The 57,671-nt window shown below is 67.2% G+C and carries 51 protein-coding genes and 1 tRNA gene; 17 read left to right on the top strand and 35 right to left on the bottom strand.

Features of this window, described 5'->3' with window-relative positions; genetic code table 11:
* Window positions 1-356: 356 nt before the first annotated feature.
* From DI041_RS15925 to DI041_RS15915, 3 genes are all read left to right on the top strand, one after another.
* A tRNA-Gln gene (locus DI041_RS15925) sits at window positions 357-427 on the top strand.
* Window positions 428-782: 355 nt separating this feature from the next.
* Window positions 783-1,907, top strand: coding sequence for a slipin family protein (locus DI041_RS15920; RefSeq protein WP_136639707.1), 1,125 nt, complete (start codon window positions 783-785; stop codon window positions 1,905-1,907).
* A 56-nt stretch (window positions 1,908-1,963) separates the two neighbouring features.
* Window positions 1,964-3,184 (top strand): RtcB family protein, encoded by a 1,221-nt coding sequence (locus DI041_RS15915; protein WP_136639706.1) that lies wholly within the window; start codon window positions 1,964-1,966, stop codon window positions 3,182-3,184.
* Window positions 3,185-3,343: 159 nt separating this feature from the next.
* Here the strand turns inward: DI041_RS15915 and DI041_RS15910 are convergent, their stop codons facing one another.
* Together DI041_RS15910 and DI041_RS15905 are read right to left on the bottom strand one after the other, a co-directional pair.
* Entirely contained in the window at window positions 3,344-4,249 is a 906-nt protein-coding gene (locus DI041_RS15910; protein ID WP_046983501.1) for an NAD(P)/FAD-dependent oxidoreductase, read from the bottom strand.
* Window positions 4,239-4,694: an Rrf2 family transcriptional regulator gene (locus tag DI041_RS15905; protein ID WP_136639705.1), complete on the bottom strand. Its 456-nt coding sequence runs from the start codon at window positions 4,692-4,694 to the stop codon at window positions 4,239-4,241. The genes DI041_RS15910 and DI041_RS15905 overlap by 11 nt, the downstream gene beginning before the upstream one ends.
* Window positions 4,695-4,877: 183 nt before the next feature.
* Between DI041_RS15905 and DI041_RS15900 the strand changes: the two genes are divergently transcribed.
* Window positions 4,878-6,998, top strand: a complete 2,121-nt coding sequence (locus DI041_RS15900; RefSeq protein WP_136639704.1) for a methyl-accepting chemotaxis protein — start codon at window positions 4,878-4,880, stop codon at window positions 6,996-6,998.
* An 84-nt stretch (window positions 6,999-7,082) separates the two neighbouring features.
* Here the strand turns inward: DI041_RS15900 and DI041_RS15895 are convergent, their stop codons facing one another.
* Complete coding sequence (locus DI041_RS15895) at window positions 7,083-7,985, bottom strand: LysR family transcriptional regulator (RefSeq protein ID WP_006401534.1); 903 nt, start codon at window positions 7,983-7,985, stop codon at window positions 7,083-7,085.
* A 107-nt stretch (window positions 7,986-8,092) separates the two neighbouring features.
* Here DI041_RS15895 and DI041_RS15890 point away from each other — a divergent pair, with 107 nt between their 5' ends.
* Together DI041_RS15890 and dkgB are read left to right on the top strand one after the other, a co-directional pair.
* A complete protein-coding gene (locus DI041_RS15890; protein ID WP_136639703.1) occupies window positions 8,093-9,307 on the top strand; it encodes an MFS transporter in 1,215 nt (404 codons plus the stop codon).
* 88 nt (window positions 9,308-9,395) lie between these two features.
* Entirely contained in the window at window positions 9,396-10,205 is an 810-nt protein-coding gene (dkgB, locus tag DI041_RS15885) for a 2,5-didehydrogluconate reductase DkgB (RefSeq protein WP_136639702.1), read from the top strand.
* A gap of 119 nt (window positions 10,206-10,324) precedes the next feature.
* On the opposite strand, the gene DI041_RS15880 is transcribed toward dkgB, so the two are convergent.
* Window positions 10,325-11,026 (bottom strand): alpha/beta fold hydrolase, encoded by a 702-nt coding sequence (locus DI041_RS15880; protein WP_136639701.1) that lies wholly within the window; start codon window positions 11,024-11,026, stop codon window positions 10,325-10,327.
* A 98-nt stretch (window positions 11,027-11,124) separates the two neighbouring features.
* Here DI041_RS15880 and DI041_RS15875 point away from each other — a divergent pair, with 98 nt between their 5' ends.
* Window positions 11,125-11,505, top strand: a complete 381-nt coding sequence (locus tag DI041_RS15875) for a YbjQ family protein (protein WP_136639700.1) — start codon at window positions 11,125-11,127, stop codon at window positions 11,503-11,505.
* Window positions 11,506-11,547: 42 nt separating this feature from the next.
* On the opposite strand, the gene DI041_RS15870 is transcribed toward DI041_RS15875, so the two are convergent.
* Both DI041_RS15870 and mgtE read right to left on the bottom strand, forming a co-directional pair.
* A complete protein-coding gene (locus tag DI041_RS15870) occupies window positions 11,548-14,274 on the bottom strand; it encodes a bifunctional acetate--CoA ligase family protein/GNAT family N-acetyltransferase (protein WP_136639699.1) in 2,727 nt (908 codons plus the stop codon).
* 148 nt (window positions 14,275-14,422) lie between these two features.
* Complete coding sequence (gene mgtE, locus DI041_RS15865) at window positions 14,423-15,793, bottom strand: magnesium transporter (protein ID WP_136639698.1); 1,371 nt, start codon at window positions 15,791-15,793, stop codon at window positions 14,423-14,425.
* Window positions 15,794-16,133: 340 nt separating this feature from the next.
* Here mgtE and DI041_RS15855 point away from each other — a divergent pair, with 340 nt between their 5' ends.
* Window positions 16,134-17,921, top strand: a complete 1,788-nt coding sequence (locus tag DI041_RS15855; protein WP_046983490.1) for a monovalent cation:proton antiporter-2 (CPA2) family protein — start codon at window positions 16,134-16,136, stop codon at window positions 17,919-17,921.
* A 205-nt stretch (window positions 17,922-18,126) separates the two neighbouring features.
* Here the strand turns inward: DI041_RS15855 and DI041_RS15850 are convergent, their stop codons facing one another.
* The 26 genes from DI041_RS15850 to DI041_RS15725 form a co-directional block, all read right to left on the bottom strand.
* Entirely contained in the window at window positions 18,127-21,465 is a 3,339-nt protein-coding gene (locus DI041_RS15850; protein ID WP_136639697.1) for an ankyrin repeat domain-containing protein, read from the bottom strand.
* Window positions 21,458-21,718 (bottom strand): YcgL domain-containing protein, encoded by a 261-nt coding sequence (locus tag DI041_RS15845; RefSeq protein ID WP_012512459.1) that lies wholly within the window; start codon window positions 21,716-21,718, stop codon window positions 21,458-21,460. The genes DI041_RS15850 and DI041_RS15845 overlap by 8 nt, the downstream gene beginning before the upstream one ends.
* A 163-nt stretch (window positions 21,719-21,881) precedes the next feature.
* On the bottom strand, window positions 21,882-23,120 hold the full coding sequence (locus DI041_RS15840; protein ID WP_046983488.1) for a beta-ketoacyl-ACP synthase: 1,239 nt from the start codon (window positions 23,118-23,120) through the stop codon (window positions 21,882-21,884).
* Window positions 23,120-23,851: a 3-ketoacyl-ACP reductase FabG2 gene (locus DI041_RS15835; protein WP_046983487.1), complete on the bottom strand. Its 732-nt coding sequence runs from the start codon at window positions 23,849-23,851 to the stop codon at window positions 23,120-23,122. The genes DI041_RS15840 and DI041_RS15835 overlap by 1 nt, the downstream gene beginning before the upstream one ends.
* Entirely contained in the window at window positions 23,848-24,303 is a 456-nt protein-coding gene (locus tag DI041_RS15830) for a hotdog family protein (RefSeq protein ID WP_136639696.1), read from the bottom strand. Before DI041_RS15830 ends, DI041_RS15835 begins: the two co-directional genes overlap by 4 nt.
* On the bottom strand, window positions 24,300-25,484 hold the full coding sequence (locus DI041_RS15825; protein WP_136639695.1) for a beta-ketoacyl-ACP synthase: 1,185 nt from the start codon (window positions 25,482-25,484) through the stop codon (window positions 24,300-24,302). The genes DI041_RS15830 and DI041_RS15825 overlap by 4 nt, the downstream gene beginning before the upstream one ends.
* On the bottom strand, window positions 25,484-25,969 hold the full coding sequence (locus DI041_RS15820; RefSeq protein WP_258011311.1) for a DUF3261 domain-containing protein: 486 nt from the start codon (window positions 25,967-25,969) through the stop codon (window positions 25,484-25,486). The genes DI041_RS15825 and DI041_RS15820 overlap by 1 nt, the downstream gene beginning before the upstream one ends.
* A 216-nt stretch (window positions 25,970-26,185) precedes the next feature.
* The gene (locus tag DI041_RS15815; protein WP_136640143.1) at window positions 26,186-28,540 is read right to left on the bottom strand and encodes an MMPL family transporter; all 2,355 of its coding nucleotides are present in this window, start codon (window positions 28,538-28,540) and stop codon (window positions 26,186-26,188) included.
* A complete protein-coding gene (locus tag DI041_RS15810) occupies window positions 28,533-29,162 on the bottom strand; it encodes an outer membrane lipoprotein carrier protein LolA (protein WP_136639766.1) in 630 nt (209 codons plus the stop codon). The genes DI041_RS15815 and DI041_RS15810 overlap by 8 nt, the downstream gene beginning before the upstream one ends.
* Entirely contained in the window at window positions 29,159-29,590 is a 432-nt protein-coding gene (locus tag DI041_RS15805; protein ID WP_136639767.1) for an acyl-CoA thioesterase, read from the bottom strand. Before DI041_RS15805 ends, DI041_RS15810 begins: the two co-directional genes overlap by 4 nt.
* Window positions 29,577-31,127 (bottom strand): HAL/PAL/TAL family ammonia-lyase, encoded by a 1,551-nt coding sequence (locus tag DI041_RS15800; protein ID WP_136639768.1) that lies wholly within the window; start codon window positions 31,125-31,127, stop codon window positions 29,577-29,579. The genes DI041_RS15805 and DI041_RS15800 overlap by 14 nt, the downstream gene beginning before the upstream one ends.
* Entirely contained in the window at window positions 31,117-32,058 is a 942-nt protein-coding gene (locus DI041_RS15795; protein WP_046983480.1) for a lysophospholipid acyltransferase family protein, read from the bottom strand. The genes DI041_RS15800 and DI041_RS15795 overlap by 11 nt, the downstream gene beginning before the upstream one ends.
* A gap of 1 nt (window position 32,059) precedes the next feature.
* Entirely contained in the window at window positions 32,060-32,830 is a 771-nt protein-coding gene (locus tag DI041_RS15790) for a glycosyltransferase family 2 protein (protein ID WP_136639769.1), read from the bottom strand.
* Complete coding sequence (locus tag DI041_RS15785; protein WP_046983478.1) at window positions 32,820-34,505, bottom strand: ApeI family dehydratase; 1,686 nt, start codon at window positions 34,503-34,505, stop codon at window positions 32,820-32,822. The genes DI041_RS15790 and DI041_RS15785 overlap by 11 nt, the downstream gene beginning before the upstream one ends.
* On the bottom strand, window positions 34,498-35,049 hold the full coding sequence (locus tag DI041_RS15780; protein WP_136639770.1) for a COG4648 family protein: 552 nt from the start codon (window positions 35,047-35,049) through the stop codon (window positions 34,498-34,500). Before DI041_RS15780 ends, DI041_RS15785 begins: the two co-directional genes overlap by 8 nt.
* A 22-nt stretch (window positions 35,050-35,071) precedes the next feature.
* Window positions 35,072-35,329, bottom strand: a complete 258-nt coding sequence (locus DI041_RS15775) for an acyl carrier protein (protein ID WP_046983476.1) — start codon at window positions 35,327-35,329, stop codon at window positions 35,072-35,074.
* Window positions 35,330-35,347: 18 nt separating this feature from the next.
* Entirely contained in the window at window positions 35,348-35,605 is a 258-nt protein-coding gene (locus DI041_RS15770; RefSeq protein WP_046983475.1) for a phosphopantetheine-binding protein, read from the bottom strand.
* Window positions 35,592-36,389: a lysophospholipid acyltransferase family protein gene (locus DI041_RS15765; protein ID WP_136639771.1), complete on the bottom strand. Its 798-nt coding sequence runs from the start codon at window positions 36,387-36,389 to the stop codon at window positions 35,592-35,594. Before DI041_RS15765 ends, DI041_RS15770 begins: the two co-directional genes overlap by 14 nt.
* Window positions 36,382-37,122 carry a beta-ketoacyl synthase chain length factor gene (locus DI041_RS15760; RefSeq protein WP_046983473.1) on the bottom strand — a complete coding sequence of 247 codons (741 nt, stop codon included), beginning with the start codon at window positions 37,120-37,122 and terminating at the stop codon, window positions 36,382-36,384. Before DI041_RS15760 ends, DI041_RS15765 begins: the two co-directional genes overlap by 8 nt.
* Before the next feature lie 214 nt (window positions 37,123-37,336).
* A complete protein-coding gene (gene cydB, locus DI041_RS15755; protein WP_046983472.1) occupies window positions 37,337-38,350 on the bottom strand; it encodes a cytochrome d ubiquinol oxidase subunit II in 1,014 nt (337 codons plus the stop codon).
* Window position 38,351: 1 nt separating this feature from the next.
* Window positions 38,352-39,749, bottom strand: coding sequence for a cytochrome ubiquinol oxidase subunit I (locus tag DI041_RS15750; RefSeq protein ID WP_136639772.1), 1,398 nt, complete (start codon window positions 39,747-39,749; stop codon window positions 38,352-38,354).
* Between the two features lie 128 nt (window positions 39,750-39,877).
* Entirely contained in the window at window positions 39,878-41,065 is a 1,188-nt protein-coding gene (locus DI041_RS15745) for an ABC transporter permease (RefSeq protein WP_248298513.1), read from the bottom strand.
* 13 nt (window positions 41,066-41,078) lie between these two features.
* A complete protein-coding gene (locus DI041_RS15740; RefSeq protein ID WP_248298514.1) occupies window positions 41,079-42,374 on the bottom strand; it encodes an ABC transporter permease in 1,296 nt (431 codons plus the stop codon).
* Between the two features lie 321 nt (window positions 42,375-42,695).
* Entirely contained in the window at window positions 42,696-42,911 is a 216-nt protein-coding gene (locus DI041_RS15735; RefSeq protein ID WP_046983468.1) for a hypothetical protein, read from the bottom strand.
* Window positions 42,908-43,561, bottom strand: a complete 654-nt coding sequence (locus tag DI041_RS15730) for an RNA polymerase sigma factor (protein WP_136639775.1) — start codon at window positions 43,559-43,561, stop codon at window positions 42,908-42,910. Before DI041_RS15730 ends, DI041_RS15735 begins: the two co-directional genes overlap by 4 nt.
* 36 nt (window positions 43,562-43,597) lie before the next feature.
* On the bottom strand, window positions 43,598-43,927 hold the full coding sequence (locus DI041_RS15725; protein WP_136639776.1) for a hypothetical protein: 330 nt from the start codon (window positions 43,925-43,927) through the stop codon (window positions 43,598-43,600).
* Between the two features lie 167 nt (window positions 43,928-44,094).
* Here DI041_RS15725 and DI041_RS15720 point away from each other — a divergent pair, with 167 nt between their 5' ends.
* The 7 genes from DI041_RS15720 (at window position 44,095) to DI041_RS15690 (ending at window position 52,487) form a co-directional block, all read left to right on the top strand.
* The gene (locus DI041_RS15720) at window positions 44,095-46,464 is read left to right on the top strand and encodes a S9 family peptidase (RefSeq protein WP_046983465.1); all 2,370 of its coding nucleotides are present in this window, start codon (window positions 44,095-44,097) and stop codon (window positions 46,462-46,464) included.
* Window positions 46,461-46,880: an NUDIX hydrolase gene (locus DI041_RS15715; RefSeq protein WP_136639777.1), complete on the top strand. Its 420-nt coding sequence runs from the start codon at window positions 46,461-46,463 to the stop codon at window positions 46,878-46,880. Before DI041_RS15720 ends, DI041_RS15715 begins: the two co-directional genes overlap by 4 nt.
* A 30-nt stretch (window positions 46,881-46,910) precedes the next feature.
* Entirely contained in the window at window positions 46,911-47,468 is a 558-nt protein-coding gene (locus DI041_RS15710; RefSeq protein ID WP_136639778.1) for a hypothetical protein, read from the top strand.
* A 35-nt stretch (window positions 47,469-47,503) separates the two neighbouring features.
* A complete protein-coding gene (locus DI041_RS15705; protein WP_136639779.1) occupies window positions 47,504-48,625 on the top strand; it encodes a hypothetical protein in 1,122 nt (373 codons plus the stop codon).
* Between the two features lie 37 nt (window positions 48,626-48,662).
* Window positions 48,663-50,279, top strand: a complete 1,617-nt coding sequence (locus tag DI041_RS15700) for a hypothetical protein (protein WP_136639780.1) — start codon at window positions 48,663-48,665, stop codon at window positions 50,277-50,279.
* A 54-nt stretch (window positions 50,280-50,333) separates the two neighbouring features.
* Window positions 50,334-51,230, top strand: a complete 897-nt coding sequence (hemF, locus tag DI041_RS15695) for an oxygen-dependent coproporphyrinogen oxidase (RefSeq protein WP_136639781.1) — start codon at window positions 50,334-50,336, stop codon at window positions 51,228-51,230.
* 93 nt (window positions 51,231-51,323) lie between these two features.
* Entirely contained in the window at window positions 51,324-52,487 is a 1,164-nt protein-coding gene (locus DI041_RS15690; RefSeq protein WP_136639782.1) for a hypothetical protein, read from the top strand.
* A 71-nt stretch (window positions 52,488-52,558) separates the two neighbouring features.
* Here DI041_RS15690 and DI041_RS15685 read toward each other — a convergent pair whose 3' ends face one another.
* Complete coding sequence (locus tag DI041_RS15685) at window positions 52,559-53,038, bottom strand: DUF421 domain-containing protein (protein WP_046983458.1); 480 nt, start codon at window positions 53,036-53,038, stop codon at window positions 52,559-52,561.
* A 328-nt stretch (window positions 53,039-53,366) separates the two neighbouring features.
* Window positions 53,367-56,141, bottom strand: a complete 2,775-nt coding sequence (polA, locus tag DI041_RS15680) for a DNA polymerase I (protein WP_136639783.1) — start codon at window positions 56,139-56,141, stop codon at window positions 53,367-53,369.
* 98 nt (window positions 56,142-56,239) lie between these two features.
* Here polA and DI041_RS15675 point away from each other — a divergent pair, with 98 nt between their 5' ends.
* Entirely contained in the window at window positions 56,240-56,524 is a 285-nt protein-coding gene (locus DI041_RS15675; RefSeq protein WP_046983456.1) for a DUF2782 domain-containing protein, read from the top strand.
* Window positions 56,525-56,661: 137 nt separating this feature from the next.
* On the opposite strand, the gene DI041_RS15670 is transcribed toward DI041_RS15675, so the two are convergent.
* Window positions 56,662-57,108, bottom strand: coding sequence for a universal stress protein (locus tag DI041_RS15670; RefSeq protein WP_005411629.1), 447 nt, complete (start codon window positions 57,106-57,108; stop codon window positions 56,662-56,664).
* A gap of 185 nt (window positions 57,109-57,293) precedes the next feature.
* Between DI041_RS15670 and DI041_RS21270 the strand changes: the two genes are divergently transcribed.
* Window positions 57,294-57,458, top strand: coding sequence for a hypothetical protein (locus DI041_RS21270; RefSeq protein WP_169050364.1), 165 nt, complete (start codon window positions 57,294-57,296; stop codon window positions 57,456-57,458).
* Window positions 57,459-57,671 lie beyond the last annotated feature (213 nt).

Below are 57,671 nucleotides of genomic sequence, written 5' to 3'. Positions count from 1 at the left end.
CAAGTCCCGGGGGCGTTTTCGTTTGCGTCGGCACAAGGACCCGCGATGCCAGAACTGCACCCCGCGCGGCAACCCGCCGCTCACTGACCCAGATTTTCCCGCCCCGCCGAAGTATTTACTTCGCGCGAGTGGCGACGCCTGGACATTATCTGCATCGCTCCCAAACATTATCGCTCGCGATAATGTCGGTGGTCTGCACCCTCGATTCTCCAACGGTCCCGTTTCCACCACGGGCTGGTGCGCGCGGCGTTGCCGTGGCGTATGCCGGAGGTCGCGGACATGCCATCGCCTGGATCGCCTGCTGGAGGCAGGCACCGGTTCGCCGGTACGTGGTTCGATTCCGCGCGGTCCCCAACTGGATAGCTCAGTAGGGTAGAGCAACGGATCCTGATTCCGTCTGTCGTGGGTTCGATTCCCACTCCAACCACATGACCTCTCGCGTCATGACTTGAAGCAACACCCGGGGCGCAAGCCCCAGCGGCCATCGTCGCCGTCCACGGACATCGCCTTCGGGCAGGAACGTGGAAGGCAACGGACCGCACGCCGGGCCCCGGCCCGCCGCCACTGCCAGCCACGTTCCGCACCGGTGCTGCCTGCCGGGAATGACGGTGGCAGCAGTGCCGGTGCACCGAAGGCTCCGCGTGCGGACCGTCCGCCGATGGCCGCCCTCTTCCGCCAGCTGCACAAGGTGTGCAGCCAGCCCTGCCACGACCTGATCGACCCGGGTCATGGCATTCATTCCATCGGGTCGAACCACCAGAGCCATACAAGGAGAGACTCCCATGTTCTGGACCATCAAGGTCGTGATCGGCGACGGCGAGCGCGGCCTGGTGTATCGCAACCGTCGTTTCCAGCAGATCCTGCTGCCGGGCGTGCACCGCCTGTCGCCGTTCGGCGGCCGCCCGCACGTGGACATCCTCACTGCATCGAAGGGCGCGGCCTACACCGGCAGCGACCAGGACAGCCTGATCGAGGCGCTGGGCGCACGGCTGGACACGCACTTCGTGCTGGCCAACGTCGGCGCCGACGAGGTCGGCCTGTTGCTGCGCAACGGCCGCATCGACGAGGTGCTGCCGCCGGGCAGCCGCCGTCTGTACTGGCGCGGTTCGGTCGACACCCGGGTGCGCGTGCTGGCGCTGGGTGACGAGCCGTACGTGCCGGTGGACGTGCAGCAGCGCCTGGGCCAGCTGGGCGTGCTGCCGCGTGTCGCGGTGATCAGCACGGTGCCGAGCGAGTCGGTCGGCCTGCTGTTCATCGATGGCACGCTGCGGCAGACGCTGGGCGCCGGCCTGCACGCGTTCTGGAACTTCAACGGCAACGTGTCGGTGGAGTGTGTGGAGCTGCGTGCGCGTTCGCTGGACGTGTCCGGCCAGGAACTGCTCAGCCGCGACAAGGTGACCCTACGGGTGAACCTGGCCGCGACCGTGCAGGTGGTCGACCCGGTGCGTGCACACCGCACGCTCAGCAATGCCGATGAGTTCATCTATCGGCAGCTGCAGTTCGGCCTGCGCCAGGCGATCGCCGCGCGCAGCCTGGACGAGCTGCTCGGTGACAAGGCGGCGCTGGACGGCGAGATCGCCGCGCATGTGCAGGCCGCGATCGAGGGCTACGGTGTACGCCTGCTCGGCGTCGGCATCAAGGACGTGATCCTGCCGGGCGAGATGAAGGAGATCCTCAACGGCGTGGTGCTGGCCGAGAAGCAGGCCCAGGCCAGCGTGATCCGTCGCCGCGAGGAGGCCAACGCCACGCGATCGCAGCTCAACACCGCAAAGCTGATCGAGGACAACCCGGTGCTGATGCGCTTGAAGGAGCTGGAGGCACTGGAGAAGGTCACCGAGAAGATCGACAAGCTCACCGTGTTCGGCGGCCTGGATGGCGTGCTGAAGCAACTGGTGACGATCAGGTAGGGGGTAGCGGCGGCGCAGGGACGCGCCGCCGGCCCATCAAGGACAAACACGAAGACATGGACACTCAACACAACTATCAATGGCTGCACGCCGAGGGCACCACGCCGATCAAGGGCTGGGTCAACGGTGTGCCGCTGGAAGCGCAGGCGCATGAGCAGCTGCGCAACATCGCCGCGATCCCGTTCGTCGGGCCGTGGGTGGCAGTGATGCCGGACGTGCACCTGGGCAAGGGCGCCACCGTGGGCTCGGTGATCCCGACCCAGGGCGCGATCATCCCGGCTGCGGTCGGCGTCGACATCGGCTGCGGCATGGCCGCGGTGCGCACTACGTTGCGCGCCAACGATCTGCCTGATGACCTGCGGCAGCTGCGCAACAGCATCGAGCGCAGCATTCCGGTCGGCAACGGCCGTGGCGGCGAGCACCACCGCATGCCCGACAGCATCCACACCCGGCTGGTGCAGTCCGGGCTGGCCGCCGGCCTGGAGAAGATCAAGGACAAGCACCGCAGGATCCGCACCGACAAGCTCGACCGCCAGCTGGGTACGCTGGGCGGTGGCAATCACTTCATCGAACTGTGCCTGGATGAAACAGACACAGTGTGGGTGATGCTGCACAGCGGTTCGCGCGGCACCGGCAACCTGATCGGCACCTACTTCATCGAGAAGGCGCGCGAAGAGCTTGCACGCCGTGTGCTCGGCTTCCACCTGCCGGACAAGGACCTGGCGTTCTTCATGGAGGGCGAGCCGCTGTTCGATGACTACGTCGAGGCGGTGTCGTGGGCGCAGGACTACGCCCGGCAGAACCGCGAGGCAATGATGTCGCGGGTGCTGGGCGAGATGCGCCACCGGCTGCCGAAGTTCCAGCTGGCGGCGATGGCGGTGAACTGCCACCACAACTACGTGCAGAAGGAGACGCACCACGGCCAGGAGCTGCTGGTGACGCGCAAGGGCGCGGTCAGTGCCCGCGAGGGCGAGTTGGGCATCATTCCCGGCAGCATGGGCACGCGCAGCTACATCGTGCGTGGCAAGGGCAACGCGGACAGCTTCCACAGCTGCAGCCACGGTGCCGGCCGGGTAATGAGCCGTGGCGCTGCGCGCCAGCAGATCACGCTGGCCCAGCACCGCGAGGCCACCGCGCATGTGGAATGCCGCAAGGACAGCGGCGTGCTGGATGAGTCGCCGGCCGCGTACAAGTCGATCGACGATGTAATGGCCGCACAGCTGGACCTGGTCGACGTGCTGCACACCCTGCGCCAGGTGCTGTGCGTGAAGGGATGATGGAACGGTGCCGGCCTCGGCCGGCACCTGCTCGACGGGCACGGGCGAATGGATGCCCGGGATCCGTAGCGTCGAGCTTGCTCGACTGCCTTGCAGTAGATCCACGCCATGCGTGGATGCAAAGGCGCCGACCAAGGTCGGCGGCTACCAGTGCTGCGGTCAGCGCGGCACGCTGTCCTCGGCCACCAGCGCATGATGCACGCCGATCCCCGCGCGCACGCCCTCGGCAGCGGCCAACGTGATGTTGCCAACGGTGGTTGCATCGCCTGCGGCATATACGTTCGGCACCGAGGTCTGCTTCATCATGTCGACCTCGATCAACACGCCCAGCGGGCTCTCGACCAATGTGCAGCCGAGCTGCTGCACCAGCGGCATGGCCATCGCCTGGGTAGCAGGCACGAACAACGCACGCTGTGCGATACGGCGGCCGTCAGCCAGCTCCACTTCCAGCCAGGTCGGTTGGTCGCCGTGTACGCCCAGCACCGGCGAGGTCTCGATCCGCACACCGCGCTGCTGCATGGCGGCGTGTTCCTCATCGCTGATCGGCAGGCCCTGGCTGAAGAAGGTGACATTGCCCCAGTCGGCAAACAGCGGCGCCTTGCTGGCCGACATCGGATGGCCGCCAAGGAGGCCGATGGCACCACCACCGACTTCGTAGCCGTGGCAGTACGGGCAGTGCAGCACGGTGCTGCCCCAGCGCTCGGCCAGGCCGGGCAGCTCCGGCAGCTGGTCGACGATGCCGCTGGCCAGCAGCAGCTTGCGCGCGGCCAACACCTGGCCATCGGCGGTACGCACTTCCACGCCTTCGGCGGTGGTGCGGGCGTGCTCCACTTCGGCATGCATCCAGCGCACCGTGGGGTAGTCGAGCAACTGCTGGCGCGCGGTCTTCAGCAGCTCTGCACCACTGATGCCATCCAGCCCCAACACGCCGTGCGAATGGCTGGCGGAGCGATTGCGCGGCAAACCGGCGTCGATGATCGTGACCGGGCGACGCGCGCGCGCCAGGATCAGGCCGGCGGCGATGCCTGCGTAGCTGCCGCCGACGATGAGCACGTCAGGATTCATGGTGAGCTTCCAGGGAGCGGTGATGGGCAAGATGACGGGCGAAGTCGGCGCCGAGCTGGTCCAGCGTGGTTGCCTGCAGCCGCGCTTCGAGCAGGCGCTGCGCCTCGCGTGCACCCTCGAGCAGGGCGCTGTTGACCAGCTGCTGGATCGGGCAGCCACCGCCGGAATCGCGGGCGCCGACCTGCACCAGCGGTGGTGCGCCCACGGCCAGATAGATGTCATGCAGGGTGATCGTTGCGGCATCGCGGGCCAGCTGGCTGCCGCCCCCATGACCGCGGGTGCTGCGCACCAGGCCGGCCTTGTGCAGCTGCGCCATCAGACGACGGATCACCACCGGGTGGGTCGGCAGGCACGACGCCAGCTGTTCGGACGTGCGCGGCGCGGTGTGGCCGACCAGATGCGCCATCACGTGCAGAGCGTCGGAAAGCGGGTTCGCGGATTTCATGTAACAACAATAGTTACATTTAATTCCCCTGTCGAGAGTCTGCTTTCGTTCCATCTGGACACATCTGTCCTATGAAATAGTTTCTTCACATCACTAAACGAAACGCGAATGTGATGAACATCCCACTTCAGGGCGTGCGCAGCGGGTCGATACCGCAGTGCCCCTTCCCGAGAGTGCTTCCCCATGAATGCGTCTGTCCGTGCTCCGCGCCTGCAGTCCAAGCTGCTCGGCGCGGTTTCCGTTGGTCTGGCCGTGGTCCTCCTGTGTGCTCTGGCCGGCCTCGCCTCCGCCTGGTTGAAACTGTCCACCGAGGTTCCGCCCGAAGTCGCCCACAGCCGCGACGCCGAGCGCCTGCAGCGCGAGTTCCGCGGGCAGGTGCAGGAATGGAAGAACGTACTGCTGCGCGGTCACGACGACGCACTGCGCCAGCGCCACCTGGAGGCGTTCGACAGCGAGGGCCGTCTGGTGGAGCAGCTGGCCAAGGGCCTGGTCAGCAGCCCGGATGCACGCACGCGCGAACTGGCTCAGGCGTTCATCGGCCTGCACGCGCGGCTGCAGCAGGACTATCACGCGGCGCTGCAGGCGTTCGCCGAGGCCAGCTACGATCCCGCCGCCGGCGACAACCTCGTGCGCGGCAAGGACCGCCCGGTGGCAACCGCGCTGGATGCGTTGAGTACGCACGCCACGCAGGTGGCCGAAGCGGCGGTAGCAGCCCGTTCGCAGCAAGCGCGGCAGACGCTGCTGCTGTGCGCGGCGCTGACCGTGCTGGCCGCCGTGCTTCTGCTGATCGGCCTGGGCTGGTGGCTGCGGCGTGCGGTGGTGCAGCCGGTACTGGCGGTGGAAGCCGCCGCGCGCGCAGTAGCTGCCGGTGATCTGCAGCATGTTGTGCAGGTGCGCAGCCGCGATGAGATCGGTCGGCTCGCGCAGGCCATGCAGGCCGTGCAGTCCACGCTGCGCGGTGTGCTCGATGCACAGGCCACGATGGCACAGGCGCATGAAGCCGGCACCATCAGCCACCGCATGGATGCCAGTGCCTTCCCCGGCGCATTCGGCACGATGGTGGCCGACAGCAACGCGCTGGTCGATGCGCACATCCAGGTAAAGCTGCGCGCGATTGCGATCATGGGCCGTTACGCGATCGGTGACCTCAGCCAGGACATGGAACGCCTGCCCGGCGAGAAGGCAGTGATCACCGACGCACTGGATACCGCCAAGGTCAATCTCGGCATGATCAATGGCGAGATCCGCCGCCTGGCCGAAGCCGCTGCCATGGGTGACTTCAGCCAGCGTGGCGACAGCGCGCGCTTCGAGCATGACTTCCGCGCGATGGTCGACGGCTTGAACCGATTGATGCAGGCGACCGAACTGAACCTCGGCGAGGTCTCCAGCATGCTGCGCGCGATTGCCGATGGTCGCCTCGGCGCGCGCATGCACGGCGATTTCCAGGGCGTGTTCGCGCGCATCGCCGGCGATGCCAACACCACTGCCGCGCAGCTGGCGACCATCGTCACCGACATCAAGCACGCCTCCGGCAACATCCACACCGCGGCGGCGGAGATCGCCGCCGGCAACAACGATCTGTCACGCCGCACCGAACAGCAGGCGGCCAATCTGGAAGAGACCGCCGCGTCGATGGAAGAACTGACCTCCACCGTGCGCCAGAACGCCGAACATGCGCGCCAGGCCAACCAGCTGGCGATCGGCGCGCATACGGTCGCCTCGCACGGCGGCAGCGTGGTCGGCCAGGTGGTGACGACGATGGGCGCGATCGAAACCTCGTCGCGGCAGATCGCCGAGATCATCAGCGTGATCGATGGCATCGCGTTCCAGACCAACATCCTGGCGTTGAACGCGGCAGTGGAAGCAGCGCGGGCCGGCGAGCAGGGCCGCGGCTTCGCGGTGGTTGCCAGTGAAGTGCGCACGCTGGCGCAGCGCTCGGCGGCGGCCGCGAAGGAGATCAAGGCGTTGATCGAAGCGTCGGTGGAACAGGTCGGGCACGGTGCACAGCGCGTGCGCGAGGCCGGTGACACCATGGCCGAGATCGTGGCGTCGGTGCAGCGTGTGACCGACATCATGGCCGAGATTTCCGCTGCCTCGCAGGAGCAGAGCGCGGGCATCGAACAGGTCAGCCAGACGGTGATCCAGATGGATGGCACCACCCAGCAGAACGCCGCGCTGGTGGAGGAAGCCAGCGCTGCGGCACGCAGCCTGGAACAACAGGCGAACCGGTTGATCGACGCGGTGGATGTGTTCGATCTGTCGACTACGGCGGCAGCGAAGGACGCGTTGGCGCGCGCGGCCTGAGGGATCCGGTTGCCGGCCAGCGGCCGGCACTACCCGTGCGATGAGCGGTAGTGCCGGCCGCTGGCCGGCAACCCCACCACGACTTCAGCGCACGTAATCGCTCTGCGCCATCGCGTCGGCCAGGTAATCCACGAACGAGCTGATCCGCGACGATACGGCGGTGTTGCGGTAGTACACCGCATGGATCGGCTGGTACACATCCAGCGTCTGCGCCGCCAGCACCTGCACCAGGGTGCCGGCGCTGCGGTCACGATCGGTGACGAAGTCGGACAGGCAGGTGATGCCCACACCTTCCACCGCCAGCCGGCGCAACGTCTCGCCGCTGGACACGGCGATATCCGGCCGCACCAGCAGCAGCCCATCCGATTCTCCGGGCAGCGGCCAACGGTTGAGTGATTCCGGCTCGTTGAAGCTGAGCAGCGTGTGCTGGCCCAGCGCGGCGACGCTGGCCGGTTCGCCGTGCCTGGCCAGGTAGGCCGGGCTGGCCACCAGCCGCAGCTGGCAGCGGCCCAGCAGCCGCGCATGCAGGGTGGAGTCGGCCAGCGGGCCGATCCGGATCGCCAGATCGGTGCGCCGTTCGAGCAGGTCGATGTAGCGGTCGGAACTGTTCAACTCCAGCTGCACTTCCGGGTAACGCGCGCGATAGCCGGCCACCAGCGGCGCGATCACGTGCAGCACGAACGGCATCGCCGCATCCACGCGCAGGCGCCCCGCCGGGCGCTCGCGGCGCGCCGCCATCTGTTCCTCGGCCGATTCCACCGCATCGATGATCGCGCGCGCATGGCGCAGGAACGCCTCGCCCTCGGCGGTCAGGTGCAGGCGGCGGGTGGTACGGGTCAGCAGGGTGATCCCCAACTTGTCCTCCAGCCGCCCCAGGGCGCGGCTCACGCCCGAGGGCGTCTGCCCCAGCTGCTCGGCGGCGGCACTGATCGAGCCGCTGTCGATCACCGAAAGGAACGCCTGCATTTCATCGAGAGTGGTCTTCATGTCCCTATTATTGACTGCACGGCAATAGTGATTGGCGTGAAGACCGGTTTTTCGGCAAAGGTCTGCGGCGCAGACTGCGCAGCCTCTTCCTCCTGCTGGACCCTGTCATGACCCGTGGCATTCCCCTCGCCCTGCTGGCGTTGACCCTCGGTGCCTTCGCCATCGGCACCACCGAATTCGTCATCGTCGGCCTGATCCCGACCATCGCCGGCGACCTGCAGGTCAGCCTGCCCTCGGCCGGCCTGCTGGTCTCGCTGTACGCGCTGGGTGTGGCCATCGGTGCGCCGGTGCTGACTGCGCTGACCGGACGCGTACCGCGCAAGCAACTGCTGGTGGCACTGATGGTGTTGTTCACGCTCGGCAATGTCGTCGCCTGGATGGCACCCGGCTATACCTCGCTGATCATCGCCCGCATCCTGACCGGCCTGGCGCACGGCGTGTTCTTCTCGATCGGCGCGATCATCGCCACCGCCGTGGTACCGAAGGAGAAGGCAGCCAGCGCGATCGCCATCATGTTCACCGGCCTGACCGTGGCACTGGTGACCGGCGTGCCGCTGGGCACCTTCATCGGCCAGCATCTGGGCTGGCGCGCGACCTTCCTGGCGGTGGCCGGCCTCGGCGTGGTCGCCCTTATCGGCGCGCTGTTGTTCGTTCCGCGCAACCTGCCGCAGAGTGCGCCGGCCAGCCTTCGCCAACAGCTGGCCGTGCTCGGCCAGCCGCGCCTGCTGCTGGTCTATGCGATGACCGCGCTGGGCTACGGTGGCACCTTCCTGGCCTTCACCTATCTGGCGCCGATCCTGCAGGACGTCACCGGCCTTCCGGCCAACGCCGTGAGCCTGGTGCTGCTGGTGTACGGCGTGTCGGTGGCGATCGGCAACCTGTGGGGCGGGCGCATGGCCGACCGCTTGGGTCCAGTGCCCGCGCTGAAGCGCATCTTCGGACTGCTGGCATTGGTGTTGTTCGTCCTCACGTTCACTGCCTACAACACCTGGTTGATGCTGCTGACGGTGCTGGCGCTGGGCGCGGTAGCGTTCGGCAACGTGCCCGGCCTGCAGGTCTACGTGGTCAAGCAGGCGCAGCGCTATGCGCCGCAGGCGGCCGACGTGGCCTCGGGCCTGAACATCGCCGCGTTCAACGTCGGCATCGCGATGGGCGCCTCGCTGGGCGGCCTGGTGGTGGAGCACATCGGCCTGATGCATACGCCCTGGCTGGGCGCGCTGGTGGTCGTACTGGCCTACGCGCTGACCGTGCTCAGTGGCCGCCTCGACCGCCGCGATGGCGTCGACCACCGCGCCGACGGTATTGCCGCCACCGCGCATTGATCCATGCAATGCACCGTTGCCGGCATGCATACGGTGCCTGTCCTACCCTCTTCCCTCTGCTACTCCCTTCCCCCCGTTGGAGCTTCCCATGACTGTCCCCGCTTTCGGTCTCGGCACCTTCCGCCTCAAAGACCAGACCGTGATCGACTCGGTGCGCAATGCGCTGGAGGTCGGTTACCGCGCCATTGATACCGCGCAGATCTACGGCAACGAAGCCGAAGTCGGCCAGGCCATCGCCGAGTCCGGCGTGCCGCGTGATGATCTGTACCTGACCACCAAGGTGTGGATCACCGAGTTCAAGCGCGATGCGCTGCTGGCCAGCCTGCGCATCAGCCTGGAGAAGCTGCGCACTGACCGCGTCGACCTGGCGCTGATCCACTGGCCGTCACCGAATGACAAGGTCGATGTGCCGATGGAGGAATACCTGCCAGCACTGGCCGAGGCCAAGGCGCAGGGGCTGACCAAGGCGATCGGCATCTCCAATTTCACCATCGCGCAGACCCGCAAGGCGATCGAGATCCTCGGTGCCGAAGCCATCGCCACCAACCAGATCGAGATCCACCCGTACCTGCAGAACCGCCTGCTGGTGAAGTTCCTGCAGGACAACGGCATCCACATCACCGCCTACATGAGCCTGGCTTATGGCGAAGTGCTGAAGGACCCGGTGATCCAGGCCATTGCCGGCCGTCACCAGGCCACCCCGGCGCAGGTTGCGCTGGCCTGGGCGCTGCAGCAGGGCTTCTCGGTGATCCCATCGTCGACCAAGCGCGAAAACCTGGCAGCCAACCTGGAAGCAGCGGCCGTGCGACTGACCGACGAAGACATGGCACAGATCGCCAAGCTGGATCGTGGCCATCGCCTGGCGAATCCGGAAGGGATTGCCCCGGCCTGGGATTGAGGCCAACCGCGGTTACGGATTGGAATCGGTAGGTGCCGACCTTGGTCGGCACTGACCTCTGATCGATCATTGAAACACCGTGCGGACCAAGGTCCGCACCCACCAGAAGCGGCTTTGGTCTACTCCTGTAGCAACCACTCGCGCATCGCTGCACTCACTTCATCTGGTTTCTCCATCGGTGCCAGGTGCCCGCAATCGGGCACCACCACCAGCTGCGAGTGCGGCACCATCGCATGCATCTCTTCGCTCACTACCAGCGGCGTGATGCGGTCATTCGCACCGCAGAGGATCAGCAGCGGATCGCGGTACCCGGCCAGCACATCGTGGCCATCACGGCGTTCCAGCGCACTCTGGCGCAGGAAGACTTCCGCGCCCATGCGGGCGGTCATATCACGCACACGCTGCACCAGCACGTAGTCGTCCAGCCGCGAGGCGTCGATGTAGCTGCGCATCAGCGCGTCACCGAAGCCGTGGAACTTCCCCGGCAGGCGCACGCTGGCACGTTGGCTGCGGCGCTGCTCGGCACGTTCCGGTGAATCGGCGTGGATCGAGGTGTCGATCAGCGCCAGCTGCAGCACACGTTCCGGAGCGATGCGCAGGACCTGCTGGGCGACGAAACCGCCCAGCGAGAAACCGGCCAGCGCAAAGCGCTCGGGCGCTTGCGCCAACACGTCCTCGGCCACTGCCTGCAGGGTTTCACCACGGGTCTGGTCGCCCACCGTGCATTCGGCGATGTCGGCCAAGTCGGCCAACTGCGCGCGCCACAGCTCGGCATCGTTGAGCAGGCCGGGTAGCAGCAACAGGGGGATACGGTCGGTCATGGGGGTATTGTCGCGCCATCACGGTGACGGAGCCATGCCGCAACGGATGATTGCGTTGTAGAGTCGGGCAAGCTCGATCCCACGATACGGACGCGACCATGGCAGACCCCTACAACAGCGGCACCCCCTCCCCGCCCGCGCTGCGCTTCGACGACTCGCTGGTCACCACCGCCTTCGAGCTGCCCGGCCATCGCGTCGTGCGCAATCTGGGCGTGGTGCGCGGCATCACCGTGCGCTCGCGTTCGATCGTCGGCAATTTCCTTGGTGGCATCCAGACGATCTTCGGCGGCAACATCACCATCTACACCGAACTGTGCGAACAGGCCCGCGAGGAAACCTACCGCGACATGGTCAAGCACGCGCGGCAGCTGGGCGCCAACGCGATCATCGGCATGCGCTACGACGCCACCGATGTGATGACCGGGCTGACCGAGGTGCTGTGCTATGGCACTGCGGTGGTGGTGGAACCGGTGCGTTGAATCCGATGTTCCGCCGGGCATGGCCCGGCGCTACCGTCACGGTCACGCCACCGGCGGGACGTCGGGGACTTCCACCTGCTGCACCGGCAGGGTCACCATCATCACCGTCGGGTCGTCCGGATCGAGTTTGGTCTTGAAGCCCAGGCTCTGGCACATCGCCAGCATGGTGCTGTTCTCGCGCAGCACCTGGCCTTCGACCACGTCCAGGCCCAGCCACTTGGCGTACTCGATCATGATCGCCATCAGGCGCCAGCCGATGCCGTGGCCTTTCAGGTCCGAGCGGACCAGGATGCCGTACTCGCCGCGGTGGTAGTCGGCGTCGGCATGCAGCCGCACCGCGCCCAGCATTTCGCCGCTGCGCGGTTCGATCGCCACCAGCGCGATCGAGCGTGCGTAGTCGAGCTGGGTCAGGCGCGCGATGAACTCGTGGCTGAAGTGCTTCACCGACTGGAAGAAACGCAGGCGCAGGTCCTCGTCGCTGACGCGGGCGAAGAACGCACGGAACAGCGCATCGTCTTCCGGCCGCACTGGGCGCACGAAGGCACGGCCACCGTCTGACAGCTCGATGGTGCGCTCCCACTCCTTCGGGTACGGGAACACCGAGAAGCGCGGATGGCCACGGCCCTTGTGCAGGATGCGCGACGGTGCCACCGCCACGCGGGCGTCGAGGGCGAGGATGCCCTTGCTGTCGACCAGCAGCGGGTTGATGTCCAGCGTACGCACTTCGGGGATGTCGGCGGCCAGCTGCGCCAGCTTCACCAGCGCCAGCGCCAGTGCGCGCTCATCGGCGGCGGGTACATCGCCATAGGCCTTGAGGATGCGCGAGGCGCGGGTCTGGCCGATCAGTTCATGGGCCAGGCGCAGGTCCAATGGCGGCAACGCCAGTGCCTTGTCGTTGATCACTTCGACCGCGGTACCACCACGACCGACCACGATTACCGGGCCGAACGTCGCGTCATCAGCGATACCGACGATGATCTCGCGCGCCTTCGGGCGAACGATGGTCGGCTGTACCAGCAGGCCATCGATGCGCGCATCCGGCCGCAGCTGGCGTGCGCGCGACAGGATCGTATGGGCCGCACTCTGCACCGCCGGCAGCGTCGCCAGGTTCAGGCGTACACCATCCACTTCGGACTTGTGCGGAATATCCGGCGACAGAATCTTCAGTGCGACCGTGGCACCGCGTTCCAGCAGCGGCTGTGCCAGGTCCATCGCCTCGTGCGCATCGCGTGCATGCATCACCGGCGCGGAAGGAATGCCGTAGGCCTTCAGCAGTTCATGCGTGGCCAGCGGGTCCAGCCACTGCTGGCCGTTGGCCAGCGCGGCATCAACCAGCGCGCGTGCGGCCGCCGCATCCACGCTGAAGTCCTGCGGCAGGCTGGGCGGTGTTTCCATCAGCGCGTTCTGCGCTTCGCGGTAACGCACCAGATGCTGGAAGCCACGTACTGCCTCCGCCTCGGTCGGATAGGTCGGCACCCGCGCCGCGTTGAGCGTGGCGGTTGCCTGGTCATCGTTGCCTAGCCACACAGCGAACACCGGCTTGTCGCGGTGTTGGCGCGGGCGCAGGCCCAGCGTGCGGGTCAGTGCTTGTGCGGCGTCGGCCGACGAGGTGAATGCGGTCGGCACATTGACCACCATCACCGCGTCGTTCTCGTTGTCGGCCAGCAGCGCTTCGATGGCCGCGGCATAGCGATCACCATCCGCGTCAACCACGATGTCGACCGGATTGCTGCGGGACCAGCCCTGCGGCAGCACCGCGTCGAGTTTCTTCACCGTGCTGTCAGACAGGTTGGCCAGCGTGCCACGCAATGCGATCAGCTGGTCCACGGCAAGGCGCCCAACGCCGCCACCGTTGCTGAGGATGGCCAAGCGGCGGCCCGGGAACGTCCCCAGCCGTCCCAGCGACTCGGCGGCGGTGAACAGCTCATCCAGCGCGCTCACGCGCAGCAGGCCGGCACGGTTGAACGCCGCTCCGTAGACATCGTCGGCACGGGCCAGCGCCTGCACATGGGTATCGCGGCTGCCCGGCTGCACACGCTCGGCGCGGCCGGACTTCACCACCACCACCGGCTTGGCACGAGCGGCGGCACGCGCAGCCGACATGAACTTGCGCGCGTCCTTGATCTGCTCCACGTAGAGCAGGATGGCGCGGGTACGGTAGTCGGTGGCGAAGTAATCGAGCAGGTCGCCGAAATCCACATCCAGTGTGTCGCCCAGCGAAACAACGGCGGAGAAGCCGACCGAACGCGCCACGCCCCATTCCACCAGCGCGGCGGCAATGGCCGAGGACTCGGAGATCAGGGCGAGGTCGCCGGCCTGCGGGAAATGCGCGGCGATGCTGGCATTGAGCCGTGCATGGGGAGCGATCACGCCCAGGCAGTGCGGGCCGAGGATGCGCAGGCCATGCTTGCGCGCGACCGCTTCAACCTGTGCCGACAACGAGCCCGGGCCTTCGCCGAGGTGCGCGGTCAGGATGATCGCCGACTGCACGCCGCGCTCGGCGGCGGTGCGTACCACCTGCGGCACGATCGCCGCCGGGGCGGTGATCACCACCAGCTCGGGCACCCAGTCCAGGTCCTTCAACCGCTTGACCGTGCGGATGCCATCGATCTCGGCGTGCCGCGGGTTGATCCACGCCACCTTGCCGGGGAAGCCGGTGCCGCGCAGGTTACGCATCACCGCGCGGCCGGCCGAGCGCTCACGTGGGCTGCCGCCGATCACCGCGACCGACTGCGGACGGAACACAGACTGCAGGTGGTAGGTACTCATGCGCCTACGGTACACGCACCGGCGCGCCAGGCGCATGATCCAGCGCAAGTCCGCCTGTCTCCGGGGTCGGATCCCTTCGCGCAGAGAAGGGCTCTGTCCCCTGCGTGCCCACCAAGGTCGGCACCTGCCAGAGCACGGTGGTTCCGGCCTACAGCAGCGTGCCGTGCAGGATCATCGCGGCGATGCTGAAATAGATCACCAGGCCGGTCACGTCCACCAGGGTGGCCACGAACGGGGCCGAGGCGCTTGCGGGATCGAAGCCCAGCCGCTTGAGGATGAAGGGCAGCATCGAGCCGGACAGCGAACCGAAGGTAACGATGCCGACCAGCGCGGCACCGATGGTGATCGCCAGCAGGATCCAGTGCTCGCCGTAGTCGTGCAGGCCACCCAGCTGCCAGATGACGATGCGTACGATGGCCAGGCAACCGAGGATGGCGCCGAGCACCATGCCGGTGGGCACTTCGCGCAGGGCCACCTTCCACCAGTCGCGCAGGCGCAGTTCGCGCAGCGCCAGGCTGCGGATCAGCAGCGAGGTGGCCTGCGAGCCGGAGTTGCCGCCCGAACTCATGATCAGCGGAATGAACAGGGTCAGCACCACCGCGCGCGCCAGTTCATCCTCGTAGTGCTGCATCGCGCTGGCGGTCAGCATCTCACCCAGGAACAGCACGCTCAGCCAGCCGGCGCGCTTGCGCAGCATCTCGAAGAAGCCGATCTGCATGTACGGCTTGTCCAGTGCTTCCATGCCGCCGAACTTGTGCGCGTCTTCGGTGGACTCTTCGATCAGCGCATCGAGCACGTCGTCTACGGTGACGATGCCAAGCATCTGCTGCTGCGCGTCGACCACCGGAATCGCCAGCAGATCGTGGCGGCGGATCAGCCGCGCCACTTCCTCCTGGTCCATCAGCGCATCCACCGTCACCGGCGGATTGACCTGGGCCACGTCCAGGATCGACTCCTCGGGCAGGCCGGTGATCAGCCGGCGCATGGTCACCACCTGCTGCAGTTGCTGGCTGGCCGGGTCCAGCACGTAGATCGCGTACACCGTCTCGCGAGTGCGCTCGACCTGGCGAATGTGCTGCAGAGTCTGCGCAACGGTCCAGCTGGCGGGTACCGCCACGTACTCGGTGGTCATCAGCGCGCCGGCGGTGTTCGGCGGGTAGCTGAGCAGCTTCTGGATGGCCTGGCGGGCATCGGTGCCGAGCAGCGGGATCAGCCGCGCGCGTTCTTCTTCGTCCAGCTCGTGGACGATGTCGGTGGCGCGGTCGTCGGCCATCAACCCCAGCAGCGCCGCGGCACGGGCCGGCGGCAGTGCCGCCACCAGCTCGCCACTGCGGTGCAGCTCCGGTGCTTCGAGCATCTTCACCGCACGCGGCAATGACAGCGCCGCCAGCGTTTCCGCGGCGCGGGTCAGTTCCAGCGTATTGAGGAATTCCACCGCGTCGGCGGTGTTGTAGTTCGCCAGGGGTGCGGCCAGTGCGGCGGCATCGGCCACCGGGCGCAGCAATTGCTTCTGGTTCATCGGATTGCCTTGTGGGGGTGCGACCTCGCGCAACGCCAACGCAGGCAAACCGTCCCGATGTCAGGCGGTGGCCATCACTGGCGTCGAACGAGGTCGACTTCTACTGTCGCTGGACATGGGTTGGGGACTCCGGGATGCGTGTGCTGGCAGACGCGCCGCCAGCGGCGGGCAGTCTGGACCCGGTGGCATTGCAGGTCAACCCGTGCCGCGCGGCGTGGCCCGGCTCCGCAGGTCGTTCTCGTGCCTGTACGGAGCGGCGCGCATAATGGAGGGGTGGCGCTCGCCACGCTTTTCCTACCCGAACGGACGCGCAGCGGCTTCCCGATGACCAGGTATTCCCATGCATAGCGGTGGTCTGGAACTGGCCCTGGTGCTGCTGCTGGCGGCGGTCATCGCCGTGCCGGTGTTCAAGAAATTCGGCTTCGGCGCGGTGCTGGGTTACCTGGCGGCCGGCGTGGTGCTGGGCCCGGACGGGTTGGGCTTCGTGCAGGACGCCGATCGCATTCTCGGCGCCGCCGAGATCGGCGTAGTGATGTTGCTGTTCGTCATCGGGCTGGAGCTATCGCCCGCACGCCTGAAGGTGATGCGGCGCTCGGTATTCGGTGCCGGTGCGGCGCAGGTGGCGCTGTCCGGGCTGGTGCTGGGCGGCCTGCTGCTGCTCGACCACTTCCAGTGGAAAAGCGCGCTGGTGGTGGGCGTGGCGCTGGCGCTGTCATCCACTGCGGTGGGCCTGCAGCTGCTGTCAGAGCACAAGGCGATCAACAGCGACCACGGCCGCCTGGGCTTTGCCATCCTGCTGTTCCAGGACCTGATCGCGATTCCGCTGCTGGCGGCCATCCCGCTGCTGGGCGGGGTGAAGAACGAGACGCTGCGCTGGGAAGATGCGGCCGTGGCGCTGGGTGCGCTGGCGGTGGTGATCCTGTGCGGGCGGCCGGTGCTGCGCAGGGTGTTCGGCATCATCGCGCGCACCCGCAGCCCGGAAGTATTCACTGCCACTGCCCTGCTGGTGGTGCTGGGCACCGCCTGGTTCATGCAGGAGGCCGGCCTCAGCCCCAGCCTGGGCGCGTTCCTGGCTGGCGTACTGCTGTCCGATTCGGAGTTCCGGCATGAGCTGGAAGCGCAGATCGAGCCGTTCAAGGGCCTGCTGCTGGGCCTGTTCTTCATTGCAGTTGGCATGGGCATCGACCTGGACCGCATCGTTGCCGAGCCGTGGCTGATCGCCGCCGGCGTGGCGATCCTGCTGGTGGTCAAGTTCAGCCTGCTGTACGTGATCGGGCGCATCGCAAAGCTCAGTTCACGGCACTCGCTGCTGCTGGGCAGCGTGCTGTGGCTGGGCGGCGAGTTCGCCTTCGTGGTGTTCAACGAAGCGCAGCGCGCGCACCTGCTGGGCAACGCCAACCATGACCGTCTGGTGGCGATCGTCGGCCTGTCGATGGCGATCACGCCACTGCTGATGATCGCGCTGCTCAAGCTGCTCGGCCAGGAGAAGGCGGCGCCGCGCGAGGCGGCCGAGGCCGACAAGGTGGCGCCGGACAACCGGCCGAAGGTGCTGATTGCCGGCATGGGCCGCTTCGGCCAGGTCATCGCGCGCCTGTTGACCGCGCAGAAGGTGCCGTTCGTGGCACTGGAAGCGAACCCGGATACCGTGGCCGACCTGCGCCGCTTCGGCAACCAGCTGTATTACGGCGACCCGACCCGGCCGGAGATGCTGCGCGCAGCCGGCGGCGAACACATCGATGTGTTCGTGATCACCGTGGATGACCCGGAGACCAACCTGCGTGCGGTGCGCATGGTGCGCCGGCTGTATCCGGACGCAAAGGTGCTGGCGCGCGCACGTAACCGCCAGCACGCGTGGCGCCTGATGGACATGTCGGCCGAGCCGTTCCGCGAAGTGTTCGGCACCAGCCTGGAAATGAGCGGCCGCGTGCTGACCGCGCTGGGCGTGGCGGCGGACGTGGCTGAACGCCACGTGCAGCGCTTCCGTGAGCACGACGAACAGCTGCTGCGCGACCAGTACCTGGTGTACGACGACGAGGCCGCGGTGATCCAGACCTCGCGCGATGCGCGCAACGACCTGATGCACCTGTTTGAAGCCGACGCGGAAAGCGACGGCGACAAGGAGCGGTGACAGCCAGCCGGTGTGCCGACCAACGGTCGGCACCCACCCGATGGACGCGGACCCGGTAGTGCCGGCCGCTGGCCGGCAGCCTCTGGATCCCGGGAGGTTTCATGGGGTTGCCGGCCAGCGGCCGGCACTACCCACTGCAGATTCCGGCAGCACGGTGTTGGGGTCAGAGCTCTTTCCGCTGGAAAGGGATCCGACCCCGGCCTGATCAGCCGTTGTCGCGCAGGAACCGCGCCATCGACGAGACGCCCGGCACGCGCGGTTCAAACTCACCGGCCACGTCGATGAAGCCACGCATCACCGCGATCTCGCGCGGGCTGCGGTTGAGGCTGTCGCGTACTTCCGGATCGGCACCGGCACGCAACAGGCGCTGCACCAGCAGCGGCAGTCCATGCAGAGCGGCCAGGTGCAGCGGGCCGAAGCCACGCGGATCACGCACCTCCAGGCTCACTTCCTCGTCCAGCAGGCGCTCCACCGCGGCCATCACGACCTGCTCGTCGCACGCGGTACCCGGTTCGGCGCGTGCGCCCAGCAGCAGCAGCAGCGGCGTGACCGAGCCCGCCGCAGCCTGGTCCGGTTCGGCACCGGCCAGCAGCAGGGTGTCGAGCAGGGCCAGCAGGCGCGAGCGGTCGCGGGCACTGAAGCCGTACAGCGCCGCGCAATGCAGCGGGCCCAGCTGCTGCGCGTCACCGGCATGCACGTCGGCACCAGCGGTGAGCAGGCGCGCGACGATGTCCGGCAGGCCCAGCGCCGAGGCCAGCATCAGCACGGTCACCCCGCCCGGCAGGCGGTGTTCCAGCTTGGCGCCGGCGTCGAGCAGGGCCGAAACGATGTCCACCTGGCGCATGCTGACCGCAGCCGACAGCGGCGTCGCGCCACTGGCAGCGGCGTGCTGCGGATCGGCACCACGTGCCAGCAGCAGGTCGGTCACCGCCAGATGGCCACCACCGGCCGCACGCAGCAGCGCGGTGCAGCCCTGTGCATCGACCGCGTCGACGGCGAACCCGAGATCGATCAGGCGGCGCACCGCATCGACGTCACCGGCCATCGCAGCGGCCGGAAGGTCGGCCTCGCGCAGGGTGCGGCGCGGCAACGGCCACACCCGCCAGTCCAGCCAGTCGGCCAGATCACGACGACCGATCGACAGCGCCACGCCCAGCGGCGTCTGCCCGTCGGCCGCCCGTGCTTCCGGCGAGGCACCGTGCTGCACCAGCAGCTTCAGTGCGCCTTCGCGGGCCAGTGCGGTGGCCAAGTGCAAAGCGGTCATGCCGTGGCTGTCGCGCGCTTCGCGGTCGACCCCGGCTTTGAGCAGGGCCTGCTGCAGGCGCAGCCAGCCCAGACGCACCGCCAGCGACAACGGCGGATCGCCCGCCGGCGAAGCCGCGAACGGATCGGCGCCACGTTCCAGCAGTTCCAGCGCCAGCTGTTCCAAGCCACGGGCGGCCTGGTCGTGCTGCGCGCAGGCGGCAAGGAAGCGCGCCAGGCCACCGCGGCCGGCCGGTGACAGGCCACGCTGCAGCATCACCTGCAGCGCAGGCACTGCATCGATGCCGCGCGACAGCAGCGCGAACATCGGCGTATCGGAGCAGGCGTCGCGCACATAGGGATCCGCACCGTGGGCCAGCAGCCAATCGACCGCGGCCGGCTCCAGCGCCAGTTCGGGGTCGAGCAGCAGCCCGCCCAGCTCTTCCGGCTGGCACAGCTTGGCCAGCGCGGCCATGCCGTCGGTGTTGCCGAAGCCCAGCGCCTCGCGCAGCAGGGTCAACGGCGGACGGTCCGGCAGCAGGCCGCTGGCCGTGGCCGCTTCGCCGCGCTCGGCCAGACCATCGCTGACCGCCGCCGGCAACGGATAGGACGGATCCAGCAGCGCCACGATCGCCCAGCGGCCGGCTTCGGCGGCGTAGTCCACCGCACGGCGGCCGACCGGATCGGTGGCATCGGCGGCAATGCCCAGATCGACCAGGCGCTTGATCAGCAGCGGCGAGACATCCTCGGCCATGACGGCCAGCTGCACCGCATTGCGGCCTTCGCCGTCCACCGCGACCAGGTCGGGCTTGTGCGGCAGCAGATGTTCCATCACACCGGCGCGGCCGGCGCGGGCCGCTTCCAGCCACGGCGTGCGACCGAGCGCGTCGCGCGCTTCCAGGTTGGCGCCAGCGCCCAGCAGCACGCCGATGATCTCGACGTGGCCGGCCAGTGCCGCCTCATGCAGCGCACTGCGGCGCTGGCGGTCACGGGCATCGGCCCGGGCCTTGTGCTTCAGCAGCAGCTGCACGCCGGCCGGATCATCGTCTTCGGTGGCGGCGGCGGCCAGCAGCACCGGCGTACCTTCGGCCGGTTCGCTGCGCGCACCGCGCTCCAGCAGGAAGCGGGCCAGGCGCCAGTTGCCGACCTGGCAGGCCACCGCAAGCGGCGACCATCCGTCACTGTTCAGCGCATCCACTTCGGCGGCGGCATCGCGCAGCAGCGCGGCCACGCCCGGGTCGGAACTGCGCGCGGCATGATGCAGCGGGGTGTTGCCATCGCTGTCGATGGCACGCGAGTCGGCGCCGTTGGCGAGCAGGGTCATCACCGCTTCCGGGCGGCCGTGCCAGCTGTCACGGGTGGCGGCCAGCAGCGGGGTCATGCCCCGGTGCGGCGCGTTCACGTCGACGCCTCGGGCGATCAATTCGCGCAGCAGGCGCAGGTCCGGCAGCACCGCGGCCAGCACCGCCAGGCTGCGCTGGTCGCGCCAGTTCGGGTCCGGCAGCGCATAGGGATCGGCGCCGGCCTGCAGCAGCTGCAGGCCACGGTCGATGCGGCCGTGGCGCGCGGCTTCATACAGCGCCGGAGTCAGCTCCTGCGGCGCCATCGCCTCAAGCGGCACGGTTTCGACCGCGGCGGAGAACATCGGTTCGTACTCGCTGCTGGTCGTGGCCAACGGGCTCGCACGCAGTGACACCAACGGCGCCGGCGCCACCCGTTGCAACAACAGGTGCAGCAGCGGCGACAGCACCAGCACTGCCAGTGCGGCGGGCCAACGCGCGCTTTCCGGCAGCAGGTCCGGCCAGGCCGGCAGTACCACCAGTGCCGCCAGGGCAATCACCAGCGCGGCCACACCGAGGCCGCGCCAGGCGGTCAGGTCGCGCCCGGCCAGTGCCTGCCAATGCTGGGCCAGGCTGCCATCAAGCCGTTCAACGTCGTTCCACAACGGCCAGGTACGCCAGGCCGCCAGCAGGCCTGCACTGACCAGCACGCTCAGGCCCAGCACTGCGGCCAGGCTGCCACTATCGCGCAGCGCCGCCAGCGGCCAGGCCAGCAGCAGCGCCAGCAGCAGCGGTGCGGCAGCCCACAGCGCCAACAGCGCGGGCAGGTCCTGCCGCGCGACCACCTTCAGTGGCAGCAGCGCGCGGCTGCGCCGCCACCAGGACACGCCCAGCGCGAACGCCGGTTGCGCCAGTGCGGCAAGGATGGCCCCCGGAATGCCGCCCACAGCGGCACCCAGCGCCAGCACGGCAGCCACGGCAAAGACGATCGACAGGACGCGTGGACGGGAGGCGTCAGTCATAGTGTCGCGGCATCAGGCTGGACACCGACGGCGGCACCTGCAGGTAGAAACCACGTTCGTTCATTTCGCTGCGGACCTTGTCCGGATCAGCCTGGGCCAGGCGGCGCCGGGCCTCCAGGGCCACGTCCAGGACGAAGGTGAGCGCCCCCAGCGAGGTGAGCAGCGGCGCGGGCAGCGCGCTGAAATCATCGCGTCGGGGGACGTAGACGTAGGTGTCTGGCTTGAGTTGGCTTTTATAGACGTAGGCGTGCATGTCCGCGGGACGATAACCCGGGAAGAGCCATGATTGTGTCGGAAAGCCGACACCGGGGAAAGCCGTCAGCCGACGATGGCGGCGTGATTGACGGCGTTTCCCCGACGGGATTCAGCAATGTGGCGGCGGCGTTCAGCCACACGCACCGTTGCCGACTGCAGGATCACTCGCTCCAGCGGCGGAACACCAGGGAGGTGTTGATGCCGCCGAAAGCGAAATTGTTGCTCATCACATACTCGGCCTGGAGTTCGCGGCCCTGACCGGTGATGAAGTCCAGCTGGCCGCAGCGCGGATCGACCTCCACCAGGTTCAGGGTCGGGGCAAACCAGCCGGCACGCATCATCTCGATGCTCACCCAGGCCTCGAATGCACCGCAGGCGCCCAGCATGTGGCCGACGTAGCTCTTCAGCGAACTGATCGGCATCCGTGGGCCGAACACCTGCGCGGTGGCCTGGGTTTCGGCGATGTCGCCGTGATCGGTCGCGGTGCCGTGGGCGTTGACGTAGTCGATCTGCGCCGCATCCAGTCCGGCATCCTCCAGCGCCAGTCGCATGGCCTGGGCCATGGTGTCGGCACTGGGCTGGGTGACGTGCTGGCCGTCGCTGTTGGTGCCGTAGCCCACCACTTCGGCGAGGATGGTCGCGCCGCGAGCCTGCGCGTGGCCCAGTTCCTCCAGGATCAGGGTGCAGGCGCCCTCGCCCAGCACCAGGCCGTCGCGGCCGGCATCGAAGGGACGTGGCGTCGACTGCGGGGCGTCGTTCTGCACGCTGGTCGCGAACAGGGTATCGAACACGGCAGCCGCGGCGGCGTCCAGCTGCTCGGCGCCGCCGGCCACCATCACCGTCTGCTTGCCGCTGCGGATCGCCTCATAGGCCGCGCCGACGCCCTGGCTGCCGGACGTACAGGCACTGGACGTGGTGTAGACGCGCCCGGACAGGCCGAAGAACACACCGATGTTGACCGGCGCGGTGTGGCTCATCATCTTCAGGTAGGTGGTGGCGCTGATGCCTTCGGTGGTGAACTCGTTGAGCATGCGGCCGAGTTCGCCGATGGCCTCATGACTGCCGGAGGAGGAGCCATAGGCCACCCCGGTGCGCCCGCTACGCAGCACCGGATGATCAATCAGTCCAGCTTCGCACAGCGCGATTTCGGTGGCACGCACCGACATGATCGCCACCTTGCCCATCGAACGGGTGCTTTTACGGTTGTAGGTCGGCGGCAACTCGAATGGCTGCGCCGGTGCGGCCAGTTTGGTGTTCAGCCCGGCATAGACATCCCACTCGGGCATTGCGCGCACAGCGTTGCGGCCGCTGCGCAGCTGCGCGTGGATGGTCGGCCAGTCGTGGCCAAGCGGACTGATGGCCGCGGCACCGGTCACCACCACGCGATGATCGGTGGCCATCAGAGCATGCCTCCGTTGACCGAAATCACCTGCCGGGTGATGTAGCCGGCAGGCTCGGACAGCAGGAAGGCCACCGTCGCCGCCACTTCATCGGGACGGCCGATGCGGCCGGCAGGAATCAGTTTCAGGGCATGCGCCACCACGTCCTCGCTGAGCATCTCCGTCTCGATCAGGCCCGGAGCCACGCAGTTGACCGTGATCTGGCGGCTGGCCAGCTCCAGTGCGAGGGCCTTGCTGGCGCCGATGATGCCGGCCTTGGCCGCACTGTAGTTGACCTGGCCACGGTTGCCGGCAATGCCGGACACCGACGACAGGGTGACGATGCGGCCTGGTTTGCGCCGCCGCACCATCGGCATGATCAACGGATGCAGCACGTTGTAGAAGCCATCCAGGTTGGTGTGGATGACCTGGTCCCAATCCTCCGACGACAACGCCGGGAAAGCGCCGTCACGGGCGATGCCCGCATTGCAGACCACGCCGTAATACGCGCCGTGCGCGTCCACGTCGGCCTCCAGCGCCGCGCGCGCGGCATCACGATTGGACACGTCGAAGGTGAGCACGCGCGCCTGCACGCCCAGTGCCTGGATCTCGGCCACAACGGCCTGTGCCTCCTCCACACGGCTGCGGCAATGCACCGCCACGTCGAATCCATCGTGGGCAACACGTAGCGCAATGGCGCGGCCGATCCCCCGGCTGGCGCCCGTCACCAACACGCATCGATTCCCGGTCATGCCTGTCCACTCTCCAGATAGGCCTTCGCGTCGGCCGGTTCGTACACCGACACGTTGGCAACCGCCCATTCTTCCTCGCCCGCCAGGATCCGGCAGGCGAACAACCCCAGCCCATTGTCGCCCAGCAGTTCACGACGCGCCTGCACGCGCAGCCGGGAGCCACTGGGGAAACCACTACGCTGGCTGCTGTAGCGCCGGCTGCCCAGCAGGAACCCCAACTGCGGCGCAATGCCGGCCGCGCGCGCGCGGCAACCTGCCCAGGCGGCAATTGCCTGTGCCATGTACTCAATGCCGATCCAGGCCGGCATTTCGCCGTCTTGGATGAACAAGCCCCTCGCGGGTACCACCAGTTCGGCCTCGATGCTGTCCTGGTCCCATCGCAGTATCCGCTGCAGCAGGCACATGTCCTGGCGATGCGGCACCACCTCCTCGATCGCGTAGAGAGGATTCATCGGCGTTCCAGTGCCAACACCGCATTGCTGCCGCCGAAGGCAAACGAGTTGCTCAGTATCCGTCGCAGCGGCCGTGCCAGGCGGGTGCCCGGCGCCACCAGTGACAGTTCCGGCAGCGCCTCATCCACGGCGCCATCCCACCAGTGCGGTGGCAGCCGCTGCAGCGGGTTCTCGGCCAGCATCATCCAGCACAATGCCGCCTCGATCGCGCCGGAGGCGCCGAGCGTATGCCCGGTGAGCGGCTTGGTCGAGCTGGCCGGTACACCGGTACCGAGCACCTCCGAAACCGCCAGGCTTTCCATGGCATCGTTGTGGTCGGTGGCGGTGCCATGCAGGTTCACGTAATCGACATCAGTGGGCGACCAGCCAGCGCGCTTCAGTGCCTGTTGCAGCGCATCGATGGCGCCCTGGCCTTGCGGGTCGGGTGCGGACATGTGGTGGGCGTCGGACGATTCACCCCAGCCCGCAAGAACCACCGGACCGATCTCGCGGGTGAGCAGGAACAGCGCGGCTCCTTCCCCGATGTTGATGCCGGATCGATGCTGCGAGAACGGATTGCAGCGTAGCGCGGACACCGACTCAAGCGCGCTGAAACCCGCCACGGTAAAGCGGCACAGGGAATCGGAGCCGCCAGCGATGACCGCATCGACAACGCCGGCGCGCAACAGGCGCGCAGCCGACGCCAGGGCCTTGGCACTGGATGAACATGCCGTGGACAGCGTCCATGCCGGGCCCTGCGCACCACTGCGCAGCCGCACGAACTGCGCGGCGGCTCCCATTTCCTGCTGCGCGTAGTCGTAGTCCGCCGGCCAATGACCGTTGCTGGCGTGGGAGCACATGGCCCGCTCACCTTCACCAATACCCGAAGTGCTGGTCCCCATCACCACAGCCACGCGCTCGGCGCCATAGCGGGCGATGGCCGCGGCCACCGCAGGCGCGATCTGCGCCAGCGCAACCGCCAGCAGCGCGTTGTTGCGCCCGCGCAGGGCCAGCGGGAGTTCGTCCAGCGACGGCAGCGGCGTGCACACCTCCCCCAGCGCCAGGGTCCGCCCCGGCAACAGGCTGTCGTTGTTGCCCAACCCACCCGGCACCTCGGCGAACATCGCCTCCGCCACCGCCGCGCGGCCATCACCCAGCGCGCAGACAATGCCCAGATCGTTGAGGAAAACGGCAGTGTCCATCAATCCTGTCCAGCCATATCGATCGATTCGATGCGCAGCGCGTAGCCCTCTGCGCGGTTGTCCAGCTGCAGGCTGCCGTCCTGCAGGCGCTGCAGCTGCAGCCACACCGTACCGTCGCGCGACAGACTGCGCTGGTGGCCGTCATCACCGACCTGCCAGCCAGCCGGCAGCACGGCGGCGATCGCGGCCGTCGGCCACAGCGCGAACTGCAGATCGTCCAGCACACGCTCCGCGCGAACCTGCGGCGGCAACCACGATGCACGTTGCTCGGTCAACTGCCGGCCATCCCAGCGCAGACGAACGCCAGTCTGGCCCATGGCCTGCACCGCCAGCTGCACCTGCTGCGCATCGGCTTCCAGCAGAGCGTCGAGATCACGTTCGTGGCGCCCGAAGCGGAAATGCAGCTGCTGCTGCAGCGCCAGTGGCGTCGGCAGGCTGGACGGGGCCAACCGCAGCGGCGGCAGCTCGACCTGCGGCCTCGGCATGCGCCCGGCGCAGGCGCACAGCAGCGCGCACAGCAGCAGCGCTGCAATGCTGCGCACGATCAGCTGCGGCACGCGGCCTCCAGCACACGTGTACGGCAGCCGCTGTTGATGGAATTGTTCATGTAGCGCCCTTCCGGATACGGGTCGAGGGGGGGTAGATGATGTTCCCGAAGTGGTCGCCGCGCCAGCGTCGGGCTGTGGCGCACGCACTCCGATTCAGGACGGCGGCAATGCATGGGGTGACGGTCGGAACAATGGCGAGATCAGCCAGACCAGGCCGATGCCGAACAACAGCGTGAGGCCGAAGGCGCGCAGCGCCGGGGTCTGCGACAGCCCCAGAAGGCCGAACGACAGCCAGGTGCTGGCCGCGCCCACGCACACCGCCAGCCATGCGCTGGCATCGCCACGGTGCTCGATCAGGAAGATGCCGTAGTCGATGCCCATGCCCAGCAGCAGCATCAGCGCCAGTACGTTGAACAGCTGCAGCGGCTGGCCGAACAGGCCCAGCAAACCCAGGGTCAGCGCACCGGCAATGAGCGTCGGCGCGAATACTCGCCAGGCCTGGCGGCGGTAGCGCAGCCACAGCGCGCCGAACACCAGCACGATACCGACCAGCAGCAGCCCACCCATCAGCTTGCGGTAGTGACCCAGCAGCTGCGAGAAATCGGCGGTGCGGTCCACCCAGCGCACGCCCGGCAGGCCTTCGGCCGCGCCCTGCAGGGTGGCCAGCGCATCGGCACGCGACAGGTCATCGACCATCACCACGCTGATCATCTGCCCGCCCACGTCGCCCACCCACAGGTGGCGGAACGGCTGCGAGGCCGGCGAGGCCAGGAAGGCTTCGGCGGTGAGCGGTGCGTTCGCGAACTGCGGTCGCTGCAGCGGTTCACCGACCGCCTCCGACACGGCAGACAGCACACCCGGTTCGACCTTCGCGGTCAGCCCGGCATCGGCCTGCTGGCGCGACGGCGACGGCAGCCAATCGCTGATCGCGCGGTAGCCACCAATGCGTTTGTCGTTGGCCAATACACGCAGGCGCTCGGTCAGTGCTTCCTCACGCTGCAACAGCTGCGCGGCATCCGCACCCTGCACCAGGTAGAACTGCGCCGGGCTGGGCATGCCCAGCAGCTGGCTGAGGCGGATCTGCTGTGCCATCAATGCCGGCGGCGAGGACTGCAGGCTGCGCAGGTCATCGTTGCTCTGCAGGCGGGCGATGCCGATCGCAGACAGCGCCAGCGTGATCACCACGAACATCGCCACCGGTCGGCGGCCATGCAGACGCGGGAAGCGCTCCAGCGTGCTGCCCAGCCACTGCGAAAAACGGGTCTGGCGGATCTCACCACCATCCAGCCACGGGAACCAGAAGATCACCGTCAGGAACGCGGCCGCCAGGCCGACCACCGAGAACAGCGCCATCTGGCGCAGCCCGGGGAACGGCGCCAGGCCCAACGCCAAGTACGCTAGCGCACTGGTCAGTAGCGCCAGCCACAGGCCAGGCAGCAGGTGCCGCAGCAGCTTCCAGCGGCGATCAGCCGGTTCGGCCTGCCGCGACGCAAACCAGTGGATGCCATAGTCCTCGGCCACGCCCACCAGCGATGCACCGAACACCAGGGTCAACACGTGCACGTTGCCGAACACCAGCACGGTCACCGCCAGCGCCACGCCACAGCCGATCAGCAGCGACGTGGCCACCAGCAGGATCGGCCGCAGCGAGCGGAACGCGAGCCACACCAGCAGCAGCACAGCCGCCAGCGAGCCCCAGCCGATGGTATTGATCTCCCGGTTGGCCTGCACCGCCGCAGCTTCGGCATGCAGCGGCACGCCCGCATGCAGGATCTCCAGATCCGGAGCGGCCGCCTTCGCGGCCTGCCCGGCACGTTCCAGCAATCCATCCAGATGGCGCTCGCCATCGAGCTTGAACGCCGAACCCGGCGTATCGAACTGCAGTGCAGCCCAGTACCTGCCTTCGGCGTCGAGCAGGCCATCATCGCCCAGCCGCAGGCCCGAGCCCTGCGCCTGCTGCTGCCACCACTGCGGCCACAGCGACAACGGGTCCTGTCGCCACTCGGTCAGGCGTGGGGCCCCCATCGGGCCATACAGCGCAGCCAGCGCCTGCTCGGCCAGCGCGCCCGGTTCGCCGCCCTGCAGCTGCTTGCGCTGGGCCGGGGTCAGCAGGCGGTCGCGGTACGGCGCGTAGAACGCGCGCGCCTCATCGAACCAGCCTTCGATCGAGCCGCTGGGCACCAGCAACGCGTGATCGGCGTCCTTGGCCATGGCCGCAGCAAACGCGGCCTGCGCACGCTTGGCGGCAGCGCCGTCCTTGCTGCCCAGCAGCACCACCACCTGCCGCGAACTGCCATCGGCGATGCGCCGGGTGACGTCGCTCAACAGACGGTCGTGCGCGTCCTGCGGCAACAATGCGAGGATGTCGGTGTCGATCCGCGATTGCTGGCTCCACAGGTGCCACTGCTGCACGCCCAGCGCCAGCAGCAGCACCAGCCAGGCGATGCCCAGCCAATGCCACCAGCGCCGCAACCGGTCCGGTGCATTCAACGCAACGTCCTCACTCAAAGCGGCGCGCCTCGTCTGCGCTGAGCGCGGCCGGAGCCTCGCTGAGCGCGTCGAAATGGATCAGCGTGCGGTCTTTGCTGGCCTCGACGATCTCGACCTGGCGCACGTAACGGTCGCCCTGCAGGGTCAGCGACTGGAACGCCTTGGCCAGCATCGCTGACTTCGGCCTCAGCTGCAGCCGCCAGCCCTGCCCTTCGCGGCTGACTGTCACGTTGAACGGGCCGGACAGTGCCTGCACGTCGCCACTCATCAGCGCGAACATGATCGCGTTCACCGAGCGCATCGCCGGCTGCTGCCGCGCATCGAGCTCGACGCGGGTGCTGCCGTCACGCTGGCGGCTCAGGATGCGGTCGGCAGTAACCACCACCTCGGAGGGAAACGGCTTCAGCGTGGTCCAGATCACGCCATGCTGGCGCGCGACCACGAACCGGCCCTGCGAGCGCAACGGATTCTTGAAGCCGCTGACCTGCTTTTCCTGCGTGAACTGGCCACGCAGTACGTCCGGCCGCGCCACCGCCTGGGTGATCGCGTCGATGGCCGGATCGGCGGCCTGCACCAGCGGTGCGGCCAGCAGCAACACCGCGCCCAGCAGCGCACGCGCAAAACGGTTGGCTCGGTTCATGGCGCAGGCACTCCCAGGCGCTCCCACAGTACAGGCGGGCACTGGTACAGCATTTCCCTGCTGGCCGCGTCCACCGCCACCTGGATGGTCATTGCGCGGGTCAGCACCTGGCCGCTCTGCGCATCGAGGATTTCATAGTCGATCTTCAGCCGGTTCTCCCATTCCACGAGGCGTGCGACCACGCGCAGGGGCTGGTTGAACAGCAGCGGGCGCACATACTTCACCCGTGCGTCGACCACCGGCCAGAGGTAACCCGATTCGAGCATCTGCGGGTAGTCGTAGTTGTAACGACCCAGCAGTGCACAACGCGCGATCTCGAAGTACTTGAAGTAATGGCCATGCCAGACCACGTTCATCGGGTCGCAGTCATGGAAGGGCGGGGCCAACGCAACTTCGGCCATCCGTTCGATTGCTTCATTCACCGGCATACAGCTCCCAACGTTGCGCGCGGATCTCCACCAGCAGGTCCCGCAGTTCGCGATCCAGCGCGCGGTCTTCTTCGACCAGGGCGATGCGCTGCCCCAGGTCGGCGTACATGTCGGCCAGACTGCCATGCAGCTGCGCGTTCATGCCAACCCGTTCGCGCAGCGCCAGGCCCTGACGGGCGGCAATCAGCATTGCAGCGACTACCTGTTCGGTCAGCTCGATCACCCGCAGGCAGTCGCGCGCAGCGATCGTGCCCATGCTGACCTTGTCCTGGTTGTGGCATTCGGTGGAACGGGAGAACACGCTGGCCGGCATTGTCTGCTTCAGTGCTTCGGCAGTCCACGCCGAAACGCTGATCTGCAGTGCCTTCAGGCCATGGTTGATGGCCGCACGCGGGCCGGTGGCGGCCGACAGGTTGGCCGGCAGTCCATGGCTGTAGCGCGCATCGACCACCAGCGCCAGCTGGCGGTCGAGCAGGTCGGCAACGTTGGCTACCGTGTTCTTCAGGGTATCCATCGCCAGCGCGATGTGGCCTCCGTAGAAGTGGCCACCGTGCAGGATGCGTTCGCCGTCGGCATCGATCAGCGGATTGTCGTTGGCGCTGTTCAGTTCGGTTTCGATCAGCTGGCGCAGGAACGGCAGGCTGTCTTCCAGCACGCCGATCACATGCGGCGCGCAGCGCAGCGAGTAACGGTCCTGCAGGCGCTGTTCATTGCGCGGCGGGCACTCGCTGTGCAGGTCGCTGCGCAGGCGCGCAGCAATGCGCATCTGGCCCGGGTGTGGTTTGGCTGCGAACAGGTCTTCGTCGAAGTGGTGCGCGTTGCCGTCGCTGGCCAGCACATTGAAGGCGGTCAGGCGCGTGGCCATGCGTGCCAGATAGTCGGCGCGCTGCCAGGCCAGGCAGGCCAGGCCGGTCATCACCGCGGTGCCGTTCATGATCGCCAGGCCTTCCTTCGGCCGCAACTTCAGTGGCGCCATGCCGATCTTCGCCAGCACGTCGGCCGCCGGCTGCACGCGGCCGTCGTGCAGCACCTCGCGCTCGCCACACAGCACCGCCGCCACGTAGGACAGTGGGGTCAGGTCACCGCTGGCACCGACCGAACCTTCGGCCGGAATCAGCGGCAGTACATCGTGCTGCAGCAGCGTAGCCAGCCCTTCGAGCAGCGGTACGCTGACACCGGACATGCCACGCACCAGCGACGCCAGGCGCGCGGCCAGCACCGCGCGGGTCTCGACCGGGTCCAGGTAACGGCCCAGGCCGCAGCCATGATAGGTGTACAGATGGTGCGGCAGCTCGGCTACCAGCGCCGGCGGGATGTTGACCGTGCACGAGTCGCCGTAGCCGGTGGTCACGCCGTAGATCACGCCGTCATCGCGCAGCAGGCGGTCGAGGAAGTCGGCACCGCGCTGGATGTGCGCGCGGAACGCCGACGCCTCGCTCAGTGCGGCTTCGCAACGGCGCTGAGCCAGGGCAACCACGTCTTCGATGGTCAAGGGTGCATCGCCAAAGCGACACACGGGTACGGCGTCAGTCGTCATGCGGAGCCTGATCCCAGAAGGGAAAGAAATTGAACCAGTCCAGCGGCGACTGGATGACCTGGCGTTCGAGCCAACCCGCGTAGCGCTGCACCTGCCCGGACAGCGCGGCATCACGCGACCCGCGTGGCAGCACGATGCGATCGGCGAACGGCTCGAACACGACCCGGTAACCTTCGCCCTCATGCAGGCAGGCCATGGTGTAGACCGGGCAGCCCAGTGCAGCGGCCAGCACATAACCACCAATCGGGAACGGCGCGCGCTGCCCGAGGAAATCGACGCTGATGCTGCGCCCGCCGCCGACCGGCGTGCGGTCGCCGACAATGGCCACGAAACCGCCGGCGGCGACCTTGTCGGCCAGCATCATTGCCGTGGCAGGCCCCATTTCGGTGACCTGCACAAGCTCCACCGCTGCCAGCGGATCCAGCCGGCGCAGCAGGCGGTTGAAGCGCTGCGCATGCGCGGTGTGCACCAGCACGGTGATGCGCAGGCCGGGAACCCGCTCGGCCAGCACCTGGCACAGTTCCAGGCAGCCGATGTGCGCGGTGAGGATCAGCCCGCCTTCGCGCTGCGCGATCCTTTCCAGCACCGGGGTGCGATGCAGGTGGATGCGTTCGGGCGGATAGCGCCCGCCGATGCCGAGGATCTTGTCCAGCATCGTGTCGGCAAACGCAAAGAAGTGGCGCAGGCTGTCGCGCCGGGTCGGCACCCGTCCCAGCACGCCGCTGTAGGCCTGCAGCCGCTGCAGATACTGCATCGAAGCCTCGCGGCCAACGCGGTTGCCCAGCCAGTGGCAGGCCACCACCGGCCACACGCACATGCGGAACGGCCAGCGCCCGAACCAGCGGTGCACCCAGTACAGGACCAGCACGCCGGCCACCGAGGTGGATTCACCGATATCGGCCCAGTGCGGGGCACCCTGCGGGGTCGCCATTTCAGCGATGTCCTCGCAGGCGGCGGCGCAGCAGGCGCGGTGCGCGCCAGAGCATGCCGAAGAAAAGGCGGGTGTGCATGCGGGTGATGCGCACGTTGTCGCGCCACATGTCAAAGTGCGACACGCCATCGGAAGGATAGGTCACGCGCGTGGCCAGGTGCTCGACCGGCACCTGCCGCCAGTACAGGCGCACGATCACCTCGGTATCGAAATCCATGCGCCGGCCGATGGTCTCTTCGCCGATCAGGCGCAGAACCGGTGGCAGTGGGTACACGCGGAAGCCGCACATGGTGTCGCGCAGGTGCAGCGACAGCGTATTGATCCAGACCCAGATGTGGGTGGCGTAGCGGCCGTACAGGCGCGCCTTCGGCACGCTGGCGTCGTAGGCCGGGATACCGCAGATCACCGCATCCGGATGCGCACGCGCCGCCTCGATGAAGCGCGGCATGTCTCCGGTGTCGTGCTGGCCATCGGCATCGATCTGCAGCACGTGGCTGTAGCCACGCGCGTGGGCCTCGGCGAAACCGGCCAGCATCGCCCCGCCCTTGCCCTGGTTGATGTCCAGGCGCAGCAGGTCGACCCCCTGACGCTGCGCCAGCGAGCGCAGCACTGCCGCACATGCGTCATGTGAGCCGTCGTCCACCAGCAGGCACGGAAGGCCGGATGCCAGCACGCCGTCGACCACCGCCGCGATCGCATGTTCGTGGTCGTAGACAGGAATAACCACCAATGGCGCGAACGCGGCTTTGGCAATGGAGGGATCAATCCGCATCGGCAAACACCACTTTTCCGCTCGAGTGCATCCCGTGGCTGGAGGTATAGCGGAAGGCCAGCACACTGCGCGCGGCATCCCAGTCCAGCTGCAGGGTCAGCACGTCACCCGGGCGGGCCACGTGCTGGAACTTCACCGCGTCCATGCGCAGGAAACCCGCCGGCATCGCGAACGCCTGGCGGCCGAAACGCACCGCCCAGTCCAACTGGGCCACACCGGGCAGGATAGCTGCCTGCGGGAAGTGGCCCTGGAACGGCCGCAGCGCCGGGTCGAGGGTCATGCGCAATGTCGCGCTGGATGTATCGCGGTGATCCCACTGCGGTACCGGCATCAGCGGCTGGAACAGTGCCGCCAGCGCTGCCTGGGTGACCTTGCCCTGCGCATTGAACGGCAGCGACGGGACCAGTCGCCAGCGACGTGGACGGCTCACTGCGTCGTGGCCGTTGGCCAGCCGCGCGCCCAGGCGCTGACCGAAAGCACGACGCGCCGCATCACCGCCGTCCAGCAGCGCGGGATCTGCCGGCACCACCACCGCTGCAAGCTGTTCGCGTTGGCCCGGCAGCACCAGCACGCGTGCATCCTCCACTTCGGTGTCTTCGCGCAGCGCACGTTCCAGCGCATCCAGCGAGACGCGCCGCTCTTCGATCTTGACGATGCGATCGGTTCGGCCCAGCAGGCGGAAGCGTCCGTCGGCCAGCGCTTCGACGCGGTCCTGGGTGCGCCACCAATCGGCGTTTTCCAGATGCGGCGATGCCACGGCCAGGCAATCGTCCTCGATCCGCCACTGCACGCCCGGCAGCGGTTGCCACGGCGGCAGATCGGTATCCCAGCGCCGCCAGGCAATGCCGCCGGTCTCGCTGCTGCCATAGACCTCGGTCGGGGCCACACCCAGCCACTGCCGTACCTGCCGGGCCGCCTCTTCCGGCAACGGCCCGCCAGAGGAGAACACCGCACGCAGGCGGCCGCGCAGGCTGGCCCAATCCAACTGTTCGGGCAGGCGTTTGAGGTGGGCCGGAGTCGCCACCAGCACCGTATCGGTACCGGACAGCGCCGCCACCAGATCTTCATGGAAGAACCGGCGTGGATGGATCAGGCGACCGGCCGCCAGCGGCCACAGCACGCGGAACAGCAGGCCGTAGATGTGCTGGTGCGAAACCGTACCATGCACCTCCACCCCCTCCAGCTGCGCGCCGAAGGCAGCCTGCAGCGCGTCGACTTCGCGCGCCAGCTGGTCCAGGCGCTTGCTGATCGCGCTGGGTTGGCCGGTGCTGCCGGAGGTGAACACGCACAGTTCGCAGGCGCGCTCGTCCAGCATCCGCAACGCGCCGTCCGCAGCTGCATCCACCGCCGCCAGCGGGCGGCAGTCGGCGGAGACATCGCCGGCAAAACCACTCACCTGTGACTGCAGGGCCTGCAGCGTGGCCGGCAGGTTGTCGGCAGCCAGGAACACCCGCTTGCCGGCATGCCAGGCACCGTACAGCGCTGCGGCGAAGGCCACGGCATCGTCGAAGTAGAGGGCCCAGTCGCGCCCCTCGGCAGCGGCAAAGGCCGAGCGCCACGCCAACACGCGCCGGCGGAACCCGGCGTGATCGAGCAGCACACCGTCGCAGACGCCGACCGGGCGTTGCGGCCGCGCATCCAGCAGCAGCCGGTCCAGGGCAATCCACTCAGCCATGCGTGTGCACCGCCCTGACCCGTTGCCGCACCAGCCACTCACCCGCAAACAGGATTCCCATCAACACGTACGCCAGCAATCCGTTGTAGAGCATCCAGACCCGGTCCGACGCACACAGCGCGGTAAGCAGGGCCAGGCTGCCGTTGAAGACGAAGAAGCCGCACCACACCTGGGTGACGCGACGGGTATAGGGCACCGCCGACGCCGGCAGGTCCGGCTCCTGCAACCGGGCCAGGCGCTCGACCACGGGAGGACCGAATCGAAGGCTGCCGGCAAACACGACCAGCATTACGGCATTGACCAGCGCCGGGTACAGCTTCAATGGCAGCGCCTGATTGAGTACCGTCGCCAGCACCGCGAGCAGGCCGGCACCCGCTGCCGCGCCCCACCACACCGGTTGGCGCGTGCCGAGTGCCCGCAGCAGGGCCAGTGCGAACAGCAGCAGCGACGACCAGCGCGGCTCGAAACGGCCCATCGCCAGATAGACCAGCAGCGGATAGGCCAACGAGATCGCAGCCACCGCCACCGTGCGTGCGCGTGCCATGGGAACGACGCCCGCGCTGCGGTCAGGCGGCCGCCTGGTCCGGCAGCAGGCCATGCGTCACATCGACGATGTCCTGCACCGTACGCACGGCCTTGAATGCTTCCGGCTGCAGGTTGCGACCCAGCAGCGGCTTGAGCTGGACGATCAGATCGACCGCATCGATGCTGTCGATGTCCAGATCGTCGTACAGGCGGGCCTGGGGCGTGACCCGGGCCGGTTCGATCTCGAAGCTGTCGGTGAGGATGGAAACGATGCGATCGAACAGTTCATTCTTGGTCATGGCAGTTCCTGGCACCGGTTACGACCGATGGGCGGCGACGAACTCGCCAAGCGCGCGCACGCTGGAAAAATGGCGGCGGGTCTCTTCCGAGTCGGATGACAGGCTCACACCGTACTTCTTCTGCAGCGCCAGGCCCAGTTCCAGCGCATCGATCGAATCCAGGCCAAGGCCCTCGACGAACAGCGGCGCAACCGGATCGATATCCTCCGGCGTGATGTCCTCCAATGAAAGCGAGGAAATGATCAATACCTTGATCTCGTGCTCAAGTGCTTGCACGGGTGGGGTCTCCAGACAGGTCGAAGTAACGGGAAAGGTGCTCGGTGACGCGACGTGCCGCCAGGGCATTCCCTCCTGGCGAGTCGTCTTCGACCAGAAATGGCGAGATCGGGATATCTTCGCCGATCTGCAGCCGAACGTGAAAGCAACGTGAGGGGATACGATACCACTTCTGCCCTTTGGCCAGGGCTGGCGGCGTACAGGTGATCCGCACCGGCGTGATGTCCAGACGGCCGCGGACGGCGATGTTGGCGGCGCCGCGCTGCAGCCGCAGTGGCTGCCCGGGCACGCTGCGGGTGCCCTCCGGAAAGATGACCAGGCTGCCACCCGCACGGACCGCCTTCACGCAGTCATCGACCAGGCCGGGCCCATCGTCGTTGGCAATGTAGCCGGCGGCCCGCACCGCACCGCGCATGAACGGGTTGCTGGCCACCGCGCGCTTGACCACGCACTCCGCGTTGGGCATCAGTGACACAAGGCAGACCACATCGATGAGCGTTGGATGGTTGGCCAGCACCAACAGACCGTCGCGCTGCAGGCGTTCGCGCCCTTCGATCTCGCAGGTCATCACACCCAGGCTGCGCATCAGCCGCAGCTGGCCGGCAAAGGCGAGCTGGACCAGACGGCGGGCACGGCGGCGGCGCGCGAGTGGGTCGCGCATCAACAGCAGCAGCGGCATTACCACCGTTCCCAGCACCAGCCCGCCCAGGCCAAAAGCAAGAAAGCACAGCGCCGTGCCGAACACACGCCACGCATGATCGAGGCGGCGCAGCCTCTCAGCCACGGCGGCCCCAGGACCAGCGTTGTCCCTGCGTTACATGCTCAAGCGCCGGCATTCCCGACAACAGGAAGCGGTGCAGGTCCAGTGCGTGCGGCAGATGGCCCGGCACGCCCTCGGCGGCACTCGCCGGCTCCCAGCGCAATGACAGGGTCGGGCAGCCTTCGCGAGGCTGGGTGAGACGCCAGCACCATGCGAAGAACACGTCGGGTTCGTCGGCGAACGGCGCGTATATGCCCGGCAGGGGCGATTCGTACACCACCACACGCACCTCACGGGCGCCGTCGGCCAGCAGCCCGACCGCTTCCAGGCAGGCGGCTTCTGCCGTGGCCTGGCCCGCGGCCAACGCCAGGTAGTTGCCTCGGTGACCGCGGGCAATCGAGTACAGCGCTGCAATGGCGTTGTGCACAGACAGCCCGAAGGTCGTGGGCGACATGGGTTCTCCGCTTGCCAGCGATGCCAGCAGATCCATCGAGCGCGCCACGTCGCCATGGCGGCTGGCGAAAACCAGCGGCACCTGGCTGTCGGCACCCTGCGCGTCCTCGCACCAGCATGCGGCCTGGATCGCCATCCGGCCCAGCCGTTCGATACGCCGACGCTGCATCGCCGGGACTTCGGTGAGCGCTGGCGCGCCCTCGCCCACGGGCAGGAACGGCACATCGGCCCAGCGCAGCCATTGGCTGCGCTCGGTCAGGCCAGGCGCCCAGGCGGCCCAGTCGACGACGGAGAATTCAATCATCTAGCGGTGGTGTTTCACTGGGGGAACGATAGGCACGGGCCACTCAAGGCGACGCGCGGCTCCCCCTTCCTGCAGCCGTGCGTCCGTCCAGGACGTTGCCGGCTACCCCCTTGGCTGCCGGAAAGGAGCGCACGCTATCACGTCCAACGCAGGGAATGCAGTCTTCACAAACAACAACGCGGGAACTGCCAGCCGCAGTTCCCGCGCAGGATTCTCAGTGGTAGCCCGCGTCAGCGTGCACTTTGCCGCGGAATACCCGGTAGGACCACGCTGTATAGCCGAGGATGACTGGCAGCAATATGACCAGCCCAACCAGCGTGAAGCCCAGCGAAGACGCCGGCGCGGCGGCCTGCCACAGCGTCATCGACGGCGGCAGCAGGTACGGCCACATGCCCAGCACCAGGCCCAGGAAGCCGAGCACGAACAGGGCCAGGCTGAGCAGGAACGGCGGCAGGTCGCGGCGCGGGTGAGTGGCACTGCGCCACAGCGCGGCAGCCACCGCCAGGGTCAGCAGCGGCACCGGCGACAGCCACCAGAAGTTGCCATCGCTGAACCAGCGTTCCATCAGGCGCGAATCGAGGAACGGCAACCAGCTGCTGACCAGGCCCATCGCCGCGATCACCGCCACCACCAGTGGCCGGGTCATCTGCCGCGCCAGCGCCTGCACGCGCCCTTCGGTCTTCAGGATCAGCCACGTGCTGCCGAGCAGCGCGTAACCAGCCACCAGTGCAGCACCGGTCAGCATCGCGAAGGGGCTGAACCAGGCAAACGCGCCGCCCTGGTAGACACCATCCACCAGCGGAATGCCCTGCACCAGGGTGCCCAGGATCACGCCTTGGGCGAAGGTCGCCAGCAGCGAACCGAGGCCGAACGCCACACTCCACAGTCGGCGCGAACGATGCGCCTTGAAACGGAATTCGAACGCCACGCCGCGGAACACCAGCGCCACCACCAGCAGCAGCACCGGCAGGTACAGCGCCGACAGCAGCACCGCATACGCCTTGGGGAAGGCCGCCAGCAGGCCGGCACCGCCCAGCACCAGCCAGGTCTCGTTGCCGTCCCAGATCGGCGCGGCAGTGTTCATCATCAGGTCCAGCTGTTCCTCGTCCTCGGCGAACGGGGCGAGGATGCCGATGCCGAGCACGAAGCCGTCCAGCACCACGTACATCAGCACGCCGAAGCCGATCACCGCGAACCATGCCACCGGCAGCCAGGTCATCAGGTCCATGTCAGTGCTCCTCCAACGGTTCGTCGGCGGCCGACAACGGACGTGCCGGGGTATGGCTGCCATGGTCCAGCGACGGCCCCTCGGCATACGGCTGCGGCCCATGGCGCAGGATCTTCACCAGGTACCAGATGCCCCAGCCAAATACGAATGCGTAGCCGACCACGTAGACACCCAGCGACAGCGCGGTCATCCACGCGCTCTGTGGGCCGACCGCATCAGCGGTGCGCAGAACGCCATAGACCACCCACGGCTGGCGCCCCATTTCGGTGACGAACCAGCCCGACAGCAGCGCGATGAAGCCGCTCGGCAGCATCCAGTTCCAGCCGCGCAGCAGCCACGGCGAGTCCAGCAGCTTCTTCCGCCAGAGCTGGAAGGCCGAGACCCAGGCCAGCAACAGCATCAACGTACCCATCCCGACCATGATGCGGAAGGCGAAGAACACCGGCGTCACCGGCGGGCGCTCGCTGGCCGGCACCGAGGTGAGCGGATCGAAGGTGCCGTCCAGGCTGTGGGTGAGGATCACGCTGCCCAGCTTCGGAATGGCCACTTCGAAGTCGTTGCGCTCTTCCTTCTCGTTCGGCAGCGCGAACACCACCAGCGGCACGCCCTCGCCTTCCTTGGTTTCATGCCAGTGCGCCTCCATCGCCGCGATCTTCATCGGCTGATGCTTGAGCGTGTTCAGGCCATGCATGTCGCCGACGAAAATCTGCACCGGTACGGTCAGCGCCGCGAACGCCACCGCCGCGATCAGCATGCGCCGACCCGCTTCCACGTGCGTGCCCTTGCGCAGGTACCACGCGCCCACACCACCGATCACGAAACAGGTGGTGATGAACGAACCCAGCGCCATGTGCGCCAGCCGGTACGGGAAGGACGGATTGAACACCACCTGCCACCAATCGACGGGATGCACGATGCCGTTGACCATCTCGTAACCGGCTGGCGTATGCAGCCAGCTGTTGGACGAGAGGATCCAGAAGGTAGAGAACAGCGTGCCCAGCGCCACCATGCAGGTGGACAGGAAATGCAGGCGCGGCGAGACCCGGCCCCAGCCGAACATCATCACGCCGAGGAAGCTGGCTTCCAGGAAGAAGGCGGTCAGCACTTCATAGGTCAGCAGCGGGCCGATGACCGTGCCGGCGACCTCGCTCAGCCTCGGCCAGTTGGTGCCGAACTGGAAGGCCATGACGATGCCGCTGACCACGCCCATGCCGAACGACACCGCGAAGATCTTCTGCCAGAAGAAATACAGTTCGCGCCAGACCGGCAGCTTCGTGCGCAGCCAGCGCCATTCGATGAAGGCCAGCCAGCTGGCCGTACCGATGGTGAAGGCGGGGAACAGCACGTGGAAACTGATGACGAATCCGAACTGGATCCGGGACAACAACAACGCGTCCAAGGGACGCCTCCTGCCAGCTGCCGGTGGGATACCGCACCACTTTAGGTGGATATTGTTAAAACGGGATGCGACCGGGTGACGCGCTGCTTCACTTTGTCGCAGGGAAGCTGGATGACAGGATGAATGGGCTACAGGGGCTTGAGCAAGGTCAAGGGCGGCTCCTTGGCGATTCGCAGGGCACGGGGTACCAGTGCAGTCAAGCAGGCCGCCATCACCAGCACGACAGCGCTCGATATCGAGAACCACAGTGAACCTGTGATGCCATCCTGTGGCGGCCCTATCCACCGCAACAACAACGCGCCGAGCAGGGCGCCCAGTGTGGTGAACAGTGAAACTTCGAACATGATTTCGGCAAAGATCACGGAGCCGCGAGCACCCAGTGTCCGTCGAACCCCAATGGAGTGCCGGCGCCGATCAAGCCAGGCGCCTACGACACCGGAAACTCCGGCCATCAGCACACCGAGAACAACGGCCGTCATGACCGCGAGCACGGTCGTAGCGAAGCGATCAGCTTTGACGTAGGCGTCGCGATATCCCGCCAGCGTCTCGACACCGGTCGGATTCACGATCCGATAAGGCCGCTGCAGCGCATCGACACTGCGATCAAGCGATGAACGATCAACCTCCGACTTCCACTTCGCCAGATAATAGCGACTGGCGCCCATGGGAAGGCCCGGAAGCAGCGCCCACTGCGAGTCCCGCTCATTGCCTCCTGGTGCCGGTCCTGCAACAGACGCAAATACGCCCACGATGACCCGGCTGCTGCCGGGGCCGAAATACAGGTGGCGACCAACAGCACTCTCCGTTCCGAACAGACGGGCAGCCAGCGCTTCACTGATCAGCACTACCGGAGCACCTTCAGCCATGTCGTCCTCTGTGGCATCCCGTCCCAGGACGATTCCCGCTCCCAGCATCGCCAGCAAGCCAGAGCTGGCAGTTGCCACGGGAATGCGATCACATCCAGCAACGTCTGTCGTACCCGCGTTCATCGAGTACGCCATGGCCGACTCGCTGGTGCACACGCCGTATCGATGGGCTCTTCCCCCGAACGGAACGGAGTCGCTCACAACCGTGTCCTGAACACCGGGCAGCCGGATCGCGGACAGGTCTGCACGCAGCACTGCAGCATCCGCGCCTTCTTCGACATCCGAGACCCTGACCACACCAATCGATACTGCCTCCTGGATGCTCCCGGTGTTCAATCTGGCGAAGCTGTCCAGCGCCGATTGCAGTGCGAACGCACATGCCAGGCTTGCAAGCGCAGCCTGCACTGCAAGCAATGCGGCGCTTCCCAGATGTCGTCGGGTCTCCCTCATTGATTCGAACATTTCAGGCAGCCCCCTTCGCGAAGGCACTCGACAGTGAGCTGACCCTGCAGATTTCAAACGATGGGACCAATGAGCAGAGCAACGTCGTGACGACTCCCAGGGCAGCCGCCATCAGCATTGCCCCAGCATGCATCGCTGTTATCGCGCTGGGCAGAACGTCTCCCGCAGCAACCACCCGGATTCCCAGCGCATAGGTGACGACAGCGAGTGCACTGCTTGCGACTCCCGCCGCGATGGATTCCCACATGAGCTGGACGAACACGTCTCGGCGTCGCGCTCCCAGCGCACGTCGTATCGCAAGCTCCCGCCTACGGCGCCCCAGACTGAAGCTCAGCAGTGCCGCCGCGTTGACGACGCACACACCGAGAAGGATCAGTGACAGCCGAAGCTGCATCCTGGCCCGCTCCGGAACCAATCCCAGCCTGTCCAGCCAATCCATCAACGGCCAGAGTGCCACCTGCTGCGTGCCTGGTTCGATCCGAAGGCCCTTTGCCTGCGCATAGGCGTTCAGACTCGCGCGGTAGGCGGCGACATCATCTGCGGTAGGCAGCCACGCCCACAGTTGAAGCCATGAAACGTTGCCCCCTGCAAGATCCGTGTCCTGGTCACCCCCCCAGATCGCCGTCCCGTCCACAACAGTCAACTTGTCCGCGATTGCGGTTTCAACTGGCAGGTAGATCTCGTCAGACTCCACAAACGGCCGCCGCGTGAGATCTCCCTGAAACATCGGCACCGGATGCCAATCCTCTGCGACACCCACAACGGTATAGGTGCGTCTGCTCAGTTCCAACGGATGACCAATGCAATCCTGTGCACATTCACGCTGGGCGAGCGCACGCGACAGGACCACCATTCGACTCGCAGCATGTCCCTCCTCGGTAGTCCATGCCCGCCCTTGAACAACGGCAATGCCAAGGACACTGAAGACTTCGGACGTGGCGAACCTGGCGCGCAGTCTTGCGCTGGACTCTCCCGGCCGGGAGAGCGTCACCGCCCCCCCTGCCATTGCTGCCTGTTTCCACGTCCGGCCTTGGTTCAGAAGCACCTTCGCGTCTGGCCAGGTCAGTGACTGACCAGGATCCGGAGAGCCACTGCGCAGTGCATCTGGACGCGCGTCAAGGTACGGGCGGAACAATGCCGAGCTCCGGCCTGGTGCGGGATCGGACGATGCCTGGAGAACAATGGAAAGCATCACGGTGGTGATCCCTATCCCTGCACCCAGCATGAGAGCGATTGCCAGATGAGTGCCGATTCGCTGCTTGAATCGGACAAGCGAAAGCTGGATGTAATAGAGCATCATCCAACTGCATCCGGCATTGGCTTACTCGCGCACCTGTCCATGTGATTCTCACTCCATCCCCTTGGAAGCTGATGGTTGAGAATCTCTGATTGTGAAACGCCGCCTCAAGTGGAGATATGGAATTTGCAACTTTCCTCAGGAAACACACGCAGCTCGTATGTCCTGGATAGAACCACGGCCACTGACGACGAGACCGTCGTGACGGAATCTGACGGGGAAGGCCAACTGTCGATTTGCAGATGACACCCGATGCCCGGCCATCTGATCGGGTGTTGGAGGAAGAAGCGTCCAGAAGCAGGTGCAGGCGTCAGCGTTTCTCTAGACCCAGAAATACCAGACAGCCGCCGCCACCAACGCCCCCAGCAACACCACCTGCACCACCACATAACCCACACCACTGTCGCGCGACTCGGCGGCAATCCGCTTCTGCAACGCCTCGCTCACATCCGGCGCCTTTTCCTGCCGCGCCTGCTCACGCAACGCCTGTGCCAGTGCGCGTTCTTCCGCGTCACGAGGGTCGGTCGATTGGGTCACAGCAGTTCTCCGGCGGCGGCATGCCGCGTCAGTTCCTGCTTCAGGACCTGGCGCGCGCGGTGCAGGTGGCTCTTGATGGTACCGCGTGCCAGTCCGGTCACCTGCTCGATCTCGGCCAGGTCGAAGTCCTCCAGGTAGTGCAGGCCGACAATCAATCGTTGCGGTGCACTCAGCCGCTCCAGCGCCACGCCAAGATGACGACCGGCCTGCAGCGCCTCGCTCAATTCACCCGGCCCCGGCCCTTCATCGCCGACGCCCAGTTGCTCCGGCACCTCCACCGCCACCATCCATTGCGCCTCCAGCCGCCGCCGGCGCAGGTGCTGCAGCGCGGTGGTGTAGGCCACCCGGGAAACCCAGGTGCGCAGCGAGGATTCAAAACGAAAGCGGTGCAGCTGGCGGAACACGGCCAGGAAGGTCTCCTGCAGCAGGTCGGCCACCTGATCGCGGTCGCCCACCATGCGCCCGATCACATGCGCGCAGGTGCGCTGGTGGGTCTCGACCAGTTGCGAAAACGCCGCCTGCGAGCCGTCGATGATGGCCCGCACCAGGGCCTGGTCCGCATCCAGCGGTGCGGCGGGTGTCGCCGTCGCCGCTGCATCGTGGCGACGACGGCCCCGCAGTGCCGACAGCGCTTCACCCAGCAGGCTCATGCGCGGGGCGCCCCCTGTGCCCTTGGCATGCCTGCCTCAGCCCTTGCGCGCGGCGGGACGGGTGAAGTGCCAGGCCAGCAGCTGACCGAGGCCGGCACTGCCCACCATTGCGGCAGCGGCGCCGAAGGTCAGGTCACGGGCACCGATGACTTCCAGCAGGGCCATGGCCAGCGCCAGGCAGACCAGGCTGATGCCCCAGCGCAGCGCGCCCTGGCGGCGGCGCTCTTCCTCCAGCATGGCCAGCGAGCGGATCACTTCCTCGGGCACATGGGGAGCGACCAGCTTGCTGCGAGCGCGGGCATCGGCAATGGCGTGGATCGCATAGGCGATGCAGATGAAGAGGGTGATCGGGATCAGTTCCTGCATGGTCGGGCTCCTGTTCGGTGGATGATGCGGGTTCAGAAGGATGGATGCGCAACCCTGGCAACCGGTTGCACCACTTTGCCAATCCCGCTGCCATGACCTGTGGCCCCCTCCCCCGGCCCGGGCGGCTGCTACCCTTGCCCGGTTTCCTCTACTGGTGCCGTCCGCCCATGTCCCGAGTGCTGCCCCTGTCCCTCCTGCTGTCGGCCGTGCTGGCCGCACCGGCTGCGCATGCCGCGCCGACGCCGATCACCATCGAACAGGCCATGGCCGACCCGGACTGGATCGGTCCGCCGGTCGAGAAGGCCTGGTGGTCGTGGAACAGCCAGCAGGTGGAATACCAGCTCAAGCGCAACGGCAGCCCGGTGCGCGACACCTTCCGCCAGCCGGTGGCCGGTGGCGTGGCCGCGCAGGTGGCCGATGACCAGCGCGGCACCCTCGACGTGGCCGAGCCGGTCTACGACCGCAGCCGCAGCCGCAGCGCCTTCGTGCGCAATGGCGACGTGTTCGTGCGCGACCTGCGCAGCGGCGCGCTGACCCAGCTGACCCGCAGCAACGAGCGCGCGGGCAACGTGAACTTCGCCGCCGACAATGGCGTGATCTGGCGGGTGGGCCAGAACTGGTTCCACTGGACCGCCGCCAGCGGCGTGCAGCAGGTGGCCAGCCTGAAGGCCGAGAAGGATCCGCGTACGGCGCCGAAGGCCGATGTGCTGCGCGACCAGCAGCTGCGCACGCTGGAAACCCTGCGCCGCGACCGTGACCAGCGCGAAGCGCTGAAGGACCAGGACCAGCGCTGGCGCCAGGCCGACCCGACCCGCGCGCCGGGTCCGGTGTACCTGGGTGCCGACGTGGAGATCGGTGACAGCGTGCTGTCGCCGGACCTGACCCACCTGATCGTGGTGACCAAGCCGAAGGACTTCGACGACGGCCGTGGCGGCAAGATGCCGCTGTACGTGACCGAATCAGGCTACGAGGAAACCGAGGACACCCGCACCCGCGTCGGTCGCAACGGCTTCGAACCGCACACCCTGTGGTATGTGGACGTGCGCACCGGCAAGGCCGAGAAGGTCTCGCTGTCCAGCCTGCCCGGCATCGCCACCGACCCGCTGGCCGAGCTGCGCCGCAAGGCCGGCAAGGATGCGCTGAAGGGCGACCGCAGCGTGCAGGTGATGAGCGACTTCATGGGCGGTGGCATCCGCTGGAGCCCCGATGGCCAACAGGCCGCGGTGATGCTGCGCGCCAACGACAACAAGGACCGCTGGATCGTCAGCATCAACGCCGCCGATGGCCGCGTGCAGAACCGTCATCGCCTGACCGACAACGGCTGGATCAACTGGGGATTCAACGATTTCGGCTGGATGGCCGATGGCCGCACGCTTTGGCTGCTGTCGGAGGAATCGGGCTTCTCGCACCTGTACACCCAGGCCGGCACGGCCAAGCCGCAGGCGCTGACCAGCGGCAAGTGGGAAACCTCGGCGCCGGTGCCGTCGGCCGATGGCAAGGGCTTCTATTTCCTGTGCAACCAGCAGGCACCGCATGACTACGAAGTCTGCGCGGTCGACACCGGCAGCCGCCAGGTGCGCGAGCTGACCAGCCTCAACGGCGTGGAAGACTTCTCGCTGTCGCCGGACGGCCAGCAGCTGCTGGTGCGCTACTCCGGCGCCTACCTGCCGCCGCAGCTGGCCGTGCTGCCGAGCACCGGTGGCCAAGCCCGCGTGCTGACCGACACCCGCACTGCCGACTACAAGGCACGCCAGTGGATCCAGCCGAAGCTGGTGGCGGTGCCGTCCAAGCACGGTGCCGGCGTGGTCTGGGCCAAGTACTACGAGCCCGAGAACAAGGAACCCGGCAGGAAGTATCCGATCGTCATGTTCGTGCACGGCGCCGGCTACCTGCAGAACGTGCACCAGCGCTACCCGGCCTACTTCCGCGAGCAGATGTTCCACAACCTGCTGGTGCAGAAGGGCTACATCGTGCTGGACATGGATTACCGCGGCAGCGAGGGCTACGGCCGCGACTGGCGTACGGCGATCTACCGCAACATGGGCCACCCGGAACTGGAAGATTACAAGGACGGCCTGGACTGGCTGGTCGACACCCAGCAGGGTGACCGTGACCATGCCGGCATCTACGGTGGTTCCTACGGCGGTTTCATGACCTTCATGGCCCTGTTCCGCTCGCCGGGCACGTTCAAGGCCGGCGCCGCGCTGCGCCCGGTGGTCGACTGGCACCAGTACAACCACGGCTATACCAGCAACATCCTCAACACCCCGGACATCGATCCGGAGGCGTACCGCGTGTCGTCGCCGATCGAGTACGCGCAGAACCTGCAGGACAACCTGCTGATCGCCCACGGCATGATGGATGACAACGTATTCTTCCAGGACTCGGTGAACCTCACCCAGCGCCTGATCGAACTGCACAAGGACAACTGGTCGATCGCACCGTACCCGCTGGAGCGCCACGGCTACGTGCGCGCCGATTCCTGGCTGGACCAGTACAAGCGCATCCTCAAGCTGTTCGAGCAGAACCTGAAGTGAGCAACGCCGCGGCCACGATCCATATCGTGGCTGCGGTCATCCTGGATGATCGCGGCCGGGCGCTGGTGGTGCGCAAGCACGGCGCCAGCCGCTTCATCCAGCCGGGCGGCAAGCCCGAATCCGGCGAAGCGCCGCTGCAGGCGCTGGCCCGCGAACTGGACGAGGAACTCGGTGTGCAGGTATGCGCCGAGACCGCCGTCGCGCTGGGCCACTTCGAGGACTGGGCGGTGAACGAACCCGGCCACCGCGTGCAGGCACAGGCGTGGTGGGTGCAGGTGGACGGCACGCCACGGGCACGCGCCGAGATCGCCGAACTGGCCTGGGTACCGTTGCAGCCGCCGCATGGCCTGCCCTTGGCACCGTTGAGCGAACACCATATCCTGCCGGCCGTCGCCACCCGGGTGACGGCCCGCTGATTGCGCGGGCACCGATTGCAAGGACACCGGATGTCAGTGCCACTCCCGCCGCCCTCATTGCAGCCTTCGCCCTACCACGCGTGGATTCGGCCACTGATCCAGGCGTCCTTCTGGCTGTCCGTGCTGCTGACCGGCTATTTCGTGCTGCAGGGGCTGCTGGTGTTGCCGCTGCACGACGTTCCACTCTGGCAGCTGCTGGCGGGTGAAGCACAGCATCGGCAGATGCACAGCCTGAACTGGCTGCTGGCGCACCCGGTGGGTGCCTCGATGACCGCCGCACTGCTCTGCCTGGTCTCGGCCGTGGCCAGCTGGGGGCTGCTGCGCGAGCGCCGCTGGGGCCTGTGGAGCTTCGTGGTGATGCTGCTGTTGAGCGCACTGGCCAATTTCGCGTTCACCTGGTGGTTGGACGTGTTCATGCGTGACATGATCGTGCTGCTCGCCGACGAACCGGACATGCAGCAATCGCTGCAGCCGCGTCGCTGGATGATGACCTTCACCCTGCTCGGCACTTCGGTGCTGTTCCTGGGTCTGCAGGGCTGGCTGGCCTGGCGCCTGCTGCAGCCGGACATCCGCTCGCGCTTCCACTGAGCCACACTCCTTTCCCGCACGACAAGGACCGTCGCATGCGCCTGTTGAACCTTCTCCCCGCGCTGCTGTACCTGGCCGCGCTGCCTGCCAGCGCCGATGCCCTGCGCTGCGGCGAGTACCGCAGCGTCGATGACGGCATGGCACTGGTGTTCACCACCCCCAGCAGCGGTTACCGCGACAACGGCATCGGTGAGCCGGAGCCGCTGTGGGTCGATCGCAGTGCGGCGCAGACGCGCCTGGTCATGCTCGACGATGGCGTGGCCGAGCCGATCCGGATCAGCGCCGATGGGCAGCGCATCGAAGACAACGTGGTGGTGACCTACACCCTGCGCCGGTCCCGCGCCTGCGCCACCGAGCCCACCGCGGTGGCTGGCAGCTGCCGCGCGGCCGGCAGCTACTGCATGGTGCAGCTGCCAACGGCCTCCACCGGCCAGGCCCGGCGCGCCTGCGACGAGGGCGTAGGCTCCGGCTGTTCAACGCTGCTGCGGTTGATGCGTGATGGCAGCGCAACAGATGCAGCCGGTGACGCCGGCCCGGCAGTCTTCGAGCGCCCGCCGCCGTGCCGCGAACACACGGCCGGGCACGATCCGCAGGCCTGTGAAGTCATGACCGACGATGCACTGGCCGCCGCCATGCGGCGGGTGGACCAGCGCCTGCAACAGGAAGACGAGGGCACACTGGGTTCGCCTCTTCCCGTCGCTGCACGCGATCGCCTGCAGCAGTTGTGCCTGCAACACCGTGGTGGCCGCTTCTGCGTCGAAGTGGCCGCGCAACAGTTGGACGCGCTGCAACCTGCGCTGGCGGTGCAGGCCCTGCAGGTGGTCTGCGATGCTGGACGCGTCAGTGCCTGCGAACGTACCGCACCGCTGCGTGAACTCGGCACTGACCTGCGCCTGGTAGCGCTCCAATATGTGCCGTGTGGTCGCTACAAGGCCGACGGTGGCGTGATCGACATGCTCGACTTCGGCGATGGCACGCAGGCCCGCCTGCACGAAGGCGCCGTCCAGCTGCAACAGAACGGCGAAACGTTCGTACTGCGCCAGCTCGGCAACGGCGACCTGCTCGGCATGGACAACCAGACGGCCTACCAGCGTTACCAGCCCGTGCCCGGCACGGCACAATGCACGCCCCCGCGCGAGGGCCGTGGTTCGCCGTAGCGCCGGGAGTTTCCCGTTAGATCGTCAAGGAGACGACATGCATTCACCCGCACCGCGCCGCCGCTGGCTGGCCTGGGCGTTGCTGCTGGCGGCGCCGATGGCCGCCGCGCAGTCACCGCAATGCGGCTTGTTCAAGGCCGACGAAGGCAGCAGCACGCTGCGCATCAGCTCACCCAACCGTGGCGAGCAGAAGCACTTCGGCAGTGCGCCGTCTCCGGTCGTGTTCCAGCAGATCGACGGAAAGCTGCAACTGGTGAACCTGGAGTACGGCCTGCCCAGCACGCTGCAGGTGCGCGATCGTGGCCGCACGGTCGAGGTGGATGGCACGGTCTACACCCTGCAGGCCCCCGCACAGTGCGCCGCAGCAGCGATGCCGACTGAAGGCAGCTGCCTGGCTGATGCGGAGGCGTGCCTGGACAACCGTCGCGAAGCGACCCCGACCGCGCTGGAAGCAGGGTGCCGGGAAGGTGTGCCCGGCATGTGCCTGCAACTGGCTGATCGTTGGCAGGAGGAGGCCAAACCCACGGTCGAGGCCGATCCCGACCTGGCAAAGGCAGCGCTCGACGCCGCCCTGTCCGGTATCAAGCTCCCCACTGCCTGTGACAACGGTGGCTTCGAACAGGGGACCCCAGCGTGTGCCGCCGCACTCGAGGCCGACCCTGCAGTGCAGGAGCAGCTGGTCAAGGCCGCGATGACGGCCGCCATGACCGAAGCCATGGTGACGATGACGGCGCCGACCGTGCCGGTGATCATTCCGGCTGAGCGGCGGCAACAGTTGTTGCGGCTATGCCGCGAGGTACCGCATGGCGGCTTCTGCACCCGCGTAGCTGAGCTGTCCTGGGAGGCAGGAGATCCCCTGCAGGCAGTGCAGGCCCTGGCTGCGGCCTGCACCCCCGGCAATGACACCGCCACCTGCGAGCGCCTGCCGGCATTGCAGGCGGTGGGTGCATCGTTGCAGCCGCAACCGGCAACGGCCCTGCCCTGCGGCAACTACCGGGCCGACGGCGGCCTGATGGACACGCTCGATTTCGGTGATGCCGGCCTGGTCGGTGTCGGCTGGGGCAGCCATCTTCGTGCGCGTGTCGAAGAGGGTGACATCCGCATCCACCACGACCGGGGCGGCGACTTCGTGCTGCGCCCGCTGCCGGGCGGCCAGCTGCTGGGCCTGGATACCTGGACCCGCTTCCAGGTGTTCACCCCCACCGGTGAAGGCCCGACCAGGTGCAGTGCGCCGAAGCAGTTCAAGGTGCTGCCACTGCCACAGGATTGCCCGCTGGCGCTGGCCAACGAGGACGGGGCCGAAGCCTGCTGCACGCAGGGCAAGCTGCAGGGCTGCAACATTCTTGGCAACCGTCTTGCGCTGTCCGGGAACTGGCTGCAGGCCGCCGGGCACTACACCACGGTCTGCCGGGCTGGCGTCCGCGAAGGGTGCGAGAACCTGGTCACCGCGCAAGGCAACGGTGCGGAGGTGGATGCACGGGCAACCCTGGAGCAAATGTGCAAGGCCGACCGCAGCGGCCTGCACGTGGCCTGCGACGTGCTCGGCACCCAGAACTGGGAGCTGATCACGCTGGGCGGTGCCTTGCAGAAGGCGGTTGAAGAGGCGGCTGTGGACAACGCTCCGACGCCGCGCAACTCCAACCACAAGCGCTGAGCCCGCCAGGGCCTGTCCGCAGCTTCGGGCGGGCCCTGCGGTAAAGTACGCGCCATGAACGAATTCGAGCGCGTGCGCGCCTACCTCACCGACCTGCAGGACCGCATCTGTGCGGCGATCGAGGCCGCCGATGGCCAGGCCCGCTTCCAGGAAGACCTGTGGCAGCGTGCCGAGGGCGGTGGTGGGCGCACCCGCGTGCTGCGCGACGGTGCGGTGTTCGAACAGGCCGGCATCGGTTTCTCCGACGTGGCTGGCAGCCGCCTGCCGCCGTCGGCCTCGGCCAACCGTCCGGAACTGGCAGGTGCCTCCTGGCGCGCCACCGGCGTGTCGCTGGTGTTCCACCCGCTCAATCCTTACGTGCCGACCACCCATGCCAACGTGCGCTTCTTCCAGGCGCAGCGCGACGGCGAGGTGGTGGCCAGCTGGTTCGGCGGCGGTTTCGACCTGACCCCGTTCTATCCGTTCGACGAGGACGTGCAGCACTGGCACCGGGTCGCGCGCGATCTGTGTGCGCCATTCGGTGACGAGCGCTATGCCGCGCACAAGCGCTGGTGCGACGAGTACTTCTTCCTGCGCCACCGCAATGAAACGCGCGGCGTCGGCGGCCTGTTCTTCGACGACCTGCACGGCGATTTCGAGCGCGATTTCGACTACCTGCGCGCGGTCGGCGATGGCTTCCTTGATGCCTACCTGCCGATCGTGCAGCAGCGCAAGGACACCGCCTACGGCGAGCGCGAACGCGAGTTCCAGCTGTACCGTCGCGGCCGCTACGTGGAGTTCAACCTGGTCTACGACCGTGGCACCCTGTTCGGGCTGCAGAGCGGTGGCCGCAGCGAAAGCATCCTCATGAGCCTGCCGCCGCGGGTGCGCTGGGAGTACGGCTTTGCCCCCGAAGCGGGCAGCGCCGAGGCACGCCTGGCCGATTACCTGGTGCCGCGCGACTGGCTCTGATCTTCCGGCGCCACGCCTGAGGCGTGGTGCTTTCCCCTGCCTGGTCCGTCCTGTATCGGCGGATCGTGTTTTTTCTTCTTCAAGGATGACGTCATGCCTGCTGCTGTTCCCCTTCGTCCCCGCGCTGCGGGCTGGCGCTCCCTGCTGTTGCTCGCGCTGGCCTCGGCCAGCCTGCCGGCGGCCGCGCAATCGATGGCCTGCGGCACCTACAAGGACAGCGGCGGCAATATCACGCTGACCATCGAGAGCGAAGGCCACGCCTTCCTGTCCGGCCCCTACCAGGCCACCGAGGAACTGCGCATCGCCCGCCAGGAAGACGTGCTCGGCACCGGCAACCTGTCCACGGGACGCCTGGAAAACTGGTTCTTTTCGGACAGCGACCGCACGATCAACACGCCCTATCGTGAGTTCACCCGTGAGCACGCCGCCGCCTGCAGGACGATGCCCGAGCCCATCGAAGATGGTTGCGTGATGAACACCTCCGAGTGCCTGGAGGCGCTGCCGGAGGCCGCACCGGTGAAGCTGCACGCCTGGTGTGCCGAAGGCGTAGGCGCCGCCTGCACGCAGCTGCTGGAGACTTACCAGGAACAGGCCAATGCAGCGGCGCCGAAGGTGGCGGACCCGCCGATGCCTGAGATATGCAAGGAGGAATCACCGTCCTTCGATGCCGAAGGTTGCATGGCGACGGCCAGGAAGGTCGCCTCGCAGATGATGGGAGAGACACTGCTGGGCCTGCGGCATTCGGTCGATGCACCCTTGCCGCCGGCGCAGCTGGATGAGCTGGCTGGCCTTTGCCGCGAGCAGCACGGCGAGACGTTCTGTGAGGAGGCGGCCGAGTCCCTGTGGAGCAGTGGGCGCCTGCAGCAGGCGCGCGATGCATTGCAACTGGCCTGTGCACAGCGCACCGATGCCCCGTCCTGCGCACCGGCCAAGGGCCTCGCTGCGCTTGCCGGTGCGACCGCATCGGCACTCACGCCGATTGCCGCCATCACCCTGCCCTGCGGCAGCTTTGTCGCCGAACGCAGCGTACTGTCGCAGCTGCGTTTCCTCGACGGCGGCGTCGTGAAAGTCGGTGGTGACGACGTGCGCCTGCGCGCGAGCCTGCGCGACGGCCGGATCGTCCTGCACCGCGATGTCGGCAGCGACTTCGTGCTGCAGCTGCTGCAGAACGGCAACCTGGTGGGCATCGACAGCGGCAATCGCTTCGCGTACTACCAGCGCGAGGCGGCTGCAGGCAACGTCCGCTGCGCCCCCTGACCAGAGGTAGAGCCGGGCCGATGCTCGGCTGATGAGCAAGCGGAGCCGAGCACAGGCTCGGTTCTACAGGGTCAGGTGCTCTTCCTGGGGATGATGGTGATGTGCCCGTTGATCTCCAGCAGGGCCAGCTCCACATCCTCCACGCCCAGGCAGCCCTGCTGGCGCATGGCGGCCTCGAAATCGGCACGGGTGACCTGCTCACGGCGCAGAACGGCTTCGAACAGATGCCCATCGCGTGCGATCACCACCGGTTCTCCTTCAACCAGGCGCTCGATCCGCCGGCTGCGGGTACTCACCCAGCCCACGCCGTAGTTGAGCAGGATCAGGGTCGCCGCCAGCAGCAGGCCGCCGCCCAGCGAGGTATCGGTACCCAGCAGCGCGTTCTGCACCGCGTTGCCCAGCAGCACCACCAGCAGTACGTCGAACGGGGTGATCTGCCCCAGCGGGCGCTTGCCGCTGAGCCGGACCATGCCCAGCACCACGACATAGACCACCACCGCGCGCAGGATGAACTCCCACCACGGCATGGCCAGTGCGAACAGGTCGGGCATTGTCTTCCCCTGCGGAGCGGTGGCCCAGCGTGGCGCAGGCCACGGCATCTGGCAACGGCACAAATAAAAAGCCCCGCTGACCAGGGGGAGGTCAACGGGGCCGGGGAACGGGCACTTGGGGAGGAGTCCCCGTTCCGAGATCTGCTCCAGGGGATGGGAGAGATCCACAACAGGCGTTGCGCCTGTCGAGAGTTATAGAAGCACTCCGAACACTAACGGTTCGTGAAGGGGCCCAATTTAATGAACCTCCATCAGGGCAACATTCATGATCGAGTCAGAAACCTCTGACGAATGAACGAATTCACGTCGTTTTCGGCCTGAAACACCTTCAGTGCGCTTCGTCCCAGTTGTTGCCGATGCCGGTATCGACCACCAGCGGCACCCGCAGTTTGGCCGCTTGCGACATGCGCTCGACCACCTGCAAACGCAACTCTTCAACGAAACTGCTTTCGGTTTCGAACACCAGTTCATCGTGCACCTGCAGGATCATCCTTGCCGGCGCGCCGCTGTCACGCAGCCACTGGTCCACGTCCACCATCGCGCGCTTGATGATGTCTGCGGCGGTGCCCTGCATCGGTGCGTTGATCGCGGCACGCTCGGCACCGGCGCGCAGGCCCTGGTTACGTGCATGAATGTCGTTCAGGTACAGGCGGCGGCCAAACAGGGTCTCCACATAGCCCTGGTCCCGGGCCTGCTGGCGCATCCGCTCCATGAAGTCTCGCACGCCCGGGTAGCGGCTGAAGTACAGCGCCACGTAATCCTGCGCCTGGCCACGGTCGATGCCCAGGTTGCGGGCCAGGCCGAAGGCGCTCATGCCGTACATCAGGCCGAAGTTGATCGCCTTGGCAGCGCGGCGCTCGTTCGGGGTCACTTCCTCCAGCGTACGCCCGAACACCTCGGCAGCGGTGGCACGGTGCACGTCGGCGCCCTGCTCGAAGGCACGCACCAGGCCCGGGTCCTCGGACAGGTGAGCCATGATCCGCAGCTCGATCTGCGAGTAGTCGGCCGCCAGCAGCTGGAAGCCCTCCGGAGCGATGAATGCGCGTCGGATGCGGCGGCCATCCTCGGTGCGGATCGGGATGTTCTGCAGGTTCGGGTCCGATGAGGACAGGCGGCCGGTAGCGGCACCGGACTGGTGGTAGCTGGTATGCACGCGGCCGGTATCCGGGTTGACCATCTCCGGCAGCTTGTCGGTGTAGGTGCTGCGCAGCTTGGCCAGCCCGCGATACTCCAGGATCACCCGCGGCAGCTCGTGCTGGTCGGCAATCGCCTCCAGTGCCTCTTCGTTGGTGCTGGGCTGGCCCTTCGGGGTCTTCACCACCGCCGGCAGCTTCAGCTCATCGAACAGCACCGCCTGCAACTGCTTGGGCGAATCCAGGTTGAAGCTGCGCCCGGCCAGTTCGGTGGCCTTCTGCTGCGCGGCCAGCATGCGCGAGGACAGGTCCTGGCTCTGCCGGCGCAGCTCGACGGTATCGATCCGCACGCCATTGGCTTCGATGCTCGTCAGCACCGGCACCAGCGGCATCTCGATGTCGCGGTACACGCTGTCCAGCGCCGGCTCGGCCAGCAACTGCGGTTGCAGCGCGCGGTGCAGGCGCAGGGTGATGTCGGCGTCCTCGGCCGCATAGCGGCTGGCTTCGTCGATGCCCACCTGCGAGAACGGAATCTGCTTGGCGCCCTTGCCGGCCACGTCCTCGAACTTGATGGTGTTGTAGCCCAGATAACGCAGGGCCAGCGAATCCATGTCGTGGCGGGTGGCGGTGGAATTGAGCACGAAGCTCTCGAGCATGGTGTCGTCGTGGTAGCCCTGCACGTGCACGCCGTGGCGGCGCAGCACATGCAGGTCGTACTTGCCGTGCTGGCCCAGCTTCTTCTTCGCCGGGTCCTGCAGCACCGGGCGCAGCGCATCCAGCACCTGCTGCATCGGCAGCTGGGCCGGCGCACCCGGGTAATCGTGGCCGACCGGAATGTAGGCGGCCTTGCCCGGCTCGACCGCCAGGCTGATACCCACCAGGCGCGCACGCATCGCGTCCAGCGCATCGGTTTCGGTATCGAAACTGATCAGGTCCGCCTGCTGCAGGCGCTCGACCCAGGCCTGCAGCTGCTCGGCGGTCAGCACGGTCTCGTATTCACCCGGCGCGGCCAGGGCCGGATCCAGCGTGCCGGCGGCCGGTGCCTCGGCGCTGCCACGGGCGAACCCGGCGGCGGTGCCACGCAGGCTCGGCGTTGCTTCGCTGGCGGCCGTCGGCGCCGGCAGCGGCGCACCCAGCTCCTTCAGCGCCTGGGTGAAGCCATAGCGCGCATACAGCTCGGTCAGCTCCGGCACGTCCTGCTCGCGCAGGGCAAGCGTGGTCGGGCGGGCGTCCAGCTCGACGTCGGTGCGGATGGTCACCAGTTCGCGGTTCAGCGGCAGGCGCTCCAGCGCCGCGCGCAGATTCTCGCCGATCTTGCCCTTCATGGTCGGCGCGGCCGCCATCACCCCATCCAGGTGCTGGTACTCGGCCAGCCACTTGGCGGCGGTCTTCGGCCCGCACTTCTCCACGCCCGGCACGTTGTCGACGGTGTCGCCCATCAACGCCAGCAGGTCGACGATCTGGTCGGCGCGCACGCCGAACTTCTCCATCACCGCGGCATCGGAATCCATGCGGCTGCCGGTCATGGTGTTGACCAGTTCGATGCCTGGCCGCACCAGCTGGGCGAAGTCCTTGTCGCCGGTGGAAATGGTCACCTTCAGGTCCTGCGCCACGCCCTGCAGGGCCAGCGTGCCGATCACATCGTCGGCTTCCACGCCGGGGATGCGCAGGATGCTGATGCCCAGCGCTTCAACGATGCGGCACATCGGTTCAACCTGGCTGCGCAGCTCGTCGGGCATCGGCGGGCGGTTGGCCTTGTACTGCTCGTACAGGTCATCGCGGAAGGTCTTGCCGGGCGCATCGACCACGAACGCCACGTAGGCCGGGCGCTCCTTCAGCGTCGAGCGCAGCATGTTGACCACGCCGAACAGCGCGCCGGTGGGTTCGCCCTGTGCATTGGACAGGGGCGGCAGCGCGTGGAACGCGCGGTACAGGTAACTGGACCCGTCGATCAGGACTAATCTGCTCATGGGTCGATTCTACGCGCCCGTGCCTGCACTGCGACGACACGGCACAGCCCCGGCGATGGGGCATAATCAAGGCTCTTTCCAGGCAAAGGCCCCCGCCGATGAAGACCCTGATGCTGGCTTCCGTGCTCCTGCTTGCTGGCTGCGCCAGCATGGGTGGTGCCGGCGCTCCCCCGGTGGACGTCAAGGGCGCGGACATTTCCAAGCGCACCATGGACAACGGCGACACCATCGAGGAATACCGCGTGTCCGGCCAGCTGCGCATGGTCAAGGTGACCCCGTCGCGCGGCGCACCGTTCTACATGTACGACAAGAACGGCGATGGCCGTTTCGACAACGACAAGGACGGCGTGTCGCCGGTGTACTGGAAGCTGTACAGCTGGTGATGTGGCCGGGGGGGGGCAGAGCCCTTTCCTACGGAAAGAGATCCGACCCCAACAAGGCAATCGCCACGGCCCACAAAAGATGACGCCGGCGCGCATCCTGCGGCCGGCGTCGGGTCCCCTCCCCGGGAACGCTTGTATCAGCGGATGACCAGCACCGGCAGCGTGCTGCGTGCCAGCACTTCGGCGGTCTGGCTGCCCAGCAGCACACGGGTCACGCCACGGCGGCCATGCGAGGTCATCACGATCAGGTCGCTGTTGCGCTCACCCGCCGTCTCGATGATGCCGTCAGCCGCGTAGCGGTCCAATACGTGCACCGGGTTGGCGGTGATGCCCTGCTCGGCCGCCTTGGCCAGCGCCGGCTGCAGCACCTTCTGTGCGCCTTCCTCGCGGTCGGCCTTGTACTCGGGGCTGTTCATGTAGCCCACGCTCCAGCCCATGGCGTCGTACATACCGACGGCCCATGGCTCGGAAACGGTCACGATATCGACCTCGGCATTGAGGTCCTTGGCCAGCTCCAGGCCCTTGGCCAGGCCCTTGTCGGCCAGCTCGGATCCGTCGGTGGCAATCAGGATGCGCTTGTACATGGTGGGGCTCCGTAGCGATCTGCCAGATGGGAACAACACCATTGCACACCGGATGTGCAGGCCGCGCCTTGAGCAGGATCAATCCGGCGCCGCGCAGCGGCGTGTGCGCACCGCCGGCTTGCGTACCCGGACACTGCAGCGCAAGCTGGGTGGGCGACGCACCGCCGCGCCCAAGGACGACCGACATGCAGGACAACAAGCCGCCCGTCTGGAGTTCACAGAAATCCATCCTGGTCGCCGTGATCGTCGCTTGGGCGGTACTTTTCGGCGGCTACCAGGTCGGCAAGGATATGGCCTTGCGTGACAATGCCCGCCAAGCAGCGGGCAAACAACACGCCCCTCTTCTGTAGAGCCGAGCATGGGCTATGCCGGTCGTCCTGACCGTTACCCCACGGGCCGTCGCAGGAGACGTTGGCAGCGGCTCCTGCCGCTACCTTCGGCTCTTATCTCTTGCGACTCTGGCACCTTAGGTGCCGAGAGCCCGGCGCGGGCGACCGTTCGGCTCTAGGTCTTCTCGATCGCTCTGTAGCAAGGATCTCCGCGCCGGTTTCTCCCTGATCCGC

Origin of the sequence: Stenotrophomonas maltophilia (assembly GCF_004920835.1) — a bacterium.
Lineage (GTDB): Bacteria > Pseudomonadota > Gammaproteobacteria > Xanthomonadales > Xanthomonadaceae > Stenotrophomonas > Stenotrophomonas maltophilia_AQ.
This window is presented reverse-complemented; position numbering and strand designations above follow the sequence as displayed.

Coding starts and splice junctions, on each gene's coding strand:
- DI041_RS15920 (WP_136639707.1), top strand. CDS start 783: ATGTTCTGGACCATCAAGGTCGTGATCGGCGACGGCGAGCGCGGCCTG.
- DI041_RS15915 (WP_136639706.1), top strand. CDS start 1,964: ATGGACACTCAACACAACTATCAATGGCTGCACGCCGAGGGCACCACG.
- DI041_RS15910 (WP_046983501.1), bottom strand. CDS start 4,249: ATGAATCCTGACGTGCTCATCGTCGGCGGCAGCTACGCAGGCATCGCC.
- DI041_RS15905 (WP_136639705.1), bottom strand. CDS start 4,694: ATGAAATCCGCGAACCCGCTTTCCGACGCTCTGCACGTGATGGCGCAT.
- DI041_RS15900 (WP_136639704.1), top strand. CDS start 4,878: ATGAATGCGTCTGTCCGTGCTCCGCGCCTGCAGTCCAAGCTGCTCGGC.
- DI041_RS15895 (WP_006401534.1), bottom strand. CDS start 7,985: ATGAAGACCACTCTCGATGAAATGCAGGCGTTCCTTTCGGTGATCGAC.
- DI041_RS15890 (WP_136639703.1), top strand. CDS start 8,093: ATGACCCGTGGCATTCCCCTCGCCCTGCTGGCGTTGACCCTCGGTGCC.
- dkgB (WP_136639702.1), top strand. CDS start 9,396: ATGACTGTCCCCGCTTTCGGTCTCGGCACCTTCCGCCTCAAAGACCAG.
- DI041_RS15880 (WP_136639701.1), bottom strand. CDS start 11,026: ATGACCGACCGTATCCCCCTGTTGCTGCTACCCGGCCTGCTCAACGAT.
- DI041_RS15875 (WP_136639700.1), top strand. CDS start 11,125: ATGGCAGACCCCTACAACAGCGGCACCCCCTCCCCGCCCGCGCTGCGC.
- DI041_RS15870 (WP_136639699.1), bottom strand. CDS start 14,274: ATGAGTACCTACCACCTGCAGTCTGTGTTCCGTCCGCAGTCGGTCGCG.
- mgtE (WP_136639698.1), bottom strand. CDS start 15,793: ATGAACCAGAAGCAATTGCTGCGCCCGGTGGCCGATGCCGCCGCACTG.
- DI041_RS15855 (WP_046983490.1), top strand. CDS start 16,134: ATGCATAGCGGTGGTCTGGAACTGGCCCTGGTGCTGCTGCTGGCGGCG.
- DI041_RS15850 (WP_136639697.1), bottom strand. CDS start 21,465: ATGACTGACGCCTCCCGTCCACGCGTCCTGTCGATCGTCTTTGCCGTG.
- DI041_RS15845 (WP_012512459.1), bottom strand. CDS start 21,718: ATGCACGCCTACGTCTATAAAAGCCAACTCAAGCCAGACACCTACGTC.
- DI041_RS15840 (WP_046983488.1), bottom strand. CDS start 23,120: ATGGCCACCGATCATCGCGTGGTGGTGACCGGTGCCGCGGCCATCAGT.
- DI041_RS15835 (WP_046983487.1), bottom strand. CDS start 23,851: ATGACCGGGAATCGATGCGTGTTGGTGACGGGCGCCAGCCGGGGGATC.
- DI041_RS15830 (WP_136639696.1), bottom strand. CDS start 24,303: ATGAATCCTCTCTACGCGATCGAGGAGGTGGTGCCGCATCGCCAGGAC.
- DI041_RS15825 (WP_136639695.1), bottom strand. CDS start 25,484: ATGGACACTGCCGTTTTCCTCAACGATCTGGGCATTGTCTGCGCGCTG.
- DI041_RS15820 (WP_258011311.1), bottom strand. CDS start 25,969: ATGCCGAGGCCGCAGGTCGAGCTGCCGCCGCTGCGGTTGGCCCCGTCC.
- DI041_RS15810 (WP_136639766.1), bottom strand. CDS start 29,162: ATGAACCGAGCCAACCGTTTTGCGCGTGCGCTGCTGGGCGCGGTGTTG.
- DI041_RS15805 (WP_136639767.1), bottom strand. CDS start 29,590: ATGCCGGTGAATGAAGCAATCGAACGGATGGCCGAAGTTGCGTTGGCC.
- DI041_RS15800 (WP_136639768.1), bottom strand. CDS start 31,127: ATGACGACTGACGCCGTACCCGTGTGTCGCTTTGGCGATGCACCCTTG.
- DI041_RS15795 (WP_046983480.1), bottom strand. CDS start 32,058: ATGGCGACCCCGCAGGGTGCCCCGCACTGGGCCGATATCGGTGAATCC.
- DI041_RS15790 (WP_136639769.1), bottom strand. CDS start 32,830: ATGCGGATTGATCCCTCCATTGCCAAAGCCGCGTTCGCGCCATTGGTG.
- DI041_RS15785 (WP_046983478.1), bottom strand. CDS start 34,505: ATGGCTGAGTGGATTGCCCTGGACCGGCTGCTGCTGGATGCGCGGCCG.
- DI041_RS15780 (WP_136639770.1), bottom strand. CDS start 35,049: ATGGCACGCGCACGCACGGTGGCGGTGGCTGCGATCTCGTTGGCCTAT.
- DI041_RS15775 (WP_046983476.1), bottom strand. CDS start 35,329: ATGACCAAGAATGAACTGTTCGATCGCATCGTTTCCATCCTCACCGAC.
- DI041_RS15760 (WP_046983473.1), bottom strand. CDS start 37,122: ATGATTGAATTCTCCGTCGTCGACTGGGCCGCCTGGGCGCCTGGCCTG.
- cydB (WP_046983472.1), bottom strand. CDS start 38,350: ATGGACCTGATGACCTGGCTGCCGGTGGCATGGTTCGCGGTGATCGGC.
- DI041_RS15745 (WP_248298513.1), bottom strand. CDS start 41,065: ATGAGGGAGACCCGACGACATCTGGGAAGCGCCGCATTGCTTGCAGTG.
- DI041_RS15740 (WP_248298514.1), bottom strand. CDS start 42,374: ATGCTCTATTACATCCAGCTTTCGCTTGTCCGATTCAAGCAGCGAATC.
- DI041_RS15730 (WP_136639775.1), bottom strand. CDS start 43,561: ATGAGCCTGCTGGGTGAAGCGCTGTCGGCACTGCGGGGCCGTCGTCGC.
- DI041_RS15725 (WP_136639776.1), bottom strand. CDS start 43,927: ATGCAGGAACTGATCCCGATCACCCTCTTCATCTGCATCGCCTATGCG.
- DI041_RS15720 (WP_046983465.1), top strand. CDS start 44,095: ATGTCCCGAGTGCTGCCCCTGTCCCTCCTGCTGTCGGCCGTGCTGGCC.
- DI041_RS15710 (WP_136639778.1), top strand. CDS start 46,911: ATGTCAGTGCCACTCCCGCCGCCCTCATTGCAGCCTTCGCCCTACCAC.
- DI041_RS15705 (WP_136639779.1), top strand. CDS start 47,504: ATGCGCCTGTTGAACCTTCTCCCCGCGCTGCTGTACCTGGCCGCGCTG.
- DI041_RS15700 (WP_136639780.1), top strand. CDS start 48,663: ATGCATTCACCCGCACCGCGCCGCCGCTGGCTGGCCTGGGCGTTGCTG.
- hemF (WP_136639781.1), top strand. CDS start 50,334: ATGAACGAATTCGAGCGCGTGCGCGCCTACCTCACCGACCTGCAGGAC.
- DI041_RS15690 (WP_136639782.1), top strand. CDS start 51,324: ATGCCTGCTGCTGTTCCCCTTCGTCCCCGCGCTGCGGGCTGGCGCTCC.
- DI041_RS15685 (WP_046983458.1), bottom strand. CDS start 53,038: ATGCCCGACCTGTTCGCACTGGCCATGCCGTGGTGGGAGTTCATCCTG.
- polA (WP_136639783.1), bottom strand. CDS start 56,141: ATGAGCAGATTAGTCCTGATCGACGGGTCCAGTTACCTGTACCGCGCG.
- DI041_RS15675 (WP_046983456.1), top strand. CDS start 56,240: ATGAAGACCCTGATGCTGGCTTCCGTGCTCCTGCTTGCTGGCTGCGCC.
- DI041_RS15670 (WP_005411629.1), bottom strand. CDS start 57,108: ATGTACAAGCGCATCCTGATTGCCACCGACGGATCCGAGCTGGCCGAC.
- DI041_RS21270 (WP_169050364.1), top strand. CDS start 57,294: ATGCAGGACAACAAGCCGCCCGTCTGGAGTTCACAGAAATCCATCCTG.